The 57671-nt window shown below is 33.7% G+C and carries 61 protein-coding genes (2 of these 61 only partly in view); 48 read left to right on the top strand and 13 right to left on the bottom strand.

Features of this window, described 5'->3' with window-relative positions:
• The 10 genes from MHH85_RS11900 to MHH85_RS11855 form a co-directional block, all read left to right on the top strand.
• A protein-coding gene (locus tag MHH85_RS11900) for a glutathione ABC transporter substrate-binding protein (protein WP_340707236.1) crosses the window boundary here: on the top strand, nt 1-299 show its 3' portion. 1288 nt of this gene lie to the left of the window's left edge; 299 of the gene's 1587 nt are visible here — the last part of the coding sequence; the start codon falls outside the window, past its left edge; it ends in the stop codon at nt 297-299.
• Nucleotides 300-419: 120 nt separating this feature from the next.
• Nucleotides 420-1343, top strand: coding sequence for a nickel ABC transporter permease (nikB, locus tag MHH85_RS11895; protein WP_193739243.1), 924 nt, complete (start codon nt 420-422; stop codon nt 1341-1343).
• A 54-nt stretch (nt 1344-1397) separates the two neighbouring features.
• Nucleotides 1398-2252 (top strand): ABC transporter permease, encoded by an 855-nt coding sequence (locus tag MHH85_RS11890; protein WP_053418252.1) that lies wholly within the window; start codon nt 1398-1400, stop codon nt 2250-2252.
• 13 nt (nt 2253-2265) lie between these two features.
• The gene (locus tag MHH85_RS11885) at nt 2266-3246 is read left to right on the top strand and encodes an ABC transporter ATP-binding protein (RefSeq protein ID WP_340707235.1); all 981 of its coding nucleotides are present in this window, start codon (nt 2266-2268) and stop codon (nt 3244-3246) included.
• Between the two features lie 5 nt (nt 3247-3251).
• Nucleotides 3252-4223, top strand: a complete 972-nt coding sequence (locus MHH85_RS11880; RefSeq protein ID WP_340707234.1) for an ABC transporter ATP-binding protein — start codon at nt 3252-3254, stop codon at nt 4221-4223.
• Nucleotides 4224-4241: 18 nt separating this feature from the next.
• Nucleotides 4242-5120, top strand: a complete 879-nt coding sequence (locus MHH85_RS11875) for a sugar phosphate isomerase/epimerase family protein (RefSeq protein WP_340707233.1) — start codon at nt 4242-4244, stop codon at nt 5118-5120.
• Nucleotides 5121-5151: 31 nt separating this feature from the next.
• The gene (locus MHH85_RS11870) at nt 5152-6210 is read left to right on the top strand and encodes a Gfo/Idh/MocA family protein (protein ID WP_340707232.1); all 1059 of its coding nucleotides are present in this window, start codon (nt 5152-5154) and stop codon (nt 6208-6210) included.
• A 1-nt stretch (nt 6211) separates the two neighbouring features.
• Complete coding sequence (locus tag MHH85_RS11865) at nt 6212-7105, top strand: sugar phosphate isomerase/epimerase family protein (RefSeq protein WP_340707231.1); 894 nt, start codon at nt 6212-6214, stop codon at nt 7103-7105.
• Nucleotides 7106-7189: 84 nt separating this feature from the next.
• Nucleotides 7190-8341, top strand: coding sequence for an ROK family transcriptional regulator (locus MHH85_RS11860; protein WP_340707230.1), 1152 nt, complete (start codon nt 7190-7192; stop codon nt 8339-8341).
• A 35-nt stretch (nt 8342-8376) separates the two neighbouring features.
• Nucleotides 8377-9393 (top strand): asparaginase, encoded by a 1017-nt coding sequence (locus tag MHH85_RS11855; RefSeq protein ID WP_340707229.1) that lies wholly within the window; start codon nt 8377-8379, stop codon nt 9391-9393.
• A 321-nt stretch (nt 9394-9714) separates the two neighbouring features.
• On the opposite strand, the gene MHH85_RS11850 is transcribed toward MHH85_RS11855, so the two are convergent.
• Nucleotides 9715-10125 carry a GNAT family N-acetyltransferase gene (locus tag MHH85_RS11850; RefSeq protein WP_053416876.1) on the bottom strand — a complete coding sequence of 137 codons (411 nt, stop codon included), beginning with the start codon at nt 10123-10125 and terminating at the stop codon, nt 9715-9717.
• Between the two features lie 396 nt (nt 10126-10521).
• On the opposite strand from MHH85_RS11850, the gene MHH85_RS11845 reads away from it, so the two are divergent.
• The 6 genes from MHH85_RS11845 (at nt 10522) to MHH85_RS11820 (ending at nt 15812) form a co-directional block, all read left to right on the top strand.
• Nucleotides 10522-10719 (top strand): DUF6501 family protein, encoded by a 198-nt coding sequence (locus MHH85_RS11845; RefSeq protein ID WP_038189483.1) that lies wholly within the window; start codon nt 10522-10524, stop codon nt 10717-10719.
• 87 nt (nt 10720-10806) lie between these two features.
• A complete protein-coding gene (locus tag MHH85_RS11840; RefSeq protein ID WP_193739253.1) occupies nt 10807-11670 on the top strand; it encodes an ATP-binding protein in 864 nt (287 codons plus the stop codon).
• 10 nt (nt 11671-11680) lie between these two features.
• Entirely contained in the window at nt 11681-13579 is a 1899-nt protein-coding gene (locus MHH85_RS11835) for a vWA domain-containing protein (protein WP_340707228.1), read from the top strand.
• Nucleotides 13580-13659: 80 nt separating this feature from the next.
• Nucleotides 13660-13971 (top strand): hypothetical protein, encoded by a 312-nt coding sequence (locus MHH85_RS11830; protein WP_340707227.1) that lies wholly within the window; start codon nt 13660-13662, stop codon nt 13969-13971.
• 137 nt (nt 13972-14108) lie between these two features.
• Nucleotides 14109-14858: an IclR family transcriptional regulator gene (locus tag MHH85_RS11825; protein WP_340707226.1), complete on the top strand. Its 750-nt coding sequence runs from the start codon at nt 14109-14111 to the stop codon at nt 14856-14858.
• A 21-nt stretch (nt 14859-14879) separates the two neighbouring features.
• A complete protein-coding gene (locus tag MHH85_RS11820; protein ID WP_340707225.1) occupies nt 14880-15812 on the top strand; it encodes an aldo/keto reductase in 933 nt (310 codons plus the stop codon).
• A gap of 167 nt (nt 15813-15979) precedes the next feature.
• Here MHH85_RS11820 and MHH85_RS11815 read toward each other — a convergent pair whose 3' ends face one another.
• Nucleotides 15980-16432 carry a hypothetical protein gene (locus MHH85_RS11815; protein WP_340707224.1) on the bottom strand — a complete coding sequence of 151 codons (453 nt, stop codon included), beginning with the start codon at nt 16430-16432 and terminating at the stop codon, nt 15980-15982.
• A gap of 249 nt (nt 16433-16681) precedes the next feature.
• Between MHH85_RS11815 and MHH85_RS11810 the strand changes: the two genes are divergently transcribed.
• The 10 genes from MHH85_RS11810 to MHH85_RS11765 all read left to right on the top strand — a co-directional run bounded on the left by MHH85_RS11810 (nt 16682) and on the right by MHH85_RS11765 (nt 24560).
• The gene (locus MHH85_RS11810) at nt 16682-17044 is read left to right on the top strand and encodes a hypothetical protein (protein ID WP_340707223.1); all 363 of its coding nucleotides are present in this window, start codon (nt 16682-16684) and stop codon (nt 17042-17044) included.
• Nucleotides 17045-17141: 97 nt separating this feature from the next.
• Complete coding sequence (locus MHH85_RS11805; RefSeq protein ID WP_340707222.1) at nt 17142-17318, top strand: hypothetical protein; 177 nt, start codon at nt 17142-17144, stop codon at nt 17316-17318.
• 160 nt (nt 17319-17478) lie between these two features.
• Nucleotides 17479-18174: a response regulator transcription factor gene (locus tag MHH85_RS11800; RefSeq protein WP_340707221.1), complete on the top strand. Its 696-nt coding sequence runs from the start codon at nt 17479-17481 to the stop codon at nt 18172-18174.
• 1 nt (nt 18175) lies between these two features.
• Nucleotides 18176-19111 (top strand): HAMP domain-containing histidine kinase, encoded by a 936-nt coding sequence (locus tag MHH85_RS11795; protein ID WP_340707220.1) that lies wholly within the window; start codon nt 18176-18178, stop codon nt 19109-19111.
• Nucleotides 19112-19271: 160 nt separating this feature from the next.
• Nucleotides 19272-20195 (top strand): ABC transporter ATP-binding protein, encoded by a 924-nt coding sequence (locus MHH85_RS11790; RefSeq protein ID WP_340707219.1) that lies wholly within the window; start codon nt 19272-19274, stop codon nt 20193-20195.
• On the top strand, nt 20188-20880 hold the full coding sequence (locus tag MHH85_RS11785; RefSeq protein WP_340707218.1) for an ABC transporter permease: 693 nt from the start codon (nt 20188-20190) through the stop codon (nt 20878-20880). Before MHH85_RS11790 ends, MHH85_RS11785 begins: the two co-directional genes overlap by 8 nt.
• A gap of 77 nt (nt 20881-20957) precedes the next feature.
• Nucleotides 20958-21662 (top strand): ABC transporter permease, encoded by a 705-nt coding sequence (locus MHH85_RS11780; protein WP_053416862.1) that lies wholly within the window; start codon nt 20958-20960, stop codon nt 21660-21662.
• Nucleotides 21663-21680: 18 nt separating this feature from the next.
• Nucleotides 21681-22550, top strand: coding sequence for a DUF4097 family beta strand repeat-containing protein (locus MHH85_RS11775; protein WP_340707217.1), 870 nt, complete (start codon nt 21681-21683; stop codon nt 22548-22550).
• Nucleotides 22551-22966: 416 nt separating this feature from the next.
• Nucleotides 22967-23152 (top strand): hypothetical protein, encoded by a 186-nt coding sequence (locus MHH85_RS11770; protein ID WP_193739267.1) that lies wholly within the window; start codon nt 22967-22969, stop codon nt 23150-23152.
• Entirely contained in the window at nt 23145-24560 is a 1416-nt protein-coding gene (locus MHH85_RS11765) for an amidase (RefSeq protein ID WP_403979822.1), read from the top strand. Before MHH85_RS11770 ends, MHH85_RS11765 begins: the two co-directional genes overlap by 8 nt.
• Before the next feature lie 141 nt (nt 24561-24701).
• Here MHH85_RS11765 and MHH85_RS11760 read toward each other — a convergent pair whose 3' ends face one another.
• A complete protein-coding gene (locus MHH85_RS11760) occupies nt 24702-25643 on the bottom strand; it encodes a helix-turn-helix transcriptional regulator (RefSeq protein ID WP_340707215.1) in 942 nt (313 codons plus the stop codon).
• A 116-nt stretch (nt 25644-25759) separates the two neighbouring features.
• On the opposite strand from MHH85_RS11760, the gene MHH85_RS11755 reads away from it, so the two are divergent.
• Together MHH85_RS11755 and MHH85_RS11750 are read left to right on the top strand one after the other, a co-directional pair.
• Nucleotides 25760-26281, top strand: a complete 522-nt coding sequence (locus tag MHH85_RS11755; protein ID WP_340707214.1) for a dihydrofolate reductase family protein — start codon at nt 25760-25762, stop codon at nt 26279-26281.
• A gap of 494 nt (nt 26282-26775) precedes the next feature.
• Complete coding sequence (locus tag MHH85_RS11750) at nt 26776-26970, top strand: YwbE family protein (RefSeq protein ID WP_038189444.1); 195 nt, start codon at nt 26776-26778, stop codon at nt 26968-26970.
• An 86-nt stretch (nt 26971-27056) separates the two neighbouring features.
• Here the strand turns inward: MHH85_RS11750 and MHH85_RS11745 are convergent, their stop codons facing one another.
• From MHH85_RS11745 to MHH85_RS11730, 4 genes are all read right to left on the bottom strand, one after another.
• Nucleotides 27057-28055 carry a sensor histidine kinase gene (locus MHH85_RS11745; protein ID WP_340707213.1) on the bottom strand — a complete coding sequence of 333 codons (999 nt, stop codon included), beginning with the start codon at nt 28053-28055 and terminating at the stop codon, nt 27057-27059.
• Nucleotides 28052-28723: a response regulator transcription factor gene (locus MHH85_RS11740; protein WP_340707212.1), complete on the bottom strand. Its 672-nt coding sequence runs from the start codon at nt 28721-28723 to the stop codon at nt 28052-28054. Before MHH85_RS11740 ends, MHH85_RS11745 begins: the two co-directional genes overlap by 4 nt.
• A gap of 33 nt (nt 28724-28756) precedes the next feature.
• Nucleotides 28757-29743: an alpha/beta fold hydrolase gene (locus tag MHH85_RS11735; RefSeq protein WP_340707211.1), complete on the bottom strand. Its 987-nt coding sequence runs from the start codon at nt 29741-29743 to the stop codon at nt 28757-28759.
• 276 nt (nt 29744-30019) lie between these two features.
• Complete coding sequence (locus tag MHH85_RS11730; RefSeq protein ID WP_340707210.1) at nt 30020-30550, bottom strand: GNAT family N-acetyltransferase; 531 nt, start codon at nt 30548-30550, stop codon at nt 30020-30022.
• 271 nt (nt 30551-30821) lie between these two features.
• Here MHH85_RS11730 and MHH85_RS11725 point away from each other — a divergent pair, with 271 nt between their 5' ends.
• From MHH85_RS11725 to MHH85_RS11670, 12 genes are all read left to right on the top strand, one after another.
• A complete protein-coding gene (locus MHH85_RS11725; RefSeq protein WP_340707209.1) occupies nt 30822-32291 on the top strand; it encodes a UDP-N-acetylmuramoyl-L-alanyl-D-glutamate--2,6-diaminopimelate ligase in 1470 nt (489 codons plus the stop codon).
• 355 nt (nt 32292-32646) lie between these two features.
• Nucleotides 32647-33081: a MarR family winged helix-turn-helix transcriptional regulator gene (locus MHH85_RS11720; protein ID WP_340707208.1), complete on the top strand. Its 435-nt coding sequence runs from the start codon at nt 32647-32649 to the stop codon at nt 33079-33081.
• Between the two features lie 16 nt (nt 33082-33097).
• The gene (locus MHH85_RS11715) at nt 33098-34648 is read left to right on the top strand and encodes an ABC transporter substrate-binding protein (RefSeq protein WP_340707207.1); all 1551 of its coding nucleotides are present in this window, start codon (nt 33098-33100) and stop codon (nt 34646-34648) included.
• A 99-nt stretch (nt 34649-34747) separates the two neighbouring features.
• On the top strand, nt 34748-35665 hold the full coding sequence (locus tag MHH85_RS11710; RefSeq protein ID WP_193739277.1) for an ABC transporter permease: 918 nt from the start codon (nt 34748-34750) through the stop codon (nt 35663-35665).
• Nucleotides 35666-35673: 8 nt separating this feature from the next.
• Nucleotides 35674-36582, top strand: coding sequence for an ABC transporter permease (locus MHH85_RS11705; protein ID WP_340707206.1), 909 nt, complete (start codon nt 35674-35676; stop codon nt 36580-36582).
• Between the two features lie 18 nt (nt 36583-36600).
• Nucleotides 36601-37614, top strand: a complete 1014-nt coding sequence (locus MHH85_RS11700) for an ABC transporter ATP-binding protein (protein WP_340708164.1) — start codon at nt 36601-36603, stop codon at nt 37612-37614.
• A 34-nt stretch (nt 37615-37648) separates the two neighbouring features.
• The gene (locus MHH85_RS11695; RefSeq protein WP_340708163.1) at nt 37649-38593 is read left to right on the top strand and encodes an ABC transporter ATP-binding protein; all 945 of its coding nucleotides are present in this window, start codon (nt 37649-37651) and stop codon (nt 38591-38593) included.
• Nucleotides 38574-39752 carry a M24 family metallopeptidase gene (locus tag MHH85_RS11690; RefSeq protein ID WP_340707205.1) on the top strand — a complete coding sequence of 393 codons (1179 nt, stop codon included), beginning with the start codon at nt 38574-38576 and terminating at the stop codon, nt 39750-39752. The genes MHH85_RS11695 and MHH85_RS11690 overlap by 20 nt, the downstream gene beginning before the upstream one ends.
• Nucleotides 39753-40345: 593 nt before the next feature.
• Nucleotides 40346-40663, top strand: coding sequence for a hypothetical protein (locus tag MHH85_RS11685; RefSeq protein ID WP_340707204.1), 318 nt, complete (start codon nt 40346-40348; stop codon nt 40661-40663).
• Between the two features lie 305 nt (nt 40664-40968).
• Nucleotides 40969-41511: a YusW family protein gene (locus MHH85_RS11680; protein WP_340707203.1), complete on the top strand. Its 543-nt coding sequence runs from the start codon at nt 40969-40971 to the stop codon at nt 41509-41511.
• A 179-nt stretch (nt 41512-41690) separates the two neighbouring features.
• Complete coding sequence (locus tag MHH85_RS11675; RefSeq protein ID WP_340707202.1) at nt 41691-41843, top strand: hypothetical protein; 153 nt, start codon at nt 41691-41693, stop codon at nt 41841-41843.
• 174 nt (nt 41844-42017) lie between these two features.
• Nucleotides 42018-42587 (top strand): hypothetical protein, encoded by a 570-nt coding sequence (locus MHH85_RS11670; RefSeq protein WP_340707201.1) that lies wholly within the window; start codon nt 42018-42020, stop codon nt 42585-42587.
• Nucleotides 42588-42764: 177 nt separating this feature from the next.
• Here the strand turns inward: MHH85_RS11670 and MHH85_RS11665 are convergent, their stop codons facing one another.
• Together MHH85_RS11665 and MHH85_RS11660 are read right to left on the bottom strand one after the other, a co-directional pair.
• On the bottom strand, nt 42765-44093 hold the full coding sequence (locus MHH85_RS11665) for an MFS transporter (protein WP_340707200.1): 1329 nt from the start codon (nt 44091-44093) through the stop codon (nt 42765-42767).
• 233 nt (nt 44094-44326) lie between these two features.
• On the bottom strand, nt 44327-44932 hold the full coding sequence (locus tag MHH85_RS11660) for a LysE/ArgO family amino acid transporter (RefSeq protein ID WP_340707199.1): 606 nt from the start codon (nt 44930-44932) through the stop codon (nt 44327-44329).
• A 105-nt stretch (nt 44933-45037) separates the two neighbouring features.
• Between MHH85_RS11660 and MHH85_RS11655 the strand changes: the two genes are divergently transcribed.
• From MHH85_RS11655 to MHH85_RS11640, 4 genes are all read left to right on the top strand, one after another.
• Entirely contained in the window at nt 45038-46456 is a 1419-nt protein-coding gene (locus MHH85_RS11655; protein ID WP_340707198.1) for an aminotransferase-like domain-containing protein, read from the top strand.
• Between the two features lie 180 nt (nt 46457-46636).
• Complete coding sequence (locus MHH85_RS11650) at nt 46637-46951, top strand: PadR family transcriptional regulator (RefSeq protein WP_340707197.1); 315 nt, start codon at nt 46637-46639, stop codon at nt 46949-46951.
• A gap of 2 nt (nt 46952-46953) precedes the next feature.
• On the top strand, nt 46954-47481 hold the full coding sequence (locus tag MHH85_RS11645; RefSeq protein WP_340707196.1) for a DUF2812 domain-containing protein: 528 nt from the start codon (nt 46954-46956) through the stop codon (nt 47479-47481).
• Nucleotides 47482-47727: 246 nt separating this feature from the next.
• Nucleotides 47728-48216 carry an HIT family protein gene (locus MHH85_RS11640; RefSeq protein WP_340707195.1) on the top strand — a complete coding sequence of 163 codons (489 nt, stop codon included), beginning with the start codon at nt 47728-47730 and terminating at the stop codon, nt 48214-48216.
• A 226-nt stretch (nt 48217-48442) separates the two neighbouring features.
• On the opposite strand, the gene yidC is transcribed toward MHH85_RS11640, so the two are convergent.
• Complete coding sequence (yidC, locus tag MHH85_RS11635) at nt 48443-49216, bottom strand: membrane protein insertase YidC (protein WP_340707194.1); 774 nt, start codon at nt 49214-49216, stop codon at nt 48443-48445.
• Nucleotides 49217-50281: 1065 nt separating this feature from the next.
• On the opposite strand from yidC, the gene MHH85_RS11625 reads away from it, so the two are divergent.
• The 3 genes from MHH85_RS11625 (at nt 50282) to MHH85_RS11615 (ending at nt 53341) form a co-directional block, all read left to right on the top strand.
• On the top strand, nt 50282-51265 hold the full coding sequence (locus MHH85_RS11625; RefSeq protein ID WP_340707193.1) for a phosphotransferase enzyme family protein: 984 nt from the start codon (nt 50282-50284) through the stop codon (nt 51263-51265).
• Between the two features lie 355 nt (nt 51266-51620).
• Complete coding sequence (locus tag MHH85_RS11620) at nt 51621-52085, top strand: DUF523 domain-containing protein (RefSeq protein WP_340707192.1); 465 nt, start codon at nt 51621-51623, stop codon at nt 52083-52085.
• A gap of 71 nt (nt 52086-52156) precedes the next feature.
• Nucleotides 52157-53341, top strand: coding sequence for an ABC transporter permease (locus MHH85_RS11615; RefSeq protein ID WP_340707191.1), 1185 nt, complete (start codon nt 52157-52159; stop codon nt 53339-53341).
• Between the two features lie 78 nt (nt 53342-53419).
• On the opposite strand, the gene MHH85_RS11610 is transcribed toward MHH85_RS11615, so the two are convergent.
• The 3 genes from MHH85_RS11610 to MHH85_RS11600 form a co-directional block, all read right to left on the bottom strand.
• Entirely contained in the window at nt 53420-54622 is a 1203-nt protein-coding gene (locus tag MHH85_RS11610) for a toxic anion resistance protein (RefSeq protein ID WP_340707190.1), read from the bottom strand.
• Nucleotides 54612-55268, bottom strand: a complete 657-nt coding sequence (locus MHH85_RS11605; RefSeq protein WP_193739293.1) for a 5-bromo-4-chloroindolyl phosphate hydrolysis family protein — start codon at nt 55266-55268, stop codon at nt 54612-54614. The genes MHH85_RS11610 and MHH85_RS11605 overlap by 11 nt, the downstream gene beginning before the upstream one ends.
• 434 nt (nt 55269-55702) lie before the next feature.
• On the bottom strand, nt 55703-57430 hold the full coding sequence (locus MHH85_RS11600) for a globin-coupled sensor protein (protein ID WP_340707189.1): 1728 nt from the start codon (nt 57428-57430) through the stop codon (nt 55703-55705).
• Nucleotides 57431-57556: 126 nt separating this feature from the next.
• Here MHH85_RS11600 and MHH85_RS11595 point away from each other — a divergent pair, with 126 nt between their 5' ends.
• On the top strand, nt 57557-57671 hold the 5' portion of the coding sequence (locus MHH85_RS11595; protein ID WP_340707188.1) for a DUF1033 family protein. Its footprint extends 173 nt past the window's final position; 115 of the gene's 288 nt are visible here — the first part of the coding sequence; its start codon is at nt 57557-57559; its stop codon lies beyond the right edge, outside the window.

The raw sequence follows: 57671 nt of genomic DNA, 5'->3' as shown, positions 1-57671 counted from the left end.
CAGATGTTACAAATGCAACAAAACCATTATTCCATAGTGAATCATTCCCTCCAAATGGTGCAAATACAGCTTATTACAATAACAAAGAAGTAGATAAATGGATGGATGAAGCAAATTCAATTTCTGATAAAGCAAAACAAGAAGAATTATATGGGAAAATTCAAGAAACTGTTTATAAAGACGCACCTTGGATTTTCTTAGGTGTTGATGAAATTGTCTATGGTGTTCGTTCAGATGTAGAGGGAGTTGTCGTTGAACCAACAGGTGGGTTGAATGTAAAAGATGCTAATTTTAAATAAACTCTAGCGGATTATTGGCAAGAGGCTGAAATTTTTATCAGCTTCTTGCTTTCTAAAAAGTAATGCAAAACGACACTAATAAAAGTTTCTCGTATCCACCTTTTGAAGGAGGGAGTATATTTGCTTCGATATATCATAAAACGAGTGTTAGAAATATTGCCAATAATTTTTGTAGTTTCGATACTGTCATTCTTGTTTATTCACTTTATTCCTGGTGATCCTGCACGGTTAGTTGCAGGTAAAGATGCGACTTTACAAGATGTCCAAAATGTAAGAGAAGAGTTAGGTTTAAATGATCCTATATGGAAACAATACATTTCATATATGGGGAATTTGTTGCAAGGTAATTTAGGCACATCTTTAAAGACGGGTTTACCAGTCTCAGATATGTTTTCATCGCGCTTCATGCCATCTATCTATTTAACATTTTTTGCGATGATTTGGGCGACAATTATTGGTTTATTGATAGGAGCTATATCAGCTGTATTTAAAAACAAATGGCCTGATTATTTAGGAATGGTAACAGCAGTATCTGGTATTTCATTACCGGGGTTTTGGCTAGGATTACTGTTGATTCAACTGTTTTCTGTACAACTTGGTATTCTTCCAACTGGTGGATCGGAAGGCTTCAAAAGCTATATTTTGCCTTCATTGACGTTAGGCGCAGGTATTATGTCAATGATTGCAAGGTTTACAAGGTCATCTTTATTAGAAACATTGCAGACAGACTATATACGAACGGGTCGTGCGAAAGGATTGAAGGAATCAGTTGTTATTATACAACATGCTTTGAGAAATTCTTTAATACCTGTAGTAACGATTGCAGGCTTACAATTCGGATTCCTTTTAGGTGGATCAGTTGTTGTTGAGACAGTTTTTAGTTTCCCTGGAATGGGCCGTTTACTCATTGATTCAATTGCATTTCGGGATTATCCAGTAATTCAGTCAGCACTTCTACTGTTTGCGATTGAATTCATTATCGTCAATTTAGTAGTAGATATTTTATACAGCGTTCTAAATCCAAAAATTCAAATTCAGTCCTAAAGGAGGGTATTTATGAATAGCGTTTCAATAGACAAAAATGAGAAAACAGTATCCATGCAACCAAAATACTCTCCAGTGAAAGAGTTTTGGAAAAATTTTAGGAAGCAAAAAGTAGCATTTATCGCTAGTGTGTTTGTTTTATTACTAATCTTAGTAGCTATCTTAGCGCCTTATATCGCACCATTCGATCCATATAAACCAAATTACGATGCTTTATTAGAACCTCCTAGTAAATCACATTTAGCAGGAACTGATGAATATGGCCGAGATATATTAAGTCGACTAATCATGGGGACAAGAATTTCGTTGAGCGTTAGCTTCGCTTCAGTTTTTTTAGGAATGATCCTAGGCACCATTTTAGGCTTAATGAGTGGTTACTTTGGCGGATGGTTGGATCGTATAATAATGCGTTCAAGTGATGTCTTGTTTTCTTTTCCAGACTTACTTTTAGCAATTGCTATTGTGGCAATTCTAGGACCTGGTTTAAATAATGTGATTATCGCAGTAACGGTATTTGGGATACCTTCATTTGCTAGACTCGTCCGTGGGGCCACTTTAGAGGCCAAAGAGAACACCTATGTAGAAGCAGCAAAATCAATGGGGGCACCACATCGTCGCATTATGTATAAACATATTTTCCCGGAAACAGTAAGTAGCCTTATTATTTTCGTAACAATGCGAATAGGGACAGCGATTTTAGCAGCTTCAAGTTTAAGTTTTTTAGGCTTAGGTGCTAGTCCTGAAACACCTGAGTGGGGAGTAATGTTAAGTACCGGTAGAGATTATTTAGGCACAGCTTCACATGTAGTAATTGTACCTGGGATTGCCATCTTTTTAACTGTTCTTGCTTTTAATTTAATAGGTGATGGATTACGAGATGTATTAGATCCGAAAACGAAGAACGATTAAGGGGAATCAGGATATGACTAAAAAACTACTTCAGGTTGAAGAATTACAAACGGAATTTACGAGGGATAAACAGAAGACGAGAATATTGCACGGAGTTAACTTTCATATCAATGAAGGTGAAGTGTTAGGTCTTGTTGGTGAATCTGGTTGTGGGAAAAGTTTAACATCATTATCCATTATGCGTTTGTTTCAAGGGACTACAGGTGAAATCACAAATGGAAATATCTATTTCAATAACTCGAATTTAGTCAATCTATCAGACTATGAAATGCGTAAATTGCGCGGTAAGCAAATGGCGATGATTTTCCAAGATCCTATGACTTCATTAAATCCAGTAATGAAAATAGGAAAACAGCTCACTGAACCAATCCGCGTACACTTAAAGTTAAGTAAAAGTGAAGCTAGAGAACATGCAATTGCGATGCTCACGAAAGTAGGGATTGCAAGGCCAGATGAAATTGTAGATGAATATCCGCATCAACTTTCTGGAGGAATGAGACAACGTGTGATGATTGCTATGGCGATGTCATGTAATCCAAATTTACTTATTGCAGACGAGCCTACGACTGCTCTCGATGTAACAATTCAAGCGCAAATATTAGAGCTTATGAAAAAACTTCAAAAAGAAGAAAAAATGTCAATCCTTTTAATCACACATGATTTAGGTGTAGTAGCTGAGATGTGTGACAGAGTAGTTGTTATGTATGCTGGCAAAGTTGTTGAAGAGGCATCTGTATACGATTTATTCGAAAATCCGAAGCATCCATACAGTAAAGGGTTGATCGCATCTGTTCCAAAATTAGGCGAGAAAAAAGATAAATTAGATTCCATAAAAGGAAATGTACCCAATCCATCTAATATGCCAAAAGGTTGTAAATTTGCGCCTAGATGCAATATGGCAATGCCAATTTGCCATGAGCAAGAACCTGTTTGTCTAGCAATAGAGAATGATAGGTTATGCAGTTGTTGGCTATATGAACTAGAAACGAGGTGAGGCGAATGTCAAATACAATATTAAAAGTGGAGAAACTCAAGAAATCCTTCGAGCTGTCAAATGGTTTTTTTGAGAAGAAAAAAACAATTCAAGCAGTAAGTGATGTGTCATTTGAAATCCAAAAAGGCGAGACATTTAGTCTTGTTGGCGAAAGTGGCTGTGGTAAATCGACTACTGGTCGTCTCATCTCTAGATTATTAGAACCGACTGAAGGATCTATTTGGATTGATGGAATGGAAGTTTCAAATAAAAAAGAATCGCAATTAAAGCAGATGAGGCAATCGGTTCAAATGATTTTCCAAGACCCTTATGCATCATTGAATCCACGTATGAAAGTAAAAGAAATTATTGCTGAGCCGCTGACTATTCATACGAATCTATCGACTAGTGAGCGTCAGAAAAAGGTGTTAGAAATCTTAGAAGTTGTAGGATTAAGTGAGTATCACGCAGAAAGGTATGCGCATGAGTTTAGTGGTGGACAAAGACAAAGAATTGGTATTGCACGAGCTTTAATTATGAAACCACAGCTTATTATTGCAGACGAACCTGTTTCTGCACTGGACGTATCTATCCAATCTCAAATATTAAATCTATTAAAAGATTTACAAAGAGAGTATGGTATTTCTTATTTATTTATCTCACACGATTTAAGTGTTGTTGAGCATATAAGTGACAATATTGGTGTTATGTATTTAGGCGCAATCGTAGAATCGGGTCCTAAAGACACTGTTTTTGTAAATCCGCAACACCCGTATACGAAAGCATTATTATCATCTGTACCAGTTGCAAACCCTAGATTAAGAAAAGAGAAAATCATTCTAAAAGGGGATATACCGAGTCCGAAAAATCCTCCATCAGGGTGTACATTTCATACAAGATGTCCTTTTGCTATGGATATTTGTAAAAAAGAGAAGCCAAAAAGACAACAGCTTCAAGAAGAAAATCATTTTGCATCTTGCCATTTGTTAGACCAATAAATCGAAGAGGTGATCGCTATGAAAGTTGGATTAAGTACGTATAGCTTAGTAAAAAAAATGCGAGCAGGAAATATGGATGTATTAGATGTCATTCAATGGGTTGCAGATAATGGTGGAGAGCACGTCGAACTTGTACCATATGAATTCACAGTTGTAGATAACCCGGAACTTGCCGATCAAATTAAAGAAAAAGCCCAACAACTTGGACTTGAATTATCAGCATATTCTTTACCAGCAAATTTTGTTCAAGAGACCGATGAAGCATTTTATGCAGAGGTAGAGCGATTAAAGCAACATGTTGATATTGTGAATCGAATGGGCATTAAAATTATGCGACATGATGTTACTGCCTTTTCGTTACCAAAAGAGGATATGACAATACATTATTTTAACGAACACTTCGATAAACTCGTAAAAGGAAGCCAACTCCTCGCAGATTATGCAGCACAGTTTGGTATTACAACAACAATTGAAAATCATGGTTTTAATGTTCAAACGAGTGATCGGGTACAACAAGTTATTCATGCAGTGAATAGACCGAATTTTAAAACAACATTAGATGTAGGAAATTTCCTGTGTATAGATGAAGAACCTTTAGTAGGTGTAAAGAAAAATATTCCGTACGCTGCAACAGTGCATTTTAAAGATTTTTATACTAGACCTTATTTTGAAAATCCAGGTGCAGGCGAATGGTTTAGAACAGTAAACGATAATTATATACGCGGTGCAATTGTAGGACACGGTGACCTTAATATTCGTGAAATCATGAAAACTGTTAAATCCTCAGGATATGATGGTTATCTCACAATAGAATTTGAAGGCATGGAAGATTGCGAAGTTGGTTCAAAAATTGGGATGGATAATGTCAGACGCTTATGGCATGAGACGAACTGTTAACAGATAAACCACATCAAAAGGAGCTGGAATTATGTCGAAAATAAATGTTTGTGTTATAGGAACAGGTACAATTTCTGACCATCATTTTAAAGCTTATGCTAATAATCCAGATGTCACTATATACGGTGTTTATGATTATGTGTATGAAAGAGCGCAAAAAAAAGCTGAACAATATGATGCAAAAAAGGTATTTAAAAATTTAGAAGAGTTATTTTCAGACACGAATGTTGACGCGGTCAGCATCTGTACTTGGAACAAAACGCATGCTGAAATTGCGATCGAAGCATTAAAACATGATTTACACATCCTAGTTGAGAAGCCTTTATGTATGACAGTAGAGGAAGCTTATGCAATTCAAGAAGAGGCAGATAAGCATAACAAAGTATTCCAGGTAGGATTTGTGAGACGATTTGGTACGAACACAAAAGTATTAAAGTCCTTTATTGATGCTGGTAAGCTAGGGGATATCTATTATGCTAAGGCTACGTATACGAGACGCCTAGGAAACCCAGGAGGCTGGTTTGTAGATGTCAATAAGTCAGGTGGCGGCCCTTTAATTGATATTGGGGTGCACATCATCGATATTTGCTGGTATTTGATGGGCAGACCAAAAGTAAAATCAATCTCAGGCAATACGTATAACCATCTAGGGAATCGAAAAAACGTAAAGAATCTAAGTTTTTATAAAACAGCTGATTATGATCAAACAGAAAATACAGTGGAAGACTTAGCAAATGCCTTAATTACATTCGAAAATGGTGCCTCTTTATTAGTCGATGTGTCATATACATTACATGCAAAAGAGGATGAATTAGGCGTAAAACTATTTGGCACAAAAGGCGGGGCAGAATTAGAACCAGAACTAGTCATTATTAGCGAAGAAAACGATACAATTTTGAATATGCAACCTCAAATTGATCACTTAAGTTTCGATTTCCAAAATGCTTTTCAAAATGAAATTAATTCATTTATTGAAAGCTGCGTAACAGGCGTAGTTTCACAAGCACCAGTTGAAGATGGAGTTGAAATTATGAAAATCCTAGAAGGTATTTATAAAGCAGCAGAAACAAAAAGCGAGGTGCGCTACTAAAATGACATCAACCTTACAACTATCTAATAAAATCGGTGTTATAGTGGATAGCTTTGGATTACCCCTTTACGAAGGTTTAAAAAAAGCGAAAGACATCGGAGCGGACGGTGTTCAAATCTATGCCGTTTCGGGAGAAATGGCACCTGAGAATATGTCTACATCAGCTCGAAAAGAATTAAGAGATTACTTAACATCAATAGATTTAGATATTTCAGCTTTATGTGGTGATTTAGGAGGGCATGGTTTTCAAAACAAACATGACAATGCACTCAAAGTCGAAAAATCAAAAAGAATACTAGATATGGCAGTCGAACTTGGTACCAATATTGTGACAACACATATTGGTATCATTCCAGAAGATCAAAATAGTGAAATTTACTATGCATTACAGCAAGCATGTGAGGAGCTAGGGCAATACGCGAAAAGTCTAGATGCTTACTTTGCAATTGAAACTGGACCTGAAAAAGCTGAAACTTTAAAGGAGTTTTTAGATAGTCTAAGTACCAATGGTGTGTCAGTAAATTTTGACCCAGCCAATATGGTTATGGTAACAGGCGATGATCCAGTTACAGGGGTGGAAATTTTACAAGACTATATTGTTCATACCCATGTGAAGGATGGCGTGCAGCTAAAAAAGACTGACCCAAGAGATGTCTATGGCTTTGTAGGGTACGGAGAAGGGGTAGATCATCGTAAAATTGCTGAAATGGTAGCTGCTGGAGAATATTTCAGAGAGCTTCCATTAGGTCAAGGAGATGTTGATTTTGACAGCTATTTTAAAGCATTACAAGCAGTAGACTACACAGGATATTTAACTATTGAGAGAGAAGTAAAGGATGCTCCTGAAGCAGATATTTCTCAAGCTGTAGAATTTATCCGAAAATATAAGTTATAAAGTGATTTTTCTAGTAATTTCCATTACTATGAACATAAGGAATGTTTCTCGAGAATTTTACTTATGAACAGGGAAGTGTGTCTTATGGAAAAGCAAGACCAATTATTGATGAAAAAACAAAATAGATTATTAGTTTTAGAATTAATAAGAACGATGTCACCAATTTCTCGGATACAACTGTCCAAAGTAACGAAAATGAGTCCAACTTCAATTACGAGAATTGTTCAAGAGCTACAAGAAGAAGGGTTTGTTCGGGAATCACTTATTGAATCAACAAGTATTGGAAGAAGGCCAACATTGTTGGAATTATGTCCAGATGTCTTATATACAGTAGGTGTGGAACTAGATCGTCGAATAGTTAGAGTTGGCTTAGTCGATTTTCTAGGGGAGCTTGTGGACTTTAAAATTTTCCAGAGAAAATCACAAGAGAGTTATAGAGAAACTTTAAATAATATTCATGAAAAAACTTTACAAATCATTAATGAAAACCATATTGAAATGAAAAAAGTGATCGGTTTAGGGGTAGGATTACCAGGTTCTATTGATTATGAAAAAGGAATCGTTAAAATTTCCGAACAACTGCAGTGGGGAAACATCTCACTGGCAGATGATTTAAAGGAATTAACGACTCATAATGTCATCATTGATAACGAGCTTAAGATGAAAATAATAGCTGAAAATACAATTGGGCAATCAATAGACTCTGATAATTGTATTTTACTAGGCATTGGATCAGGTATTGGTGCAGCCATTTTACTTCATGGTGAAGTACACCGTGGCACTTCAAATAACGCTGGAGAAATTGGTCATACAGTGATCGATCCTAATGGCTTAATATGCCATTGTGGTAAAGTAGGTTGCTTATCAACGTATATTTCTGAAAGTGCCATTATAGCTGATGCCAATAAAGTAAAGCCAATCCATTCTATAGAAGAAGTATATGATGCCTATCGTTCAAAGGAGACATGGGCATGTAATATAATGGACCGTGTAACTACGTATATAGCGCTAGCTGTTAGTAATATGGCTTGTTTGTATGAACCAGAGTATATCATTTTAAGTGGGCATTTAATTGATGAGTTACCGGGGATAGGCAAATTTATAGAAGAAAAATGTGACCGTTATATATGGCAGTCCATTCGTCAAAATCTTAAAATTGTATACTCAAAGCTTGGTAGTGAAGGGGTCGTAAGGGGAGCTGCTATACAAGCTCAAAAGGTCTTACTAGATTTATAAGTTTAAGAATACCTTTGTAAGGTGGATGATTGCTAATGACATATGATATTTTGATAAAAGAATATCGAGCAAATATGCTTGAAAATACTCATACAGGTATAATTTGTGGCGTAGATGATCAGCTACAAACTGCGTTTCATGTCGGTGATACAGAGCAATATGTTTTCTTACGTTCGGCAGCTAAACCGATACAAGCAATTCCTGTATTTATGACGAATATTATTGAAAAGTATCAATTGACTGAACAAGAAAGTGCTTTATTTATGGCCTCTCATCGAGGAGAATCCTATCAAGTAGATGCATTAGAGAGTATGATGTCAAAACTACCTGTAGAAGAAGAGGAGCTTTATTGTGCTCCCTCTTATCCATTAAATAAAAGTCCACAACAGCAAGTTATAAGAGAAGGTAAAGTAAAGCGTAAATTGTATCACAATTGTGCTGGCAAACATATGAGCTTTATCACGGTTTGTCGTGAATTAGGTTACTCTGTTGATGAGTATTGGAAGCCAGAGCATCCTCTACAACAGCAAATTCTACATATACTTGCCAAACTATCAAATATGGCAGTTGATCAAATTAAAATCGGTATTGATGGTTGTGGAGTTCCGGTATTTGCAATTCCACTTGAAAATATGGCCATTTGTTTCCTTAAACTAGGTTGTCCAGATTTAATTGAAGATACCGAAATAAGAAAAGCGGTAGTTAAACTAACAGCAGCTATGAACCGACATAATAATATGATTGCATCAGAAAACTTCATATGTAGCACACTATTGCAAAGTTCAAATATTGTTGCAAAAGGAGGAGCGCAAGGAGTTTATTGCTTCGCTTTAAAAGAAGAAAGAATCGGTATTGCACTAAAGGTGATGAATGGTTCAGAAGATGTGTGGCCAAATATAATTGCTTCAATTTTAGAACAGATAAATTATAAAGATAAGAATATGATCCAGTACTTAAAAGAATTGCGACCACCTTTCATTAAGAATGATGCAGGGGATATTGTAGGACATATCGAAGATTCATTTGTAGTTAACCAATTCAAGTTAATATAACTGTTCAATAAAAAAGCGATAGGAGACAGCATCTCCTATCGCTTTTAGTCATGTTATTTTCGTGTTTTCCATTCTGCAACGATAAAGAAGATAATGAAGAAGGCAAATGCGATGACGAAAAACCATCCCGGTAAGCTACCAAAGGACATGAGGACACCTCCAAGTGCGAAAAGTACAATTATATAGTATTAGCATACCACAAATCAGCTGAATATCACTTCGCAGCAGTCCATATTGATTAAATTCAAAAGAGGTAGAGTAATAAAATCAACTCTACCTCTTTTGTAACATTTCTATTACTAAATATTAGACAAGTACCATCTAATTTAACTTAGCAAACGATACTAAATCGCCTTTATCACAAGATTGAAAGCCTTGTTTTTCATAAAAATGTCTTACATCTGGAGCTTCTTCAGTTAATAGTACTTTTTGTCGAACACTCTCATATCTGCTCATAACATCTTGTATTAATTGAGAAGCAATTCCTTTGTTTTGATACTCATTTAATACAAGTATGTCCTGTATATAAATTATCGTTAAACCATCACCAACTATACGAATTAACCCCACTAAGTTGTGATCATCCCAAGCAGAGACGACCTCTAAAGATTGAAGTAATGCTTGTTGAAGCAATTCTATATCTTTTGTATAAGCAGTCCAACCAACATCGTTATATAAATTTTTTAATTGTTCACTATCGATAGTTTTACTGTTTTTATATGTTAATTCCATTTTTTATCCTCCTCAAATTTTTATTTTGAAGAGTTAATTCTTAATTTATCCACTGTCTTATACCTCCTTTTAAAATTATTTATTCTCAGTATTTGGTTAATCAATATATATCTTTTTTATGAAATGTTTTCCATATCAATTATATCAGATTTTTTGAATAGTTGTTAAAAATTATGGGTTTTTATATGTGAAATTTTTAGTTATTAAGAAAAGCTTTAACTAATAAAAGTCGTTAAGATTGGCATAAGTTTATAAATCACTTTACTATCCAGTTACAATTTCTCAAAAAAATATGCGCTTTTCTCGCACATTCCAGTGAAAATCGTTTAAAATAGGAGAATGTAATCTATTTACGTATTTATTAAGGATTTTCTAATAAGAGAGGTTGTTTATACCATGTTACATTTAAAATGGAAAGACGCGCCAACTATTAAAACAGTTACTTGTAAACAAACAGATGCAAAGAAATACCTTGTATCAAATGTACTAACAGTTGGAAAAGAATATGAAGTGAAAAATGAAACAGAAGAATTCATTTTTGTTATCGATAATTCAGGAAATATTGGTGGCTTCTACAAAGAATACTTCGAATAAGTAGTAGTATTAAACAAAAACGGCTTCCGCAAAAATATGCGAAAGCCGTTTTTTATCATATGTAAGCTCAACAAGGAGGAACTAGACATGCATGATTTAGTTGAAAAGATTAAGAATGAGCGTCTTGCTCGTGTATATAGCGAAGAACAAGCATTACTTATTGGAAATGGTGGCTACATTTCACCAGACCCGACGTTGTGGCAAGATGTATTGATCAGTGTTGCTTTGCAAAAACCAGTGCTATTAAAAGGGCCAGCGGGTTCAGGTAAAACGAAGTTAGCTGAATCGGTGTCTGCTTATTTTGGACAGCCTATGCATAGTATCAACTGCTCGGTTGATTTAGATGCTGAAAGCTTACTTGGCTTTAAGACAATCGTGCAAAAGGATGGAGAAACAGTAATTGAGTTTGTGGAAGGACCTGTTGTTAAGGCGATGAAGGAAGGGCACTTACTATATATTGATGAAATCAATATGGCAAAGGCGGAGACATTACCGATTTTACACAGTGTTCTTGATTATCGACGTATGTTAACAAATCCGTTTACGGGAGAAGTAATTGAAGCTCATCCACATTTTAATGTATTATCGGCTATTAACGAAGGTTATATCGGAACAGCACCGATGAATGAGGCACTGAAGAACCGCTTTATTTCCTACAGCATTCCATACTTAGCTGGTGAGCAGCTGAAGAATTTATGGGAAAGTGCTTTTCCAAATGCACCACAAAGTTTGAAAAACGTCATGTACAATTTAGCTGAGGATTTGAAGGGGCAGGTGCAAAATGGCTTGCTAAGTGAAGAAGCAGCATCTATCCGTAGTTTAATGGACGCTACTGAATTAGCACAATATATTGAACCACTACGCGCAATTCGCTATGCAGTCGCAGAGAAATTGGACGATGTTGGAGAACGTGAGCTCGTAATGGAATTAGCTAAAACGTGGGTGAAGTGAGGTTGATTGCATGTCACAGATGAATCGCTTTATTCAATTTAATAATGAACAGATTAATGCACGCCAGATGCTTCATTATGAGCAGTTAACGCGAGCGTTATCTCATGCACCATACTTATCTTTAACAGAAAGACAAGTGCTAGAGTTACGTCCTAAGGAACAGGCACTTTCAATGAGTGTTTTTTGGCGTCATCGTGATCGGGCAATCATGCATGCTGGGAGATTATCGGATATCTATTTGCTAGCGGCTGGCTTTTGGCGCTATTTTTCAGTGCAGCCTTTTTTAGAATTACTTGAGGATTTACAAGGGGAACCTAATGGCCATTTATTTGAGCAACTTGTATTAATGGCAGAAGAATTCCGTTTAATGGATGCAGTCGAGAAGGAACGACCAGGTACTGGTGAGGCATTTAACGTAAGACGTAGAGTGTATTTAGAGTTTCATAAGCAGCAACTTCAAGTTAATTTACAAAAGGGCTTTTTAGCAGATGCTACTTTGAATTATTTATTCGTCATGGCACATGAAGGCTCTATGCAATTAGATACATCTAGTATGCCTGACTTTTTTGAACCATTACAATTCACATGGCAGTCTCTTTATGATGCTCGTTCAACTGAAGATAACATTGCGGTTGTTTATCGCGTAATGGCTATGATTGCAAAACATGTGGAAAAAGACTTAATGCATACTTACTATGCAGTTATGGATTCTATAGCAGAAGCAGCAAAGTTCAATGAACATAAAGGTGTTACAGAACAAGAACAAGGTAACAAAGAAGAGGCAAAAGAAACGATTGAAGAGCTATTCCGCACTTGGCATCGCGAGTCACAGTCTGACGAGGGCGTCCATATGCGTTATGAACTAGAGCATGGTAATGAAGGAAAGGCAATGTCAACAGAAGCAGAAGAAGGACGAGAAGGTGCAGAGATTTCCGAAGTCGGTATTGGCGGAGCACAAGACCAAAAGGATTCTGTTCAACAAGATGATACTGACGATGTAAAAAAATTGCCTCCTGAGAAAAAACGAGCAGGCAAATACTTTGGTGAAGAACATCGTAATGTCATCTATGAAGAGAGAAGAATTGAAACGGTCCGAGAAGCTAGTTCAATGGATGATTTAGTCACTTGGCGTACTACCCAAGAACCTTATGTGAAGGCATTAATGGCTGAATTTAGAAAGCGTATGGCTCAAAAGGAAATTGCTAGACGTGACCATTTAACAAAAGGTCGACTTTCCTCCAAGTTAACAACCTTTTTAATCGATGAAAGACCAAAGCCATTTTATAAGAAAAATTCACCAGCCAAGCCTTTAGATGCAGTGTTTGGTTTATTAGTTGATGGCTCGGCTTCTATGATTGATAAAATGGATGAAACAAAGCAAGCAGTTCTACTTTTTCATGATGTTTTACGCAAAATGGGTATAACACATGAAATCGTTTCTTTTTATGAAGATGCCTACGAAGCAACGGAAGAAAAACAACCGAATACATTTGAATGGGTGCATAAATTAGAGGACGGTGCAAAGGATAGTGGCTCTGCCATTATGGCATTAGAAGCACATGAAGATAATCGCGATGGATTTGCAATTCGTTGGATGACGAAGCGATTAGAAGCACGTGATGAAAAACATCGATTTCTACTTGTTTTCTCCGACGGGGAACCCTCAGCATTTGGCTATGCGCAAAATGGGATTGTTGATACAGCAGAAGCGGTAATGGATGCAGAGAAGAAGGGCATTCATGTCATGCATTTATTCTTGAATACTGATATGCCAAGTGAGGAGCAGTTGCAGTTATTCAGAATGATTTATGGACCTCAATCTGTTGCAGCGGATAGTGTGGAGAAGTTTACCGATGTGACCTTGAGGTTGTTAAGAAAGATGATTGGGCTAGTGATACAGTCAGGGTGATAAATGATGATGGTTGGTTAAGGAATTAAATATAAAAAATTCGGTGTTTAAACAGCAGAGTATATAAAAGGGGAAATAGAATGAAATGTAATTGTAATTCACAGATTTCTAACAATTTGATTGTAGAGGCGGATTTTACAGATCCAATTTGGTGTGGAAAGTGTCGTGCTAATTTTGAGATTGAAGAGTTTGATTTATCGATAAATTTACTTGATTCATTCTCTAGTTGGTCAGAAAATTACGGAGAATGGATAGACTGGGATACTGATAAGAGATTACCTAATGCTGAAGATTTAATCGCTAAATTCAATAAAGATGGCTTAAGACTATCAGAGCAGTTACGGGATGAGTTAGGAGAAAGCTATACAATTACATTTTCTCCATCTCTGTAAACAAATTAAGTGTTTGAATAACATATCAAGAAAAGTTCAATTCAAACTCGTATTTTCTCTATATACGAAAATAAAGCATAATTATTTTCTATTTCCTCAATCCATCTTTATGCTAAATATGTAGTGAGGTGAGTGAGTTGAAGGCAACAGAACAGAGAACATTGCAAAACGGGCTTAGGATGCTGGAGTTATTAAAACGGCATCCAAAACTGAAAGCGACTGAGATTGGGGATGAACTTGGATTAAGTTCTACTTCAACTTATCGGATTTTAGCGATTTTACAAGAATACAAGTTAATTACGAAAGAAAAATCCTATTTTCAAGTGAATCAGGCATTTTTTCAAACAGTCATTGTGAACTTTAAAAAGATTCCTTGGCATGAATTAAAAACGCCACTTGAGGTCGTAAAAGAAATACAAGAAAATGTCTATCTTGCAGTAATCGAAGATGAACAACTTGTCACGAAACGAATTGTGAATAGAGAAGGAATTGAGATTGATGTGCAGTCAAGGAAGAGAGAATCAAAGGTGCATCATTCTGCCATAGGTAAAGTATTACTGGCTTTTTCATCCGATGAAGATCAAAAAGCCATAATTAATAATATCGACTTTACGCCAATGACTGCTCAGACTTTTCAGGAAAAGGATCTATTTCTAAGACATATTCAAGAGATTAACAAACGTGGTTATGCTATAGATGATGAGGAAACTGAAATCGGTATGCGCTGTATCGCAGCACCGATTTTGATCAATCATGAGGTAGTAGCGGCCTTTGCAGTCTCGGGTTCAACTGGGAATCTATCACGTCGGAAATTTAATCAGCTATCAAAAAAAATCATTAGTTTTAGTCACCTAGTTGCTGAGGAACTCATTCACTTATCACGCTAAATGTAAAAGGAGGAATCTTGGATGAACTATACGACAATTGAAAAACAGTATATTTCCATTTCAACAATTGGTTTAGGCACGAATGCGGTCGGTGGACATAACTTGTTCGAAAATTTGAATGAGGAAGATGGAAAAGAATTAGTGAAAGTAGCATTAAACAATGGAGTTACACTCATTGATACGGCAGATATATATGGGCCTGGTCGTTCAGAAGAATTAGTTGGAGAAGTACTTCAAAGTTTCCCACGTGAGCAATACATATTAGCTACAAAGGGTGCGAGAATGCAGAATGAAAAAGGAGAAATAGTCACAAATAACTTACCTGACTATTTACGAAGTGCATGTGAAGCTAGCTTACAACGTTTAGGTTTAGACTATATTGATATTTACTATATCCATTTTCCTGAACTAGGTGCTTCGCTTGAATTAGCAGTTGCTGAATTGGTGAAGTTGAAGCAAGAGGGCAAAATTAGGGCAATTGGTATTTCAAATGTAACGCTTGAGCAGTTAGAAGAAGCTAATAGTACAGGAGAGATTGATGTTGTCCAGTTGGAGTACAATATGCTAAACCGTGCTATTGAAGAAGATATTTTGCCATATTGCATCGAGCAACAAATTGCTGTTGTTGCATATGGACCTCTTGCTTTTGGTATTCTAGGAGGGAAATATACAAAAGATTTGAAATTAGATAGTGGTGACTGGCGAAATCGTGTAGATCTTTTTAAAGCTGGAAATTTTGAAGCAAACTTATCAAAAGTTGATAAATTAAAAGAAATAGCTGTTAAGAAAGATACTACAATTGGTAACTTAGCAATTGCGTGGTTACTAGCACAAAAAGGTATAACAGCTGTTATACCTGGTGGGAAAAAGACAAATCAATTATTAGAAAACTTAAAAGCAAGTGAGATCAAACTTACTGCCGAAGATTTAACTAATATTGAAGCGATTATTTAAGACAATACTCAATGCCGTAAAGCCAGGAATGACAACGTTTTGTCATCCCGGCTTTTATTTATTTTTCTGTTCATCATTACACATAAATAATAAAATAATCTGTTTTTTAGTAGAATCATAAAATATTACGAATTATCTACTTTGTTTTTAGATAGTTTTTATTAAGGCTATTTTACTTCTATTGAGAAGGCGTGATTTCCACTTCCATTTTTCCAATTAGCTATAACGTGATAAAAGTACACACCTTTTTCTTTGGGTGCTAAAATTTTTCCATTTTTAACTTTTATATTTTTAATATTGTTTTCATTTCTCAGTTCTTCCACTATTAAAGTTCCGGCAAGAGGTTCCTTTTTAAATTTAATCATAATTTCTTGATTAGGAGAGACTATCATTGGTTTATGTACTTTTGCCATTTCTAAAGGGGAAGAATAAATCTTATCTACACATCTAGCAAATAAATTTCCCTCCCAACAAAATGATCCTTGTGTAGTAGGAATGACAGTTTTTCCAGTCGTTATTTTTGGTGTAGGTGGTTCTGAACGAAAAGGTTCAAAAATAAATGTACAAATTACAATCAATCCAATAATAATGAATACATAAAATTTTTTAATTCTATTCACCTTCCTCTACCGTAGTGACTATAATTTCCTAAAACGCGTTTTTGAAAATAGCTATTACTCCAACTAATCAACTTATTGAATTGAAGCATGAGTAGTGCTTTTTCTATTTTAATAATAAATTCTACAAATATAATGGAGTACCTTTTAATTAGTGATTTCAATTTATTTGTATATAATTTTGATATATTTATTTCTACCAATATAAGGTAAAATAATAAATTAAGAGGTATTATGAAGAAGGAGAAATTGATGAGAATTGATGCCATTATCCAATTACTATTATTTATTATGATACCAACTTTTTTGATGAGAAGGTCTTTAATGAAGATGTCAGAAGAGGATCGAAAACGGTTTGTGGGTGAGTTGACGAAAAAAAGTGTTCTCTCTACTTACAGTTTGATAGCTCTTAGTATTCTACTTTTAATGATTGGACGAATCGTTGACATAGTTTTTTTGAAAATAATTAGCGGTTTGCTATTTTCAATTGGAATAATTGTACATAGCGTTCTAATTTGGTTTCATGTTTCATCTAAATATAAAGCATTACTAAGTACCACCTTAGGAATTATCGGTTTAATAATTTTTTTATGGTCGTTATGGAAAATTTACTAAAGAAAATATCGAAGAAGTTATCTGATAATAATCAATTAGGTCTATTCAAGAGGTATGTTTGTATGAAAATAGTACATAGAATGGAAGTGCCGAGCTTATGAAATCTATTAAAAAGTATATTTTTATATTCTTGGTTGCCATTATTACATGGAATATTATCGATTACTTCACTCATAAAAATGAGCCTTTTATGAAAGGGTTCCTCTTCTGTTTGGCATTAGCACTAATGCAAATAGTTGTAGATTGGGTATGGGACACTAAAGAAGAAAAGTAGAGGAACATTTCAGTATCACTCTCTATTTATTCCAGAATTAATCATAGCCTTATATTATTTCGCTTCCACTCTAAACAAAATTTAACCTTTTATTATCAGTAAATCCATATTGAGGTATAATTACTTGTGTGAATATGTAAAAGCTAGGAGCGAGAAGTGCATGCAATCTAATATTTTGCTAGTTGAAGATGATATATCTATACAAGAAATGGTCCAAAGCTATTTAACAAAAGAGGGGTTTGTTGTAGCGACGGCTTCAGATGGAGAAGATGGGCTAGCGAAGTTTATGCAAGGTTCATTTGATCTAGTCATTCTTGATATTATGATGCCGAAGATAGATGGTTTAGAAGTTGTGAGATTGATTCGCGAAAATAGTGCTGTGCCAATTTTAATGATGTCTGCTAAGGATACTGATGTTGATAAGGCGATTGGGTTAGGTCTTGGAGCAGATGATTACATTTGCAAACCCTTTTCAATGATTGAGTTGTCTGCAAGAGTAAAGGCAGGAATTCGTCGTTCGACAAAATATTCAGTTCCTCCAAAGGTAGACGATAAAATTATACAAATTGGTGACTTGAAAATAGATACAATCAATTATACAGCTTGGAAGAAAGGTGAAGTCATTAAACTCACTTCTAAAGAGTTTGAGTTATTAAAGTTATTTGCCAAAAATCGAAATCGTGTATTTTCAAAAGCTCAAATTTATAATCTCATTTGGAATGAAGAATATTATGGTGATGAAAATGTTATTAATGTTCATATGAGAAGACTCCGAGAGAAGATTGAGGACGATCCATCAAACCCAGTGTATATTAAAACGTTATGGGGAATCGGATATAAATTGGAAGTGATGTAAAATGGTGTTTTTTTTAATATTAATAATCATCGTATTAATAGGTTTTATCGTTTTCCAATACAATACGCAGAAAAATAAAGATAAGGATTTAAGATACATTTATGAAAAGCTACAGAGTAATTTAGAAAAGCAAACAACTGAAAAGTTATTAGTAGTAACTGATGATAAAGAACTGCAAAAGTTATTAGTGGTTATTAATCAATTCTTAGTAGCAAAGCATACAACAAATGCAAATCAAGCAAAGGTAGAAATATCAATGCGCAAAATGCTCTCTAATATATCTCATGATTTGAAAACACCGCTTACGGTTGTTCTCGGCTATATAGAGATATTACATACAGATCCAACAATGAACGAGGATGAACGACATGTTTTGTTAGAAAAGGTACATATAAAAACAATTGAAGTAATGGAACTTATTCGAAAATTCTTTGATTTATCCAAACTGGAGTCAGGAGATAAAGAAATCGAGTTAACGAGAGTTAATATGAACGAAGTATGTCAGGAAAATATTTTATCGTACTATGATTTACTTATGGCGAAGGGCTTTTCGGTTGAAATTAATATTCCGAATGAACAACTATATGCACATGGAAATACAGACGTGTTAAGTAGAATTCTAAATAATTTAATATCGAATGCAATTACGTATGGTGATGATGGAAAAACACTAGGAATAACTTTAAGAAGTGATGACAAGACAGTGTACATTGATATTTGGGATAAAGGAAAAGGTATTTCGGAGTCACATATCGATAAAGTTTTTGAGCGAATGTATACATTAGAAGATTCAAGAAATCGTTTATATCAAGGTAGTGGACTTGGGCTGACAATCACGAAACGGCTTGTTGAAGCTTTAGATGGGGAAATTCATCTTTCAAGTAAGCCTTATGATAAAACAGTATTTACAATTATGTTAAAAAGAATGAAATATTAGCTTGTAGAAAGATTCTACAAGCTTTTTGTTTTGTTTCTTGTCACAAAAATGAATATCTCCTTTCGCTTTTGAAGGGCTTAAGAAATTTGTAAGAATCGAGTAAGAAAAAAGAGATGTTCGTTCCGTACAATAAAAAGAGACAGCGAAAGGGGAAGACAAAATGTCATATATATTAAAAACAAATCAACTAACCAAAGTATTTGAAGGAAAAGAGGTTGTTTCCGGGGTCAATATGCATGTGAAGCAAGGTGAAATATACGGATTTTTGGGTCCAAACGGGGCCGGTAAAACTACTATTATGAAAATGATTACAAATTTAATCAAACCGACGAGCGGTGATATTGAAATTTTTGGTCAAAAGTTAACGAATACATCATACGAAGTCTTAAAAAGAATGGGGACAATTATTGAATATCCTATTTTTTATGAGAAGCTAACAGCTCGAGAAAATCTTTACTTACATTGTGAATACATGGGCTATTATGACAAGAAGTCAATTGACCATGCTTTAGATCTTGTGAAGTTAAATAATGTAGATGACAAAAAGGTGAAAGATTTTTCACTTGGAATGAAACAAAGATTAGGAATAGCTAGAGCGATTACTACAAAACCAGAACTGTTAATTTTAGATGAACCTATCAATGGTTTAGACCCAATCGGTATTAAAGAATTGCGAGAGCTATTTAAAATGCTTTGCAAAGAATATGGCATTACTTTATTAGTTTCTAGCCACATATTAGCCGAAATGGAACAAATGGCAGACACTATTGGAGTCATTCAAAATGGAAAATTGATAAAAGAAGTTTCTATGAAGAGTATCAAAGGAGAACAGACAGATTTTATTGAGGTTAAGGTACAAAATATCAAAAAAGCTGCTTTCATTTTAGATAATCAGCTAGAGTTAAAAAATTATAAAATCGTGAGTGATCAAACAATTCGCATATATGAGATGACCGCAACACAGCAAGAGATTTCAAAAGCCCTTATTATGAATGATATTGAGATTGAAAGTATCAACAAAAAGCATAGCTCTTTGGAGGAATATTTCATGAATTTAATGAACGGAGAGGGGATTAATGCTTAAATTAATGCAATTAGAACTTGTGAAAAATAAATTTGGCTGGTATTTCAGAGGAGCAATAATAGCAAACATCCTTATGATAGCCTTACTTTGGTTCGTAATGTACATCTCTCAAATTGAAGGTGACATAATTGCTACGACGCATCTAGACTTTTTCGTATTGATTGGTGCAATGGTCAGAGCTACATTTATTGTGTTTGCCTCGGTATTAATCGCGAAAATAGTGATTGGTGAATATAAAAGCAAAACCATACTGATCATGTTTTCATATCCAATTAATCGTAAGAAATTAATTGCTAGTAAATTGCTTTTTATAGCGGCTATAACTTTTATAACCATGTTATTGAGTAATATCGTAGTTGCGGGTTTATTTTCTATCTTTAGTAATGTTTTTAACATTGTTCCATTTTCAATAACTGCAAGTCAATACATTGCTGAAGTTTTGAAAATGATCCCATATTCATTTGCCTCTGCAGGAATCAGCTTGATTCCATTGTATTTTGGAATGCGTAGACATTCTGTTCCTATAACTATATTGTCATCTCTCTTAGTAGTGTCAATTGTTTGCTCTTCTAATCCAGTATTCTCAATGGTTACTTTTATTCCGGTTCAATTAGGCTTTGCAGTTGTAGGAGTTATCATTGCTTTCTTATCGATTCGAAATATTGAGATAGAGGATGCAATTTAATTTTAAAAGAGGTATTTAAAGAACGTTGCAGGATAGAAAAAATAGTATTTCTTAAATCTTTCTTGGAGGTAATCGTCATGTTGAAACTTATGAAACTGGAATGGAAAAAAAATCAGTTATCCAGTTATTTTAAAGGGTTAGTATTTTGTATATTGGGGATCTTAGCTGCTGTTTGTTTAATGGCGTGGGGATCTAAAGTAGAAGATGATCTTATGTTTCGAAATTATGCTGAATTCATGTCTTTAACAAATATTTTCATTAGAATCGTATTTATAATTTTTTCAAGTGTCATTTTATCACGATTAGTAATAGATGAATACAGGAATAAAACGATTCAATTATTGTTTAGCTACCCGCTAAAACGAAAAAGATTAATGCAAGCAAAGCTATCAATTGTCTTTGGATTCTGTTTTTTTAGTATTATCATCGCTACTTTAATCATTAGTGTGATAATTTATTTTTTAAATCCAATTTTAGGATTCTTTGCAACACCAATGAGTTTGAGTGAAATAGTTGCAACAGTTCCAACAACTTTTATTAGCGCTTTTATGATTGCTGGAGTAAGCCTGATTCCTCTGTACTTTGGAATGAGAAAAAAATCAACTGCTACAACCATTACCTCGGCCGTAATAATTAGCTTCTTAATAAATGGAAATGTATCAAGTGGTGGAACTCAGGTTAGTCTTATACAATTCATTGTTGTTCCAATTACACTATGTCTTCTAGGACTTTTAATCGGCTATCTCTCTTATCATAAAGTTGAAAAAATAGATTTGGTTTAAAAGGAATGAGGAAAAGAAGTGAAAAAATTCATTATAACATCTATTATGTTAATCGCTATTTTTGGATTTCTCTTAAGTGTCATGGATAAAAGAGGGGATAAATTTCAAGAAGAAAAATCATTTGATATTGAGGGAATAAAAGAAGTAGTTATTAACAATGAATCTTGGGATCTTGAGTTGGAAAACAGTGAAACAAACAAACTAACTGTCACAGTTGAAGGTAAACAAAAAGACAAAAAGAAAAATCCTGTCACAATCAAAAACAAAGGCATGAGGATAATAATTAGTCAGCAAAATGAAGAGGGTGGGTTTACTGATAACTTCAGCTTTGGAAAAAAAGGAATTATTCATCTTTCAATCCCACAGAACGCTTTAGATACGCTCACAGTAAATAATATCTTTGGTGATATAAAAATGAATGATATTAAGACTAAAAACATAGTGATATCAAACGACTCAGGTACGGAAAAAATTGAAGGACTGTCAGCGGAGAAAGGAAGATTTACGTCAAAAGAAGGTGAACTAAGTTTGAAAGAAAGTTCGTTAAAGAATTTATCAGTAGCTTCTACTTCTGGTGATAACTATTTAATGAATGTGAATAGCCCAAATATGAATATTACTTCAGTAGATGGTGAAGTGTCAGTGAAAGATGCAGTAGAAGGAAAGACATTACTCGTAGAAACAAAGTCAGGAGATATTACTGTGGCCTATAAAGAAGTTCCGACCTCTTTGAAACTTACCTCAAATAGTAATTCATCTGATATAACACTAAATTTAGATAGTTTGAAATTAGAAACGGATACTGAAAAATCAAAAGTAGGTACAATTGGTGACGGATCCAATCGATTGGAGCTCTTAAGTGAGTATGGCACTATCAATGTAAAATAAATAGAAAACAACATTATATTAAATGAGCTATTGATGCTATCCTCTATAAAAAAAATATTAGTTGAAAAGTAGACTAAAAGCTGTGTCAGCTCTTAGTTTATTTTTTTTGTAAACATCAGTTAATGTAGTAGCGATTAATAGTTTTATTTATTAGGTGAATAAAAAACTTTATCGAATTGACAATAATCTACCAATCATGTAATGTTTAAGTTGATTTAGAAAATTGTGAATTATTTGATTTAAAGGTAATGATTTGATTTTATCATAGCGTATTTTTAATAAAATAATCCTTATTTGAGGTTACTATTCTATTATTAATCGTATATTTTCTTTCTACTTTAAAGAAACTTTGGTCCAATCTTATTAGGTCATAGACTTATTGAGATATATGAATAATTTTGAGGAGAGTGATTCGTTTGTCATTGTCGATTCAAGAATTGTTAGAGAACAAGGGGATTCCAGTAAAGAAAGACCATTTTGAAAGTTTGCAAGTGAAATGGGAAGGTATACAAGCGCTAAGAGGGAACTTAGAGGGAGTTAATATTGACGATGCTGACATTAGTCTGAAGAATATTCCTGGAGGTGACCACATTGATGAATGATCTAATTTTGAAGTCAGTTGATGAACTTGCACCGTTAATTAAAAATAAAACATTATCGCCAGTTGAGCTCACAAAAGCTGTCCTAGATCATGCTGAAAAAAGTCAGGACAAGATTAACTCATATATGGCTTTTTATAGAGAAGAAGCAGTAGAAGCTGCTAAAAAAGCAGAACAGGAAATTGTGCAAGGTAATTATCGTGGGATGTATCATGGTATGCCAATTGCTCTTAAAGATAATTTATATTTTAAAGATAAAGTAACGACAATGTCTTCAAAAATTCATAAGGATTTTGTTTCTGATTACGATGCTACGGTAGTTAGAAAATTAAGAGAAGCTGGTGTTATTTTTACTGGGAAACTCAGCATGCACGAATATGCATGGGGGATAACAAATAATAATCCACACTATGGTCCTGTAAGAAATCCTTGGAATTTAGACAAAATTCCTGGGGGGTCAAGTGGTGGTTCAGGAGCTGCTGTAGCAGTAGGTGCTAGTATTGCCTCGTTAGGGACTGATACTGCGGGGTCTATACGTATTCCTTCATCTGCATGTGGTATTGTAGGTCTTAAGCCAACACATGGACGAGTTAGTAAGTATGGTTGCTATCCACTTGCTTGGTCACTGGATCATATTGGACCAATGACAAAAACAGTTAAAGATGCAGCAGGGATGTTAGAAATCATTTCTGGTTATGACAGAAATGATCCTACTTCTGTAAATGTCTCTATTGATAACTATTTAGGACAAGTTACAGGAGATGTGAAGGATTTAGTAATTGGAATTAATGAAGATTACTTCTTTAATCAAGTAGATGAGGATATTAATAAACTTGTTCGTGCTAGTATTCAAAAACTGGTAGATCAAGGAGCTAAAGTAGAAACGGTTAAAATTCCTACTCTTCAACATTCTGAATGGGCTGAATTAGTTACTTCTTTATCAGAAGCTTCAGCTATACATCATTCAGATTTAATGAACAGACCAGCTGATTTTGGTGATGATATTCGATTCTTATTTGAATTAGGTGAGCTTCCTTCGGCTGTTGATTATTTACAAGCACAGCAAGTTAGAAGACAGTTAAAACAAGAATTTAATGATGTATTTGAAAAGGTTGATGTATTAATATCACCAACGCTGCCGATTATTGCGCCAACTATAGGTGAAAGTTTTGCAGATTTGAATGGTAAAAAAGTAGATTTAATAGATAATATTATTCGTTTTACTGGTCCAGGGAATTTAACGGGTTTACCTGCATTATCAGTACCTTGTGGTTTTAAAGGTGATATGCCAGTAGGAATACAAATTATGGGTCCAGCTTTCAGTGAAGGTAGAGTATTAAATGTGGGCTATGCTATTGAGCAAACTCAACCTTTAAAGGGAAGAAAACCACTTATTTTTACTAACGCATAAAGCAAAACACAAATTGATTTTTAATAATAAGTAGTAAAAGCAGGAGCATTTTTGCTTCTGCTTTTTTGTACGTTTGATGAGGTTAGTTACTGGTTATTTGAAGAAAGGGTCTTTGAAAAGAGAATAATAACACAAATGACTTTACTTATTACCTTGATATATAGTTAATATTTCTTTAGCTTTTAAATGCAAGTCATCTATTAATTTCTGTGGTTCTAATACTCGCGCATCTTTTCCAAGTCTAAAAAATAACGGGGTAATAAAAGAAATCTCACCTTGGTCAATGTCAGAGTCGATATATCCTGTTCCATCTTCTTTAGTTTCTACAAGCCCTTCAAAACTAGGTACACTTTTACATTGAAGTACACCCTCAATTGATAAAATTACATGCAATCGAATTGGTCTTTTTACTTCATTTGAGCTAAACCATTCTTCTAAATTCATGAACTCATCTTCATTATTTTCAGTGGATAAAATTGAAAGAATACGATCTAGACGATGCAGTAAAATTTTCTGCTTACTAAAATCATAAGCAGGCAAATACCATAGTCCGTCATGAGCATACACACCGATAGGGCGAATATGTTTTGCTTTCATGCCTGTCTTAGACTCATATTGAATATGTAAATTTCTATTTTCAATAGAAGCTTCTAATACATCCTTTAATAATGGTGTATCAATTGTCCTTTTAGGGTTCCAAAAAGCGATATAAGATCGAATCTTATCGACTTTCACTTTAGCATCATTCGGAAGTGAACTATATAATTTATTTTCAACTGAGCTGATTTCTGTATCAAAAGGCAAGTTGCGATAATAATTTAGAGATTGAAAAGCAAAGAATATTGAAACAGCTTCTTCCTCTGTAAATAAAATCGGAGGAAGCAGTCTATTTGATAAAACTGTATATCCTCCGTTCCGACCTTGCACAGCATAAATTGGTAAACCCATATCGCTCAAGTCCAATATATATCGATGAACTGTACGAATGGAAATTTTAAATTCATCCGCTATTTCTTGTGCAGTGAACTTTCGTTTTGCATTGGCAAACATAAGAATATCTAGTAGACGCTTCGCTTTTGACATTTTTTCACCTTTTCTTTTTAACTATGCCATTACTTGTCATGTTTTAACGTTAGTATAGTTTATACCTAATGATTTTATCAATAAGGGATAAACTAAAAATAAAAGGAGACAAGATGATGGCACGAGAAATTATTTTATATATTGGCGTTAGTTTAGATGGATTTATTGCTACGGAAGATGATGATCTGCAGTGGTTAGAAGAAGTTGAAGGGGAGGGTGACAATGGATATGCAGCAATGTATGAAACAATTGATACAACGATTATGGGTAAAAGAACATATGACTACGTTATGGAACACGCTGATGCATTTCCATATCCTGATAAGAAAAACTATGTATTTACTACCTCTGAACAAGGTTCAACTGAATATGTAGATTTTGTAAAAGAAGATGTAGTTGAGTTTACTAAAAAATTAAAACAACAAGAAGGCGCTAAAATTTGGATGGTTGGTGGTTCGGGTATACTCGATGCTTTTATTAAAGAAAATCTAATTGACGAATATATTATAACTGTCACACCCCATATATTAGGGTCTGGCATTCCATTATTTAAAGAAAATAACCCACAGATCAATTTGACTTTAATAGATACAAAACGTTTTGGACAATTTGTCCATATACATTATATAGTGAAATAACTAGTATTTATTCGTTTGTTATTTTAAAATATTATTAAGAACAGGGCACTTCTATCAATTATAGAAAGTGTCCTATCGTATTTTGATTAATATGCATAAATATACATAATCAGTAATTAATGGTTTTATTTAGAGCTTTTCTATTAATATCTATTATCAAACAAAATGTCGAAATAAGCAATAAACAATAACTTTAAAACAAGCGGATGTAGAATACATGATTTCAAGTACAGAATTTATAATATAGCGTTCTTTTTTGTTTAATTATGGAGTAATTTCAATATTTATAGATGTTGTTGTAATCGCAGGTTTTTGTCTTCGTCATTTTTCGTAAGCTTTATTATTTTGTCATTAAGATTAATCTTGGAAATAATTGATGTGACTTATATGTGAAATAAAACTCTACATAGTATATAGCTATCTGTTATCCATCCATTAAAAGCGTTATGCTATACTAGATGAATCATCAAAGCAGTAGAGAAGGGAATTTTCAAATGAACGGACAAAATCGAAGTGACGTAAAACCTGGACTTGTCGTAGATATTATCTTGAAGAAAGATCAACGAACAGGTATTAAAACGAGAGGTGTCGTAAAGGATTTATTGACGAATTCTTCTTTCCATCCTCATGGTATTAAAGTTCGTCTTACAGATGGTCAAATTGGCCGTGTATGTGACATCATCGAATAAATTAAAAAGCTGGGAATGACTGATATGGTCATCCCAGCTTTTTATTTTGAATTAGTTTTGAAAACAAATGCTATATTGTCATGGCTTTATTCATTGTATTCTGTTGTAAAACTGTATAACGTTCCATTTTGATTTGACTGTAAAGTATATTTTATATTCAATGACCTAGCTATATCTTCAATAATTTTTAAACCTAGCCCTGTATTATTACCATCGGTATTGAAACCAATTCCATTATCTTGGAATGAAATAATATTATTGTCTACGATAATTTCTAGTTTTGTTGCATTTGAATGTTTTAAAGTATTTTGGAAAATATTATCGAACAATCTTTGAATCCACAAATCGTTACTTATCCAAGTGAAATCTATAATTTGTGAGCTATAAATCAAATCAATATCATGAATGCTATACAAATAACCCCACTTCTTGCACATGATTTCTAATAAATTATTCATATTCACTTCATCATTTAGGATATAAGAATTCTCCAACGATTCAGTAGAATTAATATTCAGTTCATTTGTTAAATCAGAAATGTATTGTATTTGTTGGTAGAGTGATTCTAGTATAGGTACTTGATCGGTAAATTGATCTTCTAGATAAAATAATTGTAATCTAACGGTAGTTAACGGTGTATTAATATCATGCCTTAATTTATTTAAAAGTTCTTTTTTTGTTTCTTCTTTTTGCTTTAGTTCTAATTCTCTATACGTTGTTCTTTCGATTAATATATTTACAGACTTGATTAGTTCACCTATTTCATCATCTCTATTAACTACTATTTTTTCAGGGATTTTTTCATCACTAGCTAATTCTCGAATGGTTTTATTCAAAATATTAATTTTATTTAATAATGAGTTAATAGATCTCGAAAATAAAAAGGCAAGCAAAAATAAGGAGATCAAAAATACGAACAGCATGGTTGGATACGCAAAAGATTCATGAAAAGGGATGTCTCGATGTTTTGATTTAAAAATAGCGTTATAAATTATTGACATAAGCACACTAATCACTAGTAACAAAAAGGGCACACTAATAATTGCAGAAAATAGTAATATTTGATATTTCTTTTTTAATTTCATTTTTTTATATAGGTATTTAATCTATACCCTTCTCCATAAATGTTTTGTATAATCTCACCATTTATATCATTAAGCTTTGTTCTAATTTTTTTCATGTGTACGTTTATGATATTTTGATTTCTATCATCAAGTGGCCATAAATAATTAAAGAAATGTTCTTTTGTCAAAATTCGATCTCTATTATCATATAAATAAAAGAATATTTTTCTTTCAATAGAAGTAAAAGAAACTTCGCTTGTTAAGTTTTTATTAAAAACCCTAGTAAGTTCCGCATCAATATACAAATGTTTGATTTGTGTAAAAGTACCGTACTGATTCTCTAGCATTTTTTGCATTCTTAGTAACAACTCTCTAGGATCAAATGGCTTTGTCATATAATCTTCTCCAACTGTCAATCCTTGAAGTTTGCTATCAATATCCTGTCTTGCTGATAGAAAAATAATCGGGATATTTAAGCCTAAGTTTTTTATTTTTTTGGTAATTTGATAACCATCTTCACCAGGTAACATGACATCCATTATAACTAAGTCTATTTTATGGATTACATCTAGTACTTCTTTACTGTCTGTTTTCCAACAAACATTATACTCTTCGCGTCGTAAAATCTTCTGTAGTAAATGACCAATCATAAGATCGTCTTCAACAATTAATATGTTATATTCTTTCATTATTTTACCTTCCATTATCAAAATTTAAATCAGCTAATCTTTCTCAACTTTATTATTAATAAAATCCTTAGCAAGGTTATATATATCATCCGGAGAATATAAATAAATGCTGTGTTTACCTTCCATAGTAATCACATCTGATATTAAAAGTTGTTCTGCAAACTCCTTATAATCTTTATTTTTCTGCTTTGTATATTTCGAGTTTTTATTTTCTTCAGTAATCGCATCTAAAAATAAAATAGGTGTTTCTGTTGGTATCGGTAGGGCAACTGATTTTTTACCATTTTCGTATACCTGTAACAATTCTTGTTCCATATTGTTATTAAAAAACTGTTTATATGAAATGGCTTTAAATACTTCTTTTTCATCTTCAGTTAAAAAAGACTGTTTAATTACTTCGGGATTAAATGTTAAAGAAGGAAAGAGTCGATGAAAACCCATTTTCGATAAAAGATTCATTCCTCTTACTGTTAATGAATCAACTAGGCTCATTTTATGAGTTACATATTGTTTTGGTAAACCAATATCTAAAGCAATGATTCCTTTCACTTCATTTGGGTATTTTTGTGCCCAGTAAATAGCTTCTAATCCAGATAAAGAGTGTGGGACTAATATATATGGAGGTTTATTTCCACTCTGAATAAGTGAGCTTCTAGTTTGTTCTAATATAGTATCAATATTTCTGTTATCGTTAAAAACATCACTGTGACCATATCCAGCTCTATTAATTACAGCAATTTTATTTTCTTTTGAGAATTTACTGTAAAGACCTTTCATTTCATATACAGGAGCAGCTACCCCGGAGCCGGGCATAAATACATACGTATCCTCACCTCTACCTTCGATGTAAACATTAATTTTTTTACTATTAAAATCGACTAACGTACCTGCATTTTTAATTAGTGCCGACTCTTTCTTTAATAAATAATTATGATAGGTAAAAATCGATACGGTTACTAGTATCATAAGGATAATGAACAGAACAAATAGTTTTTTTAATACTTTAAATATTTTTCGCATAGAATTCTCCTTTCGATTGATATTGAAAGGATATAATATAAAAATAAATTTCTAATAAATTTTCTAGTAATTAATTTTCATGATTTACCAAAGAGAAACTAGGTGAGATGATTATTGGATTGCTCACTGAAAAAATACAATATGAAAAATAGAACAATGTTGTAATTACATTACCACAATAATACAATTTCTAATGGATTTTTTTCACAAAAAAACCCATTAGATAATAAAAATCCAATGGGAGATAGCTATACAATGTTTATTCTGTTGAATATCTTATCCCAAAAATGCACTTGAGTATTCAACTACACCTGAAACATTACTAAGTGCGTTATCACTTAATTCTAATGCCATAAATGCCTCATCTGGCACTTCAAAAGGTGCTTTAATTTTCCATGTTGATGCTTTTTTAAATCCGAATTTCGGATAATAGTCTGGGTGTCCTAATACGACAACGGAATTGTAGCCAAGTTCTTTTGCTTTTTCTAGTGAAGTGTTTATTAAAAGCTTGCCAATGCCTTTATTTTGATATTCAGGTAATACAGAAACTGGGGCAAGTGCAAGAGATTCTGAAGATTGATCCTCGTGGATTATATTAATCTTTGTTATGAGAATATGCCCTATAACCTCATCATTATCAAGCGCGACAATAGATAATTGAGGGATAAACGCATCCGATTTTCTTAAACGACCTACTAGCTCATGTTCTGTTTTATCACTAAATTCCATGTTCCCAAATGCTTTTTGTACAACATCTTCTGTAACTCTATAATCTGAAGATTGTTCTTGTCTAATTGTTATGTTCATTTTTACAACTCCTAAATACATAGCTTTTCTTATATAGACCTTTAGTTTAGCATAATTCTTATAGTGTTCAATCTGTATGTAAGCGGTCTTGTTTATAAAACACATTGCATTTGATGAAACAAAATTGTTCGCTTTTTTTATAAAAAATTATAGTTTTCAGTAAAAGGTGCTCACTTATCAGAGCGCCTTTTTAGTATAAATATTTCACAATAGGTCATAAATAAAATGCGTGGATTAAATGACTCGTTTTGCAACCTAGGAGTGAGCCGTAATGAAATTAAACATACTTTTGGAACATGTAGATAAAGCTGTGAATTCACATCTTCTTGATATTGATGTAGATATAAAAGGAATCGCGACAAATTCTTCTTTAGTACGTCCTGACGACATTTTTGTTGCAATTCCAGGTTTTCGTGTAGACGGTCATCAGTTTATAGATGCCGCTATTCAAGCGGGAGCGAGTGTAGTGGTTGGAGAGAAAGACTTGAAAGACTTGGTCGTACCTTATGTTCGAGTATCAAACAGTCGTTTAGCACTAGCACAAATGGCGTGTCAATTTTATGGTAACCCTTCACGAAATAAAATTGTAATTGGAATTACTGGCACGAATGGTAAAACCACAACTACCTATATGCTTAAGTATATTTTGGAAAACTGCGGAAGATCGTGTTCTTTATTTGGTACAGTCCAGAATGTTGTTAATGGAAAACCCTTACCTTCTGTCAATACTACCCCCGATGCACTAGAACTTCAAAAGCAAATTGCCATGAGTGAAGATGAATTTATCATAATGGAAGTTTCATCACACGGTCTATCTCAATATCGAGTAGAGGGTGTGGAGTTTGATTATTGTTTATTTACAAATTTAGATAAAGAACACCTTGATTATCATAAAGATATGGAAGCTTACTTCTCTGTGAAAGCAAGCTTGTTTGATCAATTAAAGCCAAATGGATTAGCTATTATAAATCAAATGGACAATTGGGGGAAAAAGCTAGCAGATCTCTTAACTTCAAAAGGGTATCAAGTATTTTTGGTAGGCGACCAAAGTTACCATGACCTACAAATCATTCATTTACAGTCAGGTATATCGACAGTTTCTTTTAAAGGAAATCAAAGTGTGGAATTAAGCCTCAACATATTAGGCAAACATAATATCCTAAATGCTTCTATGGCTTTTTTAACTGCTTTATTGATAGGTATTCCACAACAAAAAGTTGTTTATGCATTAGAAAAATTTCCGGGAGTACCCGGTAGATTTGAAATGCTACAACATCCTAATGGAGCTACGGTTGTAATAGATTATGCTCATACAGCAGATGCTTTTTATCAATGTCTTCAAACAGCAAGAGAGGAAGGAGCTAATCGTGTTTTTCACGTCTTTGGGTTTAGAGGAGACAGGGATAAGGAAAAAAGACGGGATATGGTTAGTGTTTCCAAAGAAATAAGCGATGTTCATATTCTGACATTGGATGATTTGAATGATGTCCCTTATGAAGAAATGGAGCAGGCTCTCTATGCATTAAGAGATGGAGGCTATGTCATTTCTGATCGAACAATAGCGATAAAAGAGGTATTAGAGCATGCCCATAAAGGAGATTGGGTTTGTATAACAGGCAAAGGGGCAGAAGATTACCAACAAAAATTTCGTTTGCCAACTGCCTCTGATAAGGAAACAGTCGAGTTTCTTTTTCAACAAATTGATCAAGAAACAAATGGAGGATTTGAGCCGCTTCATTAATGGAGAATCAACAACTTGAAAGAAATTGATATTGTTAAATGCAATTGGAATTTGAGGTATAAAACGAGATGCAATTTTCCTAAACGATGTAAATATAAGCTTTCTCAAAAATTAAATAATTTTAAAATATTTTGTCCAAAAATGTATAACGCATCAACTGAAATAAATAAACTTATTAAATTTAATTAGAGCATGTTAAAAACTCCTTTTGATTGAAATTTAATCAAAAGGGGTTTTTTATTTATGAAAATAATTATAATGTGTATTTGCTAGTTTTAATATAAATAATAGTTGACTAAAGCCACTTTCTAATTTAAAGTAAATTTAAAATTCAGAATAGGATGAAAATTTAGAAATGAGCGAAAAAATAATACAAGATATAAAAAAGTTTAATCGTTTTTACACACGTCATATGGGTCTTTTTAATATATACACTGATGAAAGTCCTTATTCAGCTACGGAAGCATTAATTCTATTTGAAATCTCCAACAAGAAAGACTGTACAGCAGCATATTTATCAAATTATTTTCTATTAGACAAAAGTTATATTAGTAGAATTCTTAAACATTTTGAACGAGATGGTCTTATAGCAAAGAAGCTTTCTGAATTGGATCGTCGTATTCAACATATAGAGCTCACAGATATAGGAGAGGAGGCATTAAAAACACTTGCTGATAAAGCTAGTAACACTGTTCAAAGTATGATTGATAAAATTTCTGAAGAAGAAATCGAAATCGTAGTTGAATCGATGAAAAAAATCGAAGAAATATTATATTCAAAAACTCAATAAGGGGGAGCATCGTTATATGAAAAAAAGCATCTTTGTTTTATTAGCATTAAGTTTATTGTTAATGTTATCTGCTTGTACTGAGGGTACGGCAGGGACGAGTAATTCAGGTAAAGAAGGTAACACTTCCTCATCAAAAAAAGATAGCCTTGTCATTGCATTTGAAGCCGATGCTGGAACTTTAATGGCAAATACAGACGTTAATTATGTAACTGACACACAAATTCGTAATGTCTATGATGCCCTTATTGGTCGGGATGGTCAATCTGGGGAATTCGTCCCTGAGCTTGCTGAAAAATGGGAAAACGTAGATGAATTGACTTGGAAATTGAATTTAAAAGAAGGAGTCAAATTTCATAATGGAGCTGATTTCGATGCCAATTCAGTCAAATTCAGCATTGACTACATCTTGGACGATGCGAATAAATCATTTTATAAATCTCGATGGGTGGACGTGAAAGAAGTGAAAGTTATTTCACCGTTGGAAGTTGAGATTAAAACAAGTAAGCCTTTCCCAGGCATAATTCAACGTATTGCTGAAGATTTACTAATAATGGAACCAGGCTATGTTAACGAAGTAGGAACGGAAATAGCAGCAAAAAAACCAGTAGGAACTGGAGCCTATAAATTTGTTGAATGGTCTAGAGATAACTACTTGAAATTAGAAGCTTTTGAGGATTATTGGCAAGGGAAACCACAAATTAAGACATTGGAGTTCCGTTATATCCCAGAATATAGTTCACGTTTATCTGCTTTCTTAAGTGGAGAAGTAGATTTGTTTAAAAATATTCCAGTGGATTCAGTTGCGAAAATTAAAGGTGACGATAAATCGAAAGTAGAAGAAGTTGCATCAGCACGTATTAATTACCTTGCTTTAAACACTTTTTTTGATGGTCCACTAAAAAATGAAAAAGTTCGTCAAGCATTAAATTATGCGGTGGATGTAGATGAATTACTCAATTCGGTTTTGAATGGCCATGGGACAAAAATGACAGGTCCGCTTTCAGAAATAAATTCAGCCTACATTGAAACCAAAGGCTATGATTACGATAAAGAAAAGGCAAAAAGCTTATTGAAAGAAGCAGGATATGAATCTGAATCTTTAACTTTAACGTTGGATACACCAAATGGTCGTTATCCCATGGACTCCCAAGTTGCTCAAGCTATTGCTGCTCAATTACAGCGAATTGGTGTGAAGGTCAATGTTCAAGTGAACGAGTGGGGAGCACATTTGGAAAAAATAAGAAATAGAGAAATGGGTGACATGTTTATTCTAGGATGGGGTCCAGCATTCGATCCGCAATCTACAATTGAAGATCTCTTCACAAAAGTTGCACCGTACAGCAGTTTTTATGACAAAGACATTGAAACAAAAATTTATAAAACAACCGCTTTGTTTAATGAAGAGGAAAGACTTGATGGATTTGCTGAACTTCAAAATAGTTTAGTTAAAAAAGCTGCTTGGGTTCCTTTATGGCAACAGGCAGACTTATATGCTGTCCGAAAAGACTTGAATTTCAAAGCTCGAGTGGATGAGAAAATGCAAGCGTATGAGATGTCATGGAATTAAAAATTCTATTATTAATTGGACGAATTAAGAGGGATTTGTTGTTTCCCTCTCTTTTATTAAATAGGTAATAAATATTTATCTGATTTAAGGGGGTTGAGTATGCTTGATTTTATAATCAAAAGACTGATTCAAGTAGTGGTTGTTGTTTTATTAGCGCTTACAGTTGTATTTTTTCTAATACGTTTATCTGGTGACCCAACAGCTTTGTTCTTACCCCCAGATGCTTCAAGGGAACAAATTGAGGAATATAGAGAAATGTTGGGGTTTGATCGTCCAATATATATTCAATATGGGGAATTTATGGTGAATGCGGTACAAGGTGATTTTGGGCAATCTTTACGTAGTAGAGAAGATGCTCTACCACTTGTATTGAGTCGTTTACCTGCTACATTTCAGTTAGCAATATCAGCATTAATTCTTTCCTTATTGATTGCCATTCCGCTAGGAGTACTTTCTGCTTATAAAAGAAATTCAGTTTTTGACAGAATTAGTGTCGCTTTAACTGTACTAGGTCAAGCTGTCCCAAGTTTTTGGCTAGGTCTAATACTCATCTACTTTTTTGCTGCTCAACTTAACATACTTCCTTCAGGTGGTGCAGGTTCAATAGTACATTTGATTCTTCCGATGATAACTCTAGCGGCTTATAGCGTAGCAAGGTTTACTCGCTTCACTAGATCCACCATGTTGGATGTGTTAAGAAAAGATTATATCCGAACTGCGAAGGCTTCCGGGGTGCCGACTACTCGATTAGTGGGGCGATACGCACTTAAAAATTCACTAATTCCAATTATCACGTTGGTAGCGCTTGATTTAGGTACCTTGCTTGGTGGGGCTGTTATTACAGAAGTCGTTTTTGCATGGCCAGGGGTTGGAAGGTTATTAATGCAATCCCTTATGAATAGAGATTTTCCAATCGTACTTGCTGGAGTATTTATCGTAGCCCTAATTTATGCAGTGATTAATTTCATTGCGGATATATTGTACGCATATGTTAATCCGCAAATTCGAGTAAAGTAGGTGAGTGAATGACAGTAGATTTTCCAAAAGTACCTCATACAACAAAGATACGGAGTGTTAGAAAAAATAAACAATCGGCAATAACAGCGTTTTTCTTAAATCTAATGAGAAGTTGGACAGGAATTATTGGATTTATCATTATATTAATCTTGCTATTAATAAGCATTTTCGGTCAGTGGATTGTTCCTTTTGATCCTCTTCTTGCAGATTTCAGTAAAAAGTTGTTACCTCCTATGACTGGAGGCCATCTGTTAGGAACGGATCAGTTAGGAAGAGATATATTTTCTAGAATAATTATGGGAGCAAAAATATCCGTAATTATAGGTTTAAGTACTGTGCTTATTGCTGGTACATTTGGAACAATTGTTGGAATCATCTCAGGCTACTTTAGGGGATGGGTTGATGTTGTATTAATGCGTATTGTTGATGTCCAATTAAGTTTTCCTTTTATTCTATTGGTTTTAGTAATTAACGCCATTATAGGATCAGGTCTTCGAAATATCATTATCTCACTAGCAATTGGAGGCTGGGTTATTTTTGCCCGTGTCATTCGGAGCGAAGTTCTTGCATTACGTGAACAAGAATTTATAACTGCATGTGTGGCAACCGGTGTTTCAAAATTTGGGATATTGTTCAAACACATTCTTCCTAACTTATTTACACCAATTATTATCCTGTCTTCCCTTCAAATTGGGACTTATATTATTGCAGAAGCCTCTGTAAGTTTCTTGGGTTTTGGTGTTCAACCTCCAGAACCAGCATGGGGCAATATGTTGAATGAAGGTAAGGATTATATTTTCAGTTCGTGGTGGCTTATCACATTTCCGGGAATCGCCATTATGATTACTGCTCTGGGTGTTAACCTTTTTGGAGATTGGCTCCGTGATACATTGGATACGGAATTGAAGGGTGAATAGCAAGGAGGGATGATTGTGATGGAAAAAATCTTGCAAGTAAAAGACTTACGTATTCAATTTAATAATGGCAAAGAAAATATCCAACCTATAAGAGGTGTATATTTTCATGTGAATAAAGGAGAAACCCTCGGGATTGTGGGTGAGTCAGGATGCGGGAAAAGTGTGACATCCCTATCTGTTATGGGACTTCTCCCTCATAAAACTAGCGAAATTGTTTCTGGAGAAATTCTATTCAATGATAGAGATTTATCGAAATTAACTGAAAGAGAGTTTCGCAAACTACGCGGGAATGAGATTTCAATGATATTCCAAGAACCCATGACTTCCTTGAATCCTGTATTTACAATTGGTAAACAACTGAGCGAACCTTTAAGGCAACATAAGAAGATGTCTAAATCTAAAATACGAGAAACGATTATTGCAGTTTTAAAGCAGGTGGGTCTTCCGAGAGCTGAGCAGATTATCGATGAATATCCACATCAATTGTCTGGAGGGATGAGACAAAGGGTGATGATTTCACTTGCTTTGTTGTGTCAGCCTAAGCTCATGATTGCAGATGAACCTACAACAGCTTTAGATGTTACGATACAAGCCCAGATATTAGAGTTGCTGAAAAATATTAAAAGAAAGAATGATATGAGTTTAATACTGATTACCCATGATTTAAGTGTTGTTGCAGAAATGTGTGATCGTGTAGTCGTAATGTATGCTGGTGAAGTGGTAGAGGAGGCAGAAGTAAATGAATTATTCGATCAACCTTTGCACCCATATACCCAAGGACTTATACAATCATTGCCATCAAATAATAAAAGAAAGAGTAAACTGTTTTCCATCCAAGGACAAGTACCAAAACCCTCTGAAATTAAAGAAGGTTGTGTATTCGCAAATAGATGCCCATTTGTATTTGGAAAATGTTTGACAGAAACTCCTCCATCTTTTCAAAAGGGAAAGCATATTAGCAAATGTTGGCTTCAGGATCCAGAGGGAATGGAGGTGAAGCGCATTGGAGAATCAAGTACTGTTATCAGTTAAGAATTTAAAAAAGTATTATGAAATTTCCCAGGGAATGTTCAAAGAAAAAATTGTAGTAAGAGCTGTGGATGATGTGAACTTTACGGTAATGAAAGGGGAAACCTTTGCATTGGTGGGTGAGTCTGGATGTGGTAAATCAACAACAGGCAGGGCGATATTAAGATTGACTGAACCAACTGATGGAGAAGTTTTATTCAACGGAACAAATTTAGCTTTATTACCGTATGAGAAAATGCGCTCTCTTCGAAAACATATGCAAATGGTATTTCAAGACCCATATGCTTCACTTAATCCGAAAAAAAGTATCCGTCAAATATTGATGGAACCATTAAAGGTTCATAGCAAATTTGACAAAAAAGAATCTTTACAAAAGGTTATTTCGATACTTCAGATAGTTGGATTATCTGAGTATCATTTGGACCGGTATCCTCATGAATTTTCTGGTGGTCAAAGACAGCGAATTGGGATTGCACGAGCGATGATACTTCAGCCAGATTTTATTATTGCAGATGAACCAGTATCTGCTTTAGATGTATCAGTACAATCACAAGTAATCAATCTGATGCTCGAGCTACAGAAAGAATTTGGCTTAACTTATTTGTTTATTTCGCACGATTTAAGCGTTATTCAGCATATGACTGACCGTGTAGCAGTTATGTACTTGGGTAAAATCGTGGAGATTGCGAAAACAGAAGATTTGTTTAATAATCCGAAGCATCCATATACCCAAGCCCTAATATCTGCAGTACCGATAACTCATCCAAAAGAAAAGAAAGAAAGAATTATTTTGAAAGGGGATGTGCCTAGTCCGGCAAACCCGCCATCTGGATGTACGTTTCATCCAAGGTGCCCATTCGCAATGGAGATATGCAAAACAGAGTTACCAGATCAAACTGAATTTGAAAAAGGTCACACGGTAAATTGCCATTTATATAGCCAAAACAAGGGGGAAATTACGTATGCTATTAGCCATTCCTAAGTATGAATTTAAAGACCGCCAACAAAAGTTTTTTGGGAAATTAGTTGAAAAAAATTGTGATGCTGCGATCGTGTTTTCAGTAACAGATATCTTTTATTTAACTGGTTTTCATTTCCACCCAACTGAGAGACCAATCGGGGTATTTATAGATCCTAACCAAAATGTTCACTTATTTGTACCTGCTTTGGAGCATGAACATGCTGAAGAATACGGAGTTGTAGATTTTGTTCACTCATATCCGGAATATCCAGGAATTAAACATCCAATGGAGTACTTAAAGGAAGTATTAAAGGAGTACGGATTTGAAAATAAAACAGTAGGCTATGATGCTATTGGGTATGGTTCATCAATGGGCTATCGTGGTCAGTCGGTTGATGCAATAATTACCGTCAAAGAATTTGTAACATTAAAAGGTGTTATAGAGGAAATGCGTTATATTAAATCTAAAAATGAAATTGAGCTAATTAAAGAATCTTGTCGTTGGGGTAATTTAGCACATCGATTATTGCAAAAGTATACTAAAGCCGGATTGAGCGAGATTGAGATTACTAGCAGAGCTTCTATGGAAGCTACTATGGCAATGATTGAAACATTAGGGCAAGAATATAAGCCTCACGGAAATACTGCTTATGCTATTTTCAGAGGCCAAATTGGACCACAATCCGCATTTCCGCATGCTGTAACTCAAAATATTGTGCTGAAAAAAGGTGATACTTTAGTAACTGGAGCTGCTTCTGACGTCTTTGGTTATACGAGTGAATTGGAGAGAGTTATGTTTGTAGAAGAAGCAAACAAAGAACAAGAGAGATATTTCCAATACATGTATGAAGCACAAGAAGTGGCGTTTTCAGCAATAAAACCTGGTATACCATGCTCCGCAGTTGAAGAGTCGGTTCAAAAATATTTTAAAGAAGCTGGCATAACAGAACTAACCAGCCATCATACAGGTCACAATATTGGATTACTTGGTCATGAAGCACCATTCTTTGATTTAGGAGATCATACGGAAATAAAGCCTGGAATGGTATTTACTGTGGAACCTGGAATTTATGTAAAGGGACTAGGAGGATTCAGACATTCAGATACGGTTCTTGTCACTGACGAAGGTATCGAAATGTTAACATATTATCCTAGAGATTTGCAGTCTCTAATTTGTTGATATTACTTTACACTTGGCCATGTTTTGGTCAAGTGTTTTTTTACAATCTATATTCAAAATGCTGAATATACGTCCATTAATCATTTGAATAACTGACGGTTAACATTTGAAGTGTGCTATTCACTCAATTTTCGTGGTACAAAACAAGTAGTGATACATGAGCGATATACATGTCATTCCTATGCAACTTCTAACCTGATAAATTCCATCTCAAACAGAAATAAACTAGCAATTTCTCCGATTCCACTAAACACTTAACTACTGTGATTTCATTATAATTCTATAGAGTTTTTATGTTTTTTCTACAAAATTTTATAATTATCTGTTTAATTACCATTATTGAAATACTTCCAAAAACATATTTTTTTATAAAAACAGGGATAAATTACACTGAAAAAGGTGTATAATGATAAAAATTTACTACATAAATAAAAATTCAACAAATTATACTTATTTTTGTAATAAAAAGTGGGGTATATTTAATTATAAAGAATAAGTATTTATATTTGTTAGAGTGTAAGTTTACTTCATTTCTATTTTTTGGAGGAAAAGAAAGATTATAAATATATATAATTTTATTAAGGATGAAATAAATGAGTGAAGTTTTATTATATACGAGTGTAACCCTTTCGATAATCATTACGATTGCTTTTGGAATTGAAAAAGTCTTTGAGAATAGACTTTTTCAGATGTTATGCTTAGGTTTAATTTTTATTATAGGAATTCTGGTGTTGATTAATCTTTTTATAGCCAAACAAGAAGGATTATCGAATTTAATTCGTAGTTACTTTGTATTAATGCTAGCTTTTTTATTACTGAATTTTATGTCTGCACTAGTAAGTGTGAAGCGTGCAATCATTTGGGGAACCTTATGGATCTTCATTAGTTTTGTTTTATTAATATCTTCATAGAATAAATGAAGCAAACATGATGATATATAACATCATAACTTGTTTATAATGTTAATCATTTACATAGAAGCGAATTAGATTAAATATTGAAAATAATCACAAAATAGGTAGGATATTAGTTCTTATTTCAAAACTTAATTATTAAAAATTAACAAATAAAACCTTAAGGTATTTACTTTTCAATTAATGACAAATTATCATATCCTTAATCCAAATTATTTATGATAAATAATTTAAAAAGTTTATTTTTAAAATAATGGGGTATATTATAAACCGAGAAGTAAATTCAGAAGGGATGATTGTAAATGAAAAATTGGAAAATGGCATTAGGGGTACCACTTTTATTTGGTATGTTGTACGGTTGTGGCTCTGATAAGGCAACAGATGATACGGGTGGCACAACTGTTAAACAAGAAGAAACGGATACAAATACAAATACCGACACAAATACAAACACTGATACAAATACTAATACGGACACTAACAAAGATACGAATAACAATGGACAAGCAGGTACAACTCAAAATTTACCTTATAACTTTGCTGAGTTTTCGTTAGATGTGGATTATTCACCGACAGAATCTTATGAAGTTGATTACGAATATGAAACTACGGGTGTGGAAGTTGAGCTAGATGATGACCGCAATAATGTAAAGCTTAGAGGCGACGAAGCTTTGGCTAAGTTAGAGCCTATGTTTAAGAAGCTTAAATTTGATGCATCTACACCAAATGATGAAGTAATCGATCATGTGATCTCTGTCTTTGGCATAGACAAAAACTATACTTCGTTTGAACTTGAAGTGAAATTCGCAGATGGAACAGAGAAGGAATATAATAAAACAAAATAAGCTAAATTAGAAAAGCTTCACAAGTTTTTTGTACTTGTGAAGCTTTTTTTTGTGGGAAAATGGGTGCCGATCTCAATTTTGAGTGCATAACGAATTTATTAGTCATAAAAGGAAGTGTCTCCTGTATACTAGTTAGAGGAAATATTATACATAGAGAAACTTGATAAAGGGGTGAATAAATGGAGATTTTAGCGATTCTACCGGTTTTGTTATTTTACATATTACCAATTGTATTTATTATTTGGTTTGCAGTGAACATGGTGAAATTACAAAAAGAAAAAAACGAAATTTTGCGAACTATTGCGAAAAGGATAGATAATAAAGAGATATAGTGGTGTTGAGGGCTCCTTTTTAAGTGAACTTCTAATTTATATCAAATCTCCTGTTTCTAGGGAACATACAAGTAATAAGAAAAAAAGAGCCAATTCATTCTAATTGAGCTCTTTTTGTATAAGGCAAAATTAAATTCAAACGAATTTTTTGAAGTATCTAGAAAGTAGGAATCTATGATGTTACCTTACTTATATATAGTACTTGTGGTCGTATGTATCTTTTTTGTAATTCATAACATGGAAAGAAGAATTGGAGGAATCAAGTTTCTTATAATTATCGCATCCTTGTTTTTAAATATACTTAGTTTAATAATACTAGATATATTAACATTGAAAAATAACAGGGAAGGGATGTCTGGTAATGGAAATCCTGCTATAATAGTCTACCCTTTTTTTCTTCCATTGCTCTTGATTTTTCTTTGGACATGGGTAGTTATAATATATAAGGACTTTTCCCTTAAATCGTTGTCAAAGGTAAATAAATATTTACTCGGTGGTTTAAGCGTATTAGTTGTCGGATTAATTTGTGGTGCAACTTTTATGGGAAGTGCTTTGAAAGAACTAGAAAATACACCGCACCATCCGTTTAAAGGAGAATACGGATCAGTGATCAACATATATACAAATGCGGTTTTTTTCAATGGTATTACATATGGAGTCTTAGTGTTAGCGGTATTTGTCGGAATATTACTTTGGGTTAAAATACTTGCAAGAAATACTAACGAAGGAAATAAAAATATTTAGAATATTAGAGTTCCAGGGAATCAACTACGCAAGGCTGATTTGTTTCGTGATCTACTTATCTTAACTGTATACTTCCTGTATTGGAATAATGCTACAATAGCCGAAAGCTCCTTGCCATTTTTTATAGCAAGGAGCTTTTTCTCGAAATTGTCTTTATTGATTAACTAATTGAAATATCTACTCTTCTGAATTTATAAGTACTTGTTTTTTCGATTTATTACGAGACCAAACTACTACTGGAATCAGTAAAAGAGAGAGAGTACTTCCTACAAAGGAAAGTGTAGCATAACTAGAACTTGCTACGACGATACCTGACATTACTCCGGCAGATGCTCCAGATAAGGCAATTAAAACATCTACTGTCCCTTGTGTTTTTGCACGAGTAGTAATAGTAGTGGCATCTACAATAAGTGCTGTCCCACTAATAAAGCCGAAGTTCCAACCCATTCCAAGCAAAACTAGCGCAAGGATTAGGAACGGCAACGAATCTCCAGGTGCAAGAGCTGCTACTGCACCAGATGCTAGCAGTGTGATAGCAGCAGCAATGGCCATCGTGATACGTCCCATTTTATCTACTAGTATACCCGTTATGAGAGAGGGGAGATACATAGATCCAATATGAAAGCCAATTACCAAACCTATTGCATTTAACCCGTGACCATGGTGCCCCATATGTACTGGAGTCATAGTCATTATTGCTACCATGACTACTTGTGTTAAAACCATTATTGTAGCTCCAACTATTATGCCTCGCTTATTCGCTGCTTGAACCGTAGAATCTGTATTTAAATTATTACTAATATTAGCGTCTTTAGCTTCTGCAATTGCTTTTGCTACGATGAAAGGATCTGGACGAAGAAAAATCAGTAGTACTAAGCCTGCTAGTATAAAGGCTGCTGCACCAAGTATAAATGGGCCAGCTAATGGTGGAATACCTAAGGAGATGGCCACACCTCCCATTACGCCTACTAAATTTGGTCCAGCAACCGCACCTAATGTTGTTGACACCATGGCTATACTGACCGCAGTTGCTCGTTGAGAAGAATTTGCTAAATCTGTACCTGCATAGCGTGCTTGTAAGTTAGTCGCTGTGCCTGCACCATAAATAAGTAATGAAGCAAAGAGCAGAATGATGTTATTTGTAGTAGCAGCTAGTATTACCCCTAATGCCCCAACGCCTCCAGCTAAAAAGCCAGTTGTGAGACCCATACGGCGTCCAAACCGTTGAGTTAAGCGACCTACAATTAGAGCTGCACTTGCTGAACCTAAAGTTAGGAATGCTACAGGCAATCCTGCAAAACTATCTGTCCCCAACATATCTTGAACTAAAAGTGCTCCAACAGTTACTCCCGCAGCTAAACCAGCACCACCAAATATTTGTGACATAACAATAATGAATAATGTTCTCTTATACAATTTTCGCTGTTTTTCTGGAGAATCAATATAACTTTGTAACCACGAAGCTTGGGTTTTTAATGCTTTGGAATCGTTATCTTCAATAGCCAATACAAGTCCGCCTTTCAATAAATAGAAATTAATTCACATGTTTAGTTGCGAATTCATATTTTTTTCGCAGTCTTCTTTCAATACACTTCGACTATATAAGATATTCTTCGGATTTAACTATATACAAAGCTTCTTATTTTTAAATAGGGTTATTTAACCACTCTAGTGTTCTTCTAGTTTATAGGTGATAGAGTAATTAATCAATAATTCAGTAAAATTTGGAGTTCAATCAATTAAAAAAATAACCCTTTGAATAAGAACAATGCTGTACACCATATAAAGATACTTGAGCATTTATTGAAAACATTCATCAATGTACCTGAGCTATCAAGTTTTTTCATCGTTGCACCTGCTAATGTAAGACCGAAAAACCAACACCATGACACTGCAATACAAGTAACCGTAAAGATAATTTGTTCCATGCCAGCGTATTTTAATGCACTTGTCCCAATTACACCTACTGTATCTAAAATCGCATGTGGATTTAATAATGACACAGATAATGCAAAGATGATTTGTTTCTTCATCGGTAAGCTTTTTCCTGTCTCAACTGTTGCCGGTTTAGAAGTCCAAATTGAATACCCCATATAAATTAAAAAAATGATTCCAACACTCATTAACCCTAAGCGTAACCATTCAAATTGCAATACGATGGCAGATAAGCCAAACACCGCAAGTACAATAAGCAAAGTATCACAAAGTGAAGCAGCAATAGTCGCTGGTAGTGCCTTCAATAAATTTGGTTGCGAAGCACCTTGCGAGAAAATAAAAACGTTTTGTACACCTAAAGGTAAAATAAGTCCAAATGCTAGTAAAAATCCATGTAATATAGCTTCCATATCAAAACTCCCTTCCATTACAACTTTACCTATGTTAAAACTAAAGGAAAACATCCAATTGGTTGGTTTTTAATCCAACCAATTTTGTGAGAGGAGAAGATCATTTTGCAATGGAAACCAAAACGACATTCACAACTATCCCTCCATAGCCAAATCGTTGATTGGATAACTTCTCTTATACAACAAGGTGAATGGACGATAGGGATGAAGCTACCACCTCAAAGAAAGTTAGCTGAAATGTTGGATGTGAACCGCAGTACAATTATTCAAGTATTGGATGAGTTAAAGGCTGATGGGTTACTTGAAACAAAAAGAGGTGGGGGTACTTTTGTGGCTAATAATAGCTGGAATGTCCTACTAAATAAATCACAGCCCAATTGGCAAAAGCATATTCAAACGAGTATTCATAAGCCTAATTACCATACAATTCAACTAATCAATGAATATGAGCAAGATGCATCTATGATACGGTTAGGTACTGGAGAACTGTCTCCTGAATTATTGCCAACCAATTTACTAGAAGAATCACTACAATCCATGTCACTTAATGCTCGCGATATAGGTTATTCAGAACCGAAAGGGAGTAAAAGACTAAGAATGGTATTAAGTGATTATTTGGGTAAACAAGGTATTCATAAATCTCCTGAAAGTATTTTAATCGTTTCAGGTGCGTTACAAGCACTTCAATTAATTTCAGTAGGTTTACTTGAACAGCAATCCATTATTTTTCAAGAGCATCCTTCATATTTAAATTCTGTTCACCCATTTCAATCTGCTGGAATGCAGATGGTATCAGTACAAAGCAATGAACGATTAGCAGAAACATTAAAAGCTTTAAAAGGAAAAAGACAATCTCTTTTCTATACTGTACCAACATTACATAACCCTACTGGAAAAATAATGTCAGTGGATGAACGCCATCGATTATTGGACATCTGTAGTACATTGCAAATCCCTATCATCGAAGATAATGTATATCAAGAATTATTATTTGAGGAATCTGTACCCTCTCTAAAATCATTTGATCAGTCAGGACAAGTTTTATATTTGGGCAGTGTATCAAAGACTTTAAGTCCAGGACTCCGAATTGGCTGGGTAGTCGCGCCTGAACCCGTTATCAATCGACTCGCTGATATTAAAATGCAAACTGACTACGGCTCCAGTGCTTTTTCACAAGAAATCGTCGCACATTGGTTAGTGACTGGTTTATATGATCAACATCTTGGACAATTGCGCCAACAATTACAACAGCGTGCTTCATTTGTTGAAGGGGTATTAGAAAAAGATTTTAAAGAAGTAGCAACATGGGCGAAGCCAAAAGGGGGCTTTTATATTTGGTTGCGATTTAATGAGCCTATAGTTAATAAAGCATTGTTTTTAAAACTTATAAAGCAAAAGGTTCTTATCAATCCTGGCTACATATATGATCCTAATGATATGCATCATATACGTTTGTCTTATGCATATGCTTCATTGGCTGATTTGCAAGAGGGGCTGGCTATATTGTTATCCAGTATTAAATGACATTAATGTCAATTGAAATTGGGGTTTATGTGATAAAGTTTTTACTTTTAAAAATGAAAATGTACTTAGGAATAAAACAACATTTAAAAAGCAATCTCATGTTGAGGTTGCTTTTTTGTATCACTTAATGATATATTACTTTTAGATATATCATTAAGTGATATATATGGAGGTGCTAAGTTGAAGTCACTTGAACAATTAACAGATCCAGTATTTTATATTATGGCAGCATTGGCAAAACCAAAGCATGGCTATGCAGTGATGAGTTTAGTGGAGGAAACGACGAATGGCGCTTTTGTCATTGGACCTGCTACTTTATATACGATTATTAAAAAATTATTAGCCGAAGAATTGATAGTGCTACATGACGCATCAGATTCTCGTCGTAAGGTATATGTACTTACGGAAAAAGGGAGAACAGTTTTAGAGAAAGATATTGAACGACGCAAAATAATGCTTAAATTAGCGGAAAAAGAACTTACAAAGGGGGACTAAGTATGACGAATATGAAATATATGATGTCTGGGGGATTAGCGTTTTCCGAGCAAAAGGATATGCAAAAGCTACAGAAGAATGCACAAAAAGGATGGCATTTAAGTAGTTTTGCAACACTTGGTTACAATTTAGAAAAAAAAGAACCAGAGGATGTACAGTATAGTATTGATTATCGTAAGTTAGAAAAAGTTGAAGAAGAGGAATATTTTGAATTATTTTCTACAGCCGGTTGGACACATGTTTGTTCAAGTTATGAAATGCACATTTTCAAAGCTTCACCTAATATAAAACCAATCTACACTGACGTAGAATCTAATATTGATAAAATTGAACGTTTAGCTAGACCAGTTAATATTTCCACCATTTTTGTTGCACTAATTGCTATGTTATTTTGGGTAATCATGACTTTTACAAATAGTCCGTTTCAGCAAATAGGTACCTGGTTATTTATTTGTTCATATGTATTACTGATGCCGATGCTTGGGATGCTAGTTGTTCTCCAATATCGTAAGTGGATTAAAAAGTGTTAAATGTAGTGATGAGTTGAAATGAAGTTTGTTAATTTAACTTTTTAAAATGGAATGTCAGATTAATATTGAACTTATTTTAAAAAATAGCTATTTTTAAAACTTCATTTCCAATATTAAGTAGTTTCTAAAGAAAGGAGCCTAAATGGCTCCTTTTTCTATACCTAGAATAAAGATTAATGGATATAATTCCCTGTTTTATTGTAAACTAATTATTAGCTGTATACATTTATGCTTTTAGGAGGAATTATGAGAAAAATCACTTTATCTAACGGGAAAACAGTTGAGGTAGAATGCTTAAGTTGTGCAATAACAGGAGGGCTTATTGAAATAGATGGTGGTGTATTAGTTGAAACAGAGTATTTTCATGCGCATCAAGACGTCGCATATCCGATAGAGGGGTTAGTTATTTTAGCATCGAAACGCCATATTAAATGTTTGGATGAATTAAACGAAGAAGAAAAGATTGATTACATAAATTTATTATCTAAGATTAGAAAAGCACAAAGAGAAGTACTAGGAATAGAGCATGTTTATTACTTTTACAATGAAGATACTACCCATCACTTTCACACTTGGATGGTTCCTCGCTACGAATGGATGAATGAGTTTGGTCGCTCGGTAGAAGCAGTTAGACCTGTTTTACTACATGCAAGGAACGAATTAAACAATGATGAAAATGTAAAAAAAGTAATTGAAGGAATAGATGCGTTAAAAAAAGAATTGAATGTATGTTAATAATGAATTGTTGAAGCATTATCATTCAGAATATTAGAAGACCTTGGTAAAATATAAAATCCGACGACACCTGATTATTTATCTAATGATTTTATTTGTTTAATAAAAAACAAAATGGACCGTCCGAAAAGGGTTAAATCAGCCAAAAAGAATTAAAAAAACCAAGAATGTTGTTAAATCAACATTCTTGGTTTTAATATTACTTTGAATACGATTAAATATTCTATCAGTTTTTTTGCTGTACAAGTATTTCAATTTTAATGAAATTCCTTGCAATGTATTGCTGAATGATAAGAAATAATGCGCCAATCGTCCAGTAAAGTGGCAATACTGCTGGGCTGCTGAAGCTAAATACGGTAATCATAATAGGGGAGAGTAAACCCATAAAACGCATTTGTTTTTGTTGTGTTTCATTCATATCTCTAATTGATAATTTAAACTGAATATAATAAAGTAAGCCTGCTATAAGTGTCATTACAATATCTGGCGTCCCTAAGTTAAACCAAAGAAAGCTCTGTGAGGAAAGGGTTTGATCTCCTCTAATGGCATAATACAACGCCATTAATATTGGTGTCTGAATTAATAATGGTAAGCAGCCAATATTCAGAGGATTGACATTATGCTTCTTATATAATCCAAATATCTCTTGCTGAAGTTGTGCTTTTTCTTCAGCATTATTAGTGTTCTTAATCTTATTTTGTAAAGCATCCATTTCAGGTTTTAAATTTTGCATCTTTTGTTGCATTAATTTTTGACTTTTATAATTTTTGAGCATTAAAGGTAAGAGCAAAAAACGAATGATCATGGTAATAGCAATGATGGCAAGGCCATAGCTACCACCAAAGTGTTTTGCAAAAAAATGAATAATATTAATGAATGGTGCAACAAAATGGTCATGCATAAATTCTGAGTTGCTAGTTCCGCTATTACCTTCAGAACAGCCTGTTAAAACTATTAATGTTAATAAAACAAAATATAAACGCCAAAACTTAATTTTCAATTATAGTCCTCCTTTTGATTTACAAAATGCTTATAAATCAAAAGGCATGTTCTTCTATATTATCTTGATCCGTACAAATACATTTAACTAGCCAATGTAAGATAGGAGGGAGCCATTTAACAATGACTTGTGAAGTATTAGATTTCATGTCCAGTACTAAATCGTCGGTACTTTGATGCCAAGAGCAATTATCGTCTAAATGTATATAGAGCAGCATAGAACTAACAAGTATAGGAATAATTAAATACATAAAATCTATGTAATTCATAAAATACATCCAATCACTTATCAGACCAATTAATAACTCCATCTCCACATGTATCCCTCCCTCGTAGCATTGTTTGGTTAATTGTTTAACGAATTCACCATTTTATATTATTATAGATAGATTGTGCATATTCTAATGAAATAATATACTTTATCAACTGAAAAATCTAGTAAATGCCATTGTTATTAATAGGTGAAAATAAAGTTATTACAAAGCAACTTAATATAACAATCCAGAAATACTCAAACGAATCGAATCGTTAAGAGAGCAACAAGCTCAAGTTCCAACTATAAAACAGATAAAACGTGATATGGATGAGAATATTAAAGCACTCTGTATACTATTTGTTCTACAATCGGGCCATATTCTAGAATGATTGAAAGAACTATACTGGATATATCATGGAATAGTATTTTAAGGCATTACAAATAAGTAATTGATTTTTGAAAATTAAATTGTTATAATTTTCTCAATACTTTAGAAAGGAGTGAGCTTAAGCAATGACAAATTTCATGAAGATAACCTTGGAAATTAAATTTATTGCCTCTCACTCATACGGATTAAATTAGTTAGAAATTGGTTGATTTGACCTATGATTAGAGCTTGGGCAAATAAAAGCACAGGCTTTTTTGTTTTGAATTAAACATTTTGAGCCACAGGGTTATTTAATATAATCCTGTGGTTTTTTGTTTGATTTATTTAACGAAAATTTAATTTCAACTGGTATTTTTGAAATTTTAACTGAAGGAAAGTTAAACAAAAAATGATGCTATTAGAAAAATAAGGAGTTGCTGTTAATGTTGAAATTAAAATATCTTTTTGACAATTCGGATTTAGCAGAAATGATATTGGGGAACTGGGAATTTGATCAAGAATCTATTGATTTATTTAAATATTATAGAATATCTTCAAATGCAATTTATCCTTTTCAAGCCCAGGGCAAGACACAGTTTTTAAGATTTTCTCCAAAAGCAGAGAAATACCGAGAAAATATTTTAGCAGAGCTGGATTTTATTTCTTACCTCCGTTCCGAACAGTGTGGTGTTTTAGAAACAGTTGTTTCAAAAAATGGGGAGGAACTTATTGAAGTACAAACTCCATGGGGCGAATACTTTGCTTCTGTATTTAAACGTGTAGCAGGTGTACAGCTTAACAAGACGGATTTAAATGATATCATCATCTTCAATCATGGAAAGGCATTAGGAAAACTTCATCAGTTATCTAGTGAGTACAAACCTATTAATAACAAACGATGGTCATACAGTGATGTATTAAATTGGATTCATAATATTCTAATTGATATTCCAAATGAAACATTGGCTTTAATGGAAACAAAATTACTACAAGACTATTTTGACTCTATTCCTATTACAAAAAACAATTTTGGACTGATTCATTATGATTTTGAATTTGATAATGTATTTTTTGATGAAGAGTCTCAATCTTGTAACGTTATTGATTTTGACGATGCTATGTATCACTGGTTTGTAATGGATATTGAGCAAGCACTAGATAGTTTGCAAGATTGTATTTCAGCTGAAATGTTTCAGCAAAAAAAACAATGCTTTATGGATGGGTATCGTACTGAATATGAACTTTCAGATGATATGATGTCTCTATTACCAGCTTGTAGACGTTTTGCCAATTTATATGGTTATGTTCGTATATTAAGATCTGTAGAAAAAAGGTGGGAAAATGAACCTGAATGGTTAGTAAGTTTGAGAGAGAAATTGATAAAGGCTATGAAAAATAAATCTTCTAGTTTTGGAATGGAAATTTAATTTTAGGAGTTTGCTTATAATTTAAATACTTATTCAAGAATAGGGCACTATTGTTGAATAACCTAAGATTTTTAAACGACTTTATTGTTATACTGTTTAGTAAAATGATGTATCTTGCATCAAAAATTAAACATTAACCCCGTCCTAAATTTAGAACGGGGTTAAGCTTGTTATATACATAATCTGGTAGCTAAAGTAGATTTATACAGGTAACTACTACTGTAAGAAAATATATTAAAGTAAAAACATCAGTTTTGTTCAAAAAATAATCAAAACACAAATTGTTATGGGGATTTTTTTATACTATGTTTAATATTATAAAGAATTAAGATACAGTTATATAGAGGTGGTAACATTGATAGTAGTAAGTTCATGTTTGGCAGGATTAAAGGTAAGATATAACGGTACACATAGTTTAGATCATAAAATTCATAAACTAATAGAAGAAAAAAAGGCTGTAACTGTATGTCCTGAACTATTAGGTGGCTTCTCAACACCAAGAGAACCTGCGGAAATAATAGGGGGCAATGGGGAAGATGTACTGGACGGAAAGGCTAAAGTAATTGAAAAATCAGGTAGAGATGTTACAGATTTATACATAAAAGGTGCTGTTGCTACACTTAAAAAGGTACAGGAGCTAAATGCAACTATGATTGTCCTCAAAGAATACAGTCCATCATGTGGTAGTTCAATGATTTATAATGGACAATTTGAAAATGAAAAAATTGTCGGAAATGGTGTTACGACTGCTTTACTAAGAAGAAATGGATTACAAGTTATTTCAGATGAACAGTTTTCTAAAGTTAAGATTGAGGTATAACAAAAATAATAATAATCAAGAATTAATAGCTTTGATAAATTAAGAAGTCATTTGATAAGTAGGGGAATATAATGAAGAATCTAGAAGAAATTTGGGCCAAAAGATTCCAACAATATTTAAAAGAACTTTTTAAGTACCTACGTTTTGTTCTCGCTACAAGTTATATAGCTATAATTATTGCTGGGAGTTTTGCTGTTGCTTATTATATGAAATGGTTACAGGTGGTTCCGCATGATTTCCCATCTGAATGGCTAGTATCAATTGTTTGTGGGATACTGTTATCAATTAGTAGTCCGACAACATTAATTCGTGAACCTGACCAGGTCTATTTTTTACAGCTAGAGTCTAGAATGGATAGCTATTTTAGAAAAGCGCTGAAATGGACATACTGGTCGCAAATTTTCCCTGTACTAGTTTTGTATAGTGCTGCAATTCCTCTTTTACTTAAAGTAGAAAGTCCAACTTTATGGAAAATATCTTTGGGATTATGTGCAATATTAATTTTAAAATATATTAATGTTCAAATTGAGTTTTCAAATCACCGAAAGAAGCAGGGGAGACATCACTTTATAAATCGCTTACTTCGGATGTCACTTTCAATTATTATTTTGAAGCTAGCAATCGAGGGTGAAATCATTTTCTTCTTCATTTTTATTGTAATATTAGTAGTATATGAGAAACAGGATAGAAAGAAAGCTATATTTGAACCTATTCCGTTTGACTATTTTTCAAAAATCGAAAGTGCTCGAATGGCTAGATTTTATCGATTTGTGAGTTATTTTACAGATGTGCCTTTTTTAAAAGAAAATATTAGTCGAAGAGCATGGCTCGATTTTGCGACTAAGCTTATACGTTACGATCAAAAGAATACTTCTCTGTATTTAATAGTTCGTACTTTTATGAGAACAGATGAGTCCGTTTATTTATGGTTAAGGTTAACGATTATTTCAGCTTTTATAGTAGCTTTTGTAAATGTACCTGTTGTTGTATGGATGATTGTAAGTGCATTGTCATTTGCAACGATATATCAAATTAAACATATGTTCATTTCACCCAAGGGTGTTAGAATGAATGCTTTTTATCCGATCCCAGTAAGTAATCAACAAATAGCTGTCAACAAGCTATTGCGTTCATTGATGCTTTTACAAAGTAGTATTGTTTTGTTAAGCAGCTTTGTACAATCAGTTTCATTTATTAGCTTTATACTAATACTTATTATAGGGCAGATGACAATTCGTTTTACTGGAACAAAGTAATATAGCGATATTATTGGTCGGAAAAATAATCATAAAAAGAAGCTCAATTCAGTTGACTGAATTGAGCTCTTTCTGTAATTAATAATTCGGACGATTATTATTTTGTTGTTGTTGTGTATGAATAGCTAGTAGACGTTGCTTTAATTCGCCTTCCATACGAGCAATTTCAATTTCAGCTGCTTTTCGTTTTTGACGTCCATCAGCTTGGATTTGAAGCGTTTCTTCGATTGTTTGAAGGAGGTTTTCTTGTGTTTTTTTCAAAGTATCGATTTCGATGAGACCGCGTTCGTTTTCTTTTGCAGTTTCAATCGTATTTACTTTGAGCATTTCAGAGTTTTTTAGTAACAAGTCATTCGTTGTTTTGGTAACTTGTTTTTGTGCTTCTACGGCTCTTCGCTGATTGTTTAAAGTAAGAGCGATGGCAATCTGGTTTTTCCATAAAGGGATAGCCGTCATGATCGAAGCTTGAATTTTCTCAGCTAACGTCTGGTTCGTTTGCTGAATCATCCGGATTTGTGGCGCAGATTGAATTGTAATTTGACGAGATAGTTGTAAGTCATAAATACGTTTTTCAAGACGGTCCACGAATTGAGCCAAATCATTTACTTCTTGTACAAGCATTTGGTCGTTAGCAAATTCTGCTTTTTGACGTAATTCAGGTAAAAGCTTGGCTGTGATTTCGTCTCGTTTAAGTTCAGCTGCAGCGATGTAAACATTCAATGCTTCGAAATACGTTTTGTTTTGCTCATATAGTTTATCAAGCATTTGCACATCTTCTACTAAACCACGTTTAGAATGTTCCAATTGAATGCCGATGCGGTCAATTTGTGTGCTAAGTTTTTGATATTTTGTCATCATTTCCTGGATTGGACGAGCAATTTTACCGAAAAGTTTGCGAAGACCTGACTTTTTATCTTGAGATAGTTCTTCAGGATCGATTTCAGATAGCTTATCCATCAATTCTTTTAAGACATCACCTACGGGACCAATATCTTTACGTTGTACATGGTCAAGCATTTGATGTGAAAAGCGTGAAAGTTCGTTTTGAGCATTGGCACCATAAGTTAAAATGGATTCATAGTTGCCAACTGGAATTTGAGAAGCAAGTTGTTTCGCTTTCTCTTTATCCTCATCCGATAATCTGTCAATTTGTTTGACGGGCATGTCCTGAGCAGGGGAAGTAGATGGTGCTTTCGCTAGTTCTGGCTGCATATCAAACGGATTGCTAAGTAGGTCGTCCATTGATTTAACTGGTTCAGGTGAAGATGGATTATTCGTCATATAAATTCTCCTTTCGAGCTAGCAAAGGTTTGTTTTTTTGCGTTGAGATCTGAGCAAAATCTAGTTCCATTTTTAACTCTTCTATATCAGATGCTAAGACCGCTCGTAGATCTTCTTGCATTGTATGATTTAAGTCTTCTAATGTATCACGTGTTTGCTGAAGAGCAATATGAACATCTATGTCTTTAATCGGTTGCGTTGAGAGTAGGGCATATTTCTCAGTCAATTCAGCAGCTGATTCTAGATGGGCATAAAAGAAATCTTCGGCTTGATAAAATTTCTTAGGGTTTGTCCGTACGATTTGGAAAATCCGTTTTGCTAATCGATTCATTTCAAATAGTTGTTTAAAGGCAGAGATAGAGCGAACCTTTGTGTAGTGTCGATTTAAGTTTTTAATTTGAGCTTCAGCTAACATCATTTGTTCTTTAATGTGACGATATTCTGAGCGAGTTATGCCTACCATTTTCAATTGCTTTCTTACTTGAACTTTTTTGACAATATAGGCTGTTGTAAAATAAGTGATTAAAGCTAAGCCAGAACATTCAAGAAAATTCAGTTTAAAAGCAAATAGAAATACAAACCACATGAAGAAAGAAAAAGGGATTGTGATTGCATATCTTGCTAGAAAGTGTCGGAAATTGAGCATTATAAATTCCTCCTTAAACACCCTAATATTATGTACGAAATAGATACAAGAAAGTTTCACTTTATCGTACAAAAAAGAGTCGGCTTAATCAATATCCGACTCCATAGAAGTATACCTTTTAAATCATTATGTAATTCAACATGGAAACTATTATTTTCCGATAGTGGATTAACACCACGTTGTAACATATTGAAGAAATAGGTCGTCTGCTCATTAGTGCCCTCTATAACAACTTCAATTTACTAATGTTCATTTATATAGCAGTTACCCTTCAAGCCGATTACTATAGATTTTAGTTTAATGAAAAATCAATAACAGTAACCCTGTACTTTGCCAGTATATACCAATGTGCTCGCTTTTTCATTCTAATGATTCCAAAAAAATAGAAGTTGTAAGCCGGCATTTACTATATTGTCGGCTTACTTATATTTATATTATATTATTGAGCGTTCTTTTTCCAATTTTTCAATGAGTTCATTAATATAATGGAGTACTTGTTGAGATGAGCTTTCAACCTCTTTTAATGCTAATTCAGCATCGGAGATTTTACCTGCGTTATAGGAAACAGCAGCTCGTTTTGCAGCTTCATGAACTTTTTGGTGATGTGAGTCTAACTCGATATAGGCTCTTTCTTTCCCGAACCTATCGCATGCTTTTTCAGATGAATACCATTTCCCTAGTCTGCAATCTCTATGTGAAGATACTTCACTTTCTTCGATTCTCTCTAGCCCTAAGAACATATTATAGACGCGCCATTTCCATAGAATGTGATCAGCTTTTGATAATTGTAATAGGGCATTACTTGAAAGTTGTACATTATTATTTTCAACTATACTTAATCTGAAATGATTAATCTCAGCACCTAGTTGATGGATGCCAGCTGAAGTTGCTTGTCCTAATTCGCGAATATCATCTTGCAAATCAGAAATTTGTACCATACGATGAGAGACTTCATCTATTGCAGCAGCTTGTTGTTCTGATATTGCAGCTGTATTTGTTACATCTACATTAATTTCTTCGATAGCTTCTACGATTGAGGAAAGAAGGGGGAGAGAATCTTTTGCCTCATTTGTTGCTTCTTTTATAATAGTTGTTGTTTGAGAAATCGATGTAGCTACATTACTTGAATAACTTTTTAAATGTTTTACGTTTGAAGAGACTTCTCCTAATGCTGATACAGTGTTTTCAGCGAGCTTACGAACTTCTTGAGCAACAACAGCAAAGCCCTTTCCGTGTTCACCTGCGCGAGCTGCTTCTATAGAAGCATTTAGAGCAAGAAGATTTGTTTGATCAGCAATCTCTTTTATTAAAGTTACTACATTCTCGATATCATTGACTCGTTTTTGTAATTCACTGAATGATTCTACAATCGATGTGAAGGTTTCTTCCGTTTTGAAGATTTCATTTAATGCTAAATCAATGGTGTTTTTACTATTTGTAGCATATTTGACAGAGTCAGCTGTTTTTTCAGAAATACGGGCGGATGTTTTAGCTACTTCAGTAATGGAAGCAGTAATCTGTTCTGTTGCAGCAGTGGATGATTGAATTTCTTCGTTTTGACGATCCAAACTATATACAAGGTCTTTCATATACATAATTTGTGAGTTCGTATCCATTAAAGCTGAAACTTCACTAACTGCGTGTTCAATCATTCGTTCTGTCGCTACCTCAAATAATAGTTCTTGATCGATATTCACAGCAGCTTGAAATGAACGCATCAAGTCGAATGCTTTGGCAGGTTTGTACCCAAAGTTATACAATATGTGTGTAGTGACATAAAAAGCAAATTGATTGAAGATAACAATGGTTTTACCTGGTTCAAATTTATGATGTCTAAATAAGTAGAAAAAACGAACAGTTTCATCTACGTACTTTTCATCTCTAGGATGTAAAAAGAATGCATTTAAGTATTTTTCTATATATTGATTAGAAATTGGATTATGTTTATCTGGCGCAATTTCTTCTAAGTATTTTGTGAAAATATCACGCATGGAAGGTGTACATTCCATTAATTTTGAATATAGCTCTTTTAAGTTTTCTTCATCTGCTTTATGGAAATTATTAAATGCTAATGTATCTTTAAACCTCCCAACGGTATTGATATCAGTTCCTCTTTGAAGAAGCTGAGCCATTTCCAATTTGGGTCTAATAGTAGCAAACATCCGTATCCCCCTATGTTAAAATGTTGTATTTTTATAGTAATTTTATCACATTAATAGTAGGGAATAAAGGCACAAAAAAAGGTTTCGGTAGAATATACAAAATACAAATAAAAGGATTTGAAAAATATGTATAAAATAATTTATATGAAAGCGGATTATGAGCCGTGGTGGCAATTTGAAGGTTGGGAAGAACATATTATTGAAGAAAATGTATTTGAAATTAAAGAAGAAGCAGAATATT

The sequence above is a fragment of the Viridibacillus sp. FSL E2-0187 genome, assembly GCF_038006425.1.
GTDB lineage: Bacteria > Bacillota > Bacilli > Bacillales_A > Planococcaceae > Viridibacillus > Viridibacillus arvi.
The sequence above is the reverse complement of the archived record's forward strand: the minus strand, read 5'-3'. Positions and strand labels throughout refer to the sequence as shown.

Bases quoted from the DNA above. Each gene is read 5' to 3' on its own strand.
- MHH85_RS11730 (WP_340707210.1), bottom strand. From the start codon at position 30,550: ATGAACATAACAATTAGACAAGAACAATCTTCAGATTATAGAGTTACA.
- MHH85_RS11765 (WP_403979822.1), top strand. From the start codon at position 23,145: ATGAATGATCTAATTTTGAAGTCAGTTGATGAACTTGCACCGTTAATT.
- MHH85_RS11710 (WP_193739277.1), top strand. From the start codon at position 34,748: ATGCTTGATTTTATAATCAAAAGACTGATTCAAGTAGTGGTTGTTGTT.
- MHH85_RS11605 (WP_193739293.1), bottom strand. From the start codon at position 55,268: ATGCTCAATTTCCGACACTTTCTAGCAAGATATGCAATCACAATCCCT.
- MHH85_RS11625 (WP_340707193.1), top strand. From the start codon at position 50,282: ATGTTGAAATTAAAATATCTTTTTGACAATTCGGATTTAGCAGAAATG.
- MHH85_RS11740 (WP_340707212.1), bottom strand. From the start codon at position 28,723: ATGAAAGAATATAACATATTAATTGTTGAAGACGATCTTATGATTGGT.
- MHH85_RS11800 (WP_340707221.1), top strand. From the start codon at position 17,479: ATGCAATCTAATATTTTGCTAGTTGAAGATGATATATCTATACAAGAA.
- MHH85_RS11670 (WP_340707201.1), top strand. From the start codon at position 42,018: ATGATGTTACCTTACTTATATATAGTACTTGTGGTCGTATGTATCTTT.
- MHH85_RS11640 (WP_340707195.1), top strand. From the start codon at position 47,728: ATGAGAAAAATCACTTTATCTAACGGGAAAACAGTTGAGGTAGAATGC.
- MHH85_RS11845 (WP_038189483.1), top strand. From the start codon at position 10,522: ATGTTACATTTAAAATGGAAAGACGCGCCAACTATTAAAACAGTTACT.
- MHH85_RS11695 (WP_340708163.1), top strand. From the start codon at position 37,649: ATGTTCAAAGAAAAAATTGTAGTAAGAGCTGTGGATGATGTGAACTTT.
- MHH85_RS11660 (WP_340707199.1), bottom strand. From the start codon at position 44,932: ATGGAAGCTATATTACATGGATTTTTACTAGCATTTGGACTTATTTTA.
- MHH85_RS11745 (WP_340707213.1), bottom strand. From the start codon at position 28,055: ATGAAATTAAAAAAGAAATATCAAATATTACTATTTTCTGCAATTATT.
- MHH85_RS11700 (WP_340708164.1), top strand. From the start codon at position 36,601: ATGGAAAAAATCTTGCAAGTAAAAGACTTACGTATTCAATTTAATAAT.
- MHH85_RS11835 (WP_340707228.1), top strand. From the start codon at position 11,681: ATGTCACAGATGAATCGCTTTATTCAATTTAATAATGAACAGATTAAT.
- MHH85_RS11860 (WP_340707230.1), top strand. From the start codon at position 7,190: ATGGAAAAGCAAGACCAATTATTGATGAAAAAACAAAATAGATTATTA.
- MHH85_RS11805 (WP_340707222.1), top strand. From the start codon at position 17,142: ATGAAATCTATTAAAAAGTATATTTTTATATTCTTGGTTGCCATTATT.
- MHH85_RS11885 (WP_340707235.1), top strand. From the start codon at position 2,266: ATGACTAAAAAACTACTTCAGGTTGAAGAATTACAAACGGAATTTACG.
- MHH85_RS11830 (WP_340707227.1), top strand. From the start codon at position 13,660: ATGAAATGTAATTGTAATTCACAGATTTCTAACAATTTGATTGTAGAG.
- MHH85_RS11610 (WP_340707190.1), bottom strand. From the start codon at position 54,622: ATGACGAATAATCCATCTTCACCTGAACCAGTTAAATCAATGGACGAC.
- MHH85_RS11890 (WP_053418252.1), top strand. From the start codon at position 1,398: ATGCAACCAAAATACTCTCCAGTGAAAGAGTTTTGGAAAAATTTTAGG.
- MHH85_RS11880 (WP_340707234.1), top strand. From the start codon at position 3,252: ATGTCAAATACAATATTAAAAGTGGAGAAACTCAAGAAATCCTTCGAG.
- MHH85_RS11875 (WP_340707233.1), top strand. From the start codon at position 4,242: ATGAAAGTTGGATTAAGTACGTATAGCTTAGTAAAAAAAATGCGAGCA.
- MHH85_RS11725 (WP_340707209.1), top strand. From the start codon at position 30,822: ATGAAATTAAACATACTTTTGGAACATGTAGATAAAGCTGTGAATTCA.
- MHH85_RS11855 (WP_340707229.1), top strand. From the start codon at position 8,377: ATGACATATGATATTTTGATAAAAGAATATCGAGCAAATATGCTTGAA.
- MHH85_RS11705 (WP_340707206.1), top strand. From the start codon at position 35,674: ATGACAGTAGATTTTCCAAAAGTACCTCATACAACAAAGATACGGAGT.
- MHH85_RS11755 (WP_340707214.1), top strand. From the start codon at position 25,760: ATGGCACGAGAAATTATTTTATATATTGGCGTTAGTTTAGATGGATTT.
- MHH85_RS11600 (WP_340707189.1), bottom strand. From the start codon at position 57,430: ATGTTTGCTACTATTAGACCCAAATTGGAAATGGCTCAGCTTCTTCAA.
- MHH85_RS11735 (WP_340707211.1), bottom strand. From the start codon at position 29,743: ATGCGAAAAATATTTAAAGTATTAAAAAAACTATTTGTTCTGTTCATT.
- MHH85_RS11865 (WP_340707231.1), top strand. From the start codon at position 6,212: ATGACATCAACCTTACAACTATCTAATAAAATCGGTGTTATAGTGGAT.
- MHH85_RS11840 (WP_193739253.1), top strand. From the start codon at position 10,807: ATGCATGATTTAGTTGAAAAGATTAAGAATGAGCGTCTTGCTCGTGTA.
- MHH85_RS11715 (WP_340707207.1), top strand. From the start codon at position 33,098: ATGAAAAAAAGCATCTTTGTTTTATTAGCATTAAGTTTATTGTTAATG.
- MHH85_RS11780 (WP_053416862.1), top strand. From the start codon at position 20,958: ATGTTGAAACTTATGAAACTGGAATGGAAAAAAAATCAGTTATCCAGT.
- MHH85_RS11690 (WP_340707205.1), top strand. From the start codon at position 38,574: ATGCTATTAGCCATTCCTAAGTATGAATTTAAAGACCGCCAACAAAAG.
- MHH85_RS11645 (WP_340707196.1), top strand. From the start codon at position 46,954: ATGACGAATATGAAATATATGATGTCTGGGGGATTAGCGTTTTCCGAG.
- MHH85_RS11820 (WP_340707225.1), top strand. From the start codon at position 14,880: ATGAACTATACGACAATTGAAAAACAGTATATTTCCATTTCAACAATT.
- MHH85_RS11785 (WP_340707218.1), top strand. From the start codon at position 20,188: ATGCTTAAATTAATGCAATTAGAACTTGTGAAAAATAAATTTGGCTGG.
- MHH85_RS11850 (WP_053416876.1), bottom strand. From the start codon at position 10,125: ATGGAATTAACATATAAAAACAGTAAAACTATCGATAGTGAACAATTA.
- MHH85_RS11810 (WP_340707223.1), top strand. From the start codon at position 16,682: ATGAGAATTGATGCCATTATCCAATTACTATTATTTATTATGATACCA.
- MHH85_RS11790 (WP_340707219.1), top strand. From the start codon at position 19,272: ATGTCATATATATTAAAAACAAATCAACTAACCAAAGTATTTGAAGGA.
- MHH85_RS11675 (WP_340707202.1), top strand. From the start codon at position 41,691: ATGGAGATTTTAGCGATTCTACCGGTTTTGTTATTTTACATATTACCA.
- MHH85_RS11750 (WP_038189444.1), top strand. From the start codon at position 26,776: ATGAACGGACAAAATCGAAGTGACGTAAAACCTGGACTTGTCGTAGAT.
- MHH85_RS11680 (WP_340707203.1), top strand. From the start codon at position 40,969: ATGAAAAATTGGAAAATGGCATTAGGGGTACCACTTTTATTTGGTATG.
- MHH85_RS11685 (WP_340707204.1), top strand. From the start codon at position 40,346: ATGAGTGAAGTTTTATTATATACGAGTGTAACCCTTTCGATAATCATT.
- MHH85_RS11760 (WP_340707215.1), bottom strand. From the start codon at position 25,643: ATGTCAAAAGCGAAGCGTCTACTAGATATTCTTATGTTTGCCAATGCA.
- MHH85_RS11795 (WP_340707220.1), top strand. From the start codon at position 18,176: ATGGTGTTTTTTTTAATATTAATAATCATCGTATTAATAGGTTTTATC.
- MHH85_RS11870 (WP_340707232.1), top strand. From the start codon at position 5,152: ATGTCGAAAATAAATGTTTGTGTTATAGGAACAGGTACAATTTCTGAC.
- MHH85_RS11615 (WP_340707191.1), top strand. From the start codon at position 52,157: ATGAAGAATCTAGAAGAAATTTGGGCCAAAAGATTCCAACAATATTTA.
- MHH85_RS11720 (WP_340707208.1), top strand. From the start codon at position 32,647: ATGAGCGAAAAAATAATACAAGATATAAAAAAGTTTAATCGTTTTTAC.